This window comes from Streptomyces sp. NPDC096132 (genome assembly GCF_044763345.1).
GTDB lineage: Bacteria > Actinomycetota > Actinomycetes > Streptomycetales > Streptomycetaceae > Streptomyces.
The window spans coordinates 1-55,579 of the sequence record NZ_JBIWGA010000004.1 but is presented as its reverse complement, the minus strand read 5'-3'; the positions used below and the strand labels follow the sequence as shown (position 1 = coordinate 55,579).

Sequence of the window (55,579 nt, the reverse complement as noted above, 5' to 3'; positions counted from 1 at the left end):
GCCCGTCGCCGTCGAGCCCCGCCGACAGCGGCTCCCGTACGGCCGCCAGCAGCACATCGGCGAGGACCCCCGCCTCGGAGCCGTCGTGCTCGCCGGAGACCGCCGGCAGCGGGACGAGGGCGACGGCCTCGTCACCGGTGTGGGCGACGGCGATCCGGTCGGACGGTTCGGGGCCGGTCGCGAGAGGGTCGACCAGGATCTCCTCCAGCAGGGACTGGGTGAGCGGACCGGCCTCCAGGGCCCCGCCGCCGGGACGGTCCCACTCGACGCGCGCCACCACCACCTGCCAGTGCGGGGCGGCCCCCAGGCCCGGCAGCAGCACCGGTGCGGCCACCCGCAGCCGGGCCGCGATCTCCGCCGGGGCCGCACCCGCCTGCACCAGTTCCAGCACCTCCTGCGCCAGCCGTCGGCGTACCGTGCGCGCCGCGTCCCGCCGGTCGCGCTCCACGGCGATCAGCTGGGTGACGCCGTACAGCAGGTCCAGGCGCTCCTCCGCCCAGTCCCCGGCGTCCGCCTCGACGGCCATCAGCCAGTCCGACAGCACGCTCTCGCGCACGTCCCGCGCGATCTGCGCGCCCTGTCCGGAACGGCTGCTGCCGCGGATCGGGAACAGCGAGTACGTCGTCCCGCCCACCAGCACCCGGTACGGTCCGCGCCGGCCGCCGCGGACGGCCGCCAGATGCTCCCCGGCGAGCCGCGCGCACACCTCGGCCGGCAGCGCCGGTCCCGCCACCTTCGGGCCCGCGATCAGCCGCCCGGTGGGGGACAGGACCCAGGCCCGCAGGTCCAGGTCGGAGCCGAGCAGGTCCAGGACCACGTCCGGGCCGCCGCCCGCCGGACCCGAGGTCATCATCCGCCGGTGCCGGTCGACCACGGCCGCGAGGTCCCCGGCCCGCTCGCCGCTGACCTGACGTACGACATGCTCGGTGATCGTCGCGAACGCCACCGACTCGTGCACCGCGAACAGCGGCAGCCGGTGCCGGGCGCAGGCCACGACCAGATCGTCCGGCACGTCCCCGAGCTCCGCCTCGCCGGCCGCCAGCGCGGACACCCCGGCCTGCACCAGGATCCGTACGAACGGTTCGGAGTCGGCGGCGCTCCGGCGCCAGGCAAGGCCCGTCAGCACCAGCTCACCGCCGGAGAGGTAGCGGCTGGGGTCGCGCAGGTCGGTGGTCATCACACCGCGCACCGTGCGGTCGAGTTCGTCCCCGCCGCCGAGCAGCCGCAGCCCCAGCGCATCGGTGTCCAGCAGTGCGCGCAGCCGCATCTCGTCGCCGCCGTTCTGTGTCTCGAAAACTACGATGATTTCTGACGGGCCGATGAGGCGGGGGCCCGGTGGTGTTTCCAGGGGAAACCGAAGAGGTTACCGATGACCTCCGTTCATACGAATCTACAAGATGCCCGTGCTGGCCAGCCAACTCCTTCATGGTTTCCGTGACTGACACGGTCGGAGCACAGAGCTGTGTACTGGCCCCGTTCAGCGTGAACACCACATGAACGAGCCGGGCCCGCCGCACCGATCTGGCTCATTTACGGACCCGACGAGAGACGAAGAAGAGAGCCGGTCATGGACTTCCTTCGCCCCGCCAGCTGGGAGGAGGCGCTCGCCGCGAAGGCCGAGCACCCCACCGCTGTGCCGATTGCGGGTGGCACCGATGTGATGGTCGAGATCAACTTCGACCACCGGCGGCCCGAGTACCTCCTCGACCTCAACCGCATCGGTGACCTCTACGACTGGGAGGTCGGCGAGGACAGCGTGCGGCTGGGCGCCTCCGTGCCCTACACGAAGATCATGGAGAACCTGCGGGCCGAGCTCCCGGGCCTGGCCCTCGCCTCGCACACCGTGGCCTCCCCGCAGATCCGCAACCGCGGCGGCGTCGGCGGCAACCTCGGCACCGCCTCTCCGGCCGGCGACGCCCACCCCGCCCTCCTCGCGGCCGGCGCCGAGGTCGAGGCCGAGTCGGTGCGCGGCAGCCGCCGTATCCCCATCGACGCCTTCTACACCGGCGTCAAGCGCAACGCGCTCGCCCCCGACGAGCTGATCCGCGCGGTCCACATCAAGAAGGCCGACGGCCCCCAGCAGTACTCCAAGGTGGGCACCCGCAACGCCATGGTCATCGCCGTGTGCGCCTTCGGTCTCGCCCTGCACCCCGAGACCCGCACGGTCCGCACCGGCATCGGCTCCGCCGCCCCCACCCCCGTCCGGGCGAAGACCGCCGAGGAATTCCTCGACGCGGCCCTCGAGGAAGGCGGGTTCTGGGACAACGGGAAGATCATCACCCCGTCGGTCGCCAAGCGGTTCGCGGACCTGTGCTCCGCCGCCTGCAACCCGATCGACGACGTCCGGGGCACCGAGAGCTACCGCCGCCACGCGGTCGGCGTCATGGCCCGCCGCACGCTGACCTGGACCTGGGAGTCGTACCGCGGCGCCCGCCGCCACACCGAGGGAGCTGCGTGATGCGCGTCAACTTCACCGTCAACGGACGTCCGCAGGAGGCCGACGACGTGTGGGAGGGCGAGTCCCTGCTGTACGTCCTGCGCGAGCGCCTCGGGCTGCCCGGCTCCAAGAACGCCTGCGAGCAGGGCGAGTGCGGTTCCTGCACGGTCCGTCTCGACGGCGTGCCGGTGTGCGCGTGCCTGGTCGCGGCCGGTCAGGCGGAAGGCCGGGAGGTCGTCACCGTCGAGGGACTGGCAGAGTACGCCAGGCAGCGGTCCTGCGGTGACTCCCGCGGCACCTCGCTCGACGAGGCCACGGGATGGCAGGCCAGGGGCACCGACTCGCACACCGGCGAGGGCACGGAACTCTCGCCCGTCCAGCAGGCGTTCATCGACGCCGGCGCCGTCCAGTGCGGCTTCTGCACCCCCGGGCTGCTGGTCGCCGCCGACGAGATGCTGGAGCGCAACCCCACCCCGACCGACGCGGACATCCGCGAGGCCCTCTCGGGCAACCTGTGCCGCTGCACCGGCTACGAGAAGATCATGGACGCGGTCCGCCTCGCGGCCGCCCGGCAGGGAGAGGCGGTCTGACCCCGATGGCCCCCACCAACGGCGCTCCCACGAAGATCACCCAGGGCTCGCAGACCAGGGGCGGCATCGGTGAGTCGACCCTCCGCCCGGACGGCACCCTCAAGGTCACCGGCGAGTTCGCGTACTCGTCCGACATGTGGCACGAGGACATGCTCTGGGGCCAGATCCTGCGCTCCACGGTCGCCCACGCCGAGATCGTCTCCCTCGACACGAGCGAGGCCCTCGCCACGCCCGGCGTGTACGCCGTGATGACGTACGACGACCTGCCCACCGAGGTGAAGAACTACGGCCTGGAGATCCAGGACACCCCCGTCCTGGCCCACGGCAAGGTACGGCACCACGGCGAGCCGGTCGCGATCGTCGCCGCCGACCACCCGGAGACCGCGCGCCGGGCCGCCGCCAAGATCAAGGTCGAGTACCGCGAGCTGCCGGTCATCACCGACGAGGCATCCGCGACCGCTCCGGACGCCGTCCTCGTCCACGAGAACCGCACCGACTACCACATCGGCCACGTCCCGCACCCGAACATCGTCCACCGCCAGCCCATCGTCCGCGGCGACGCGGCCGCGGCCGCCGGGCGGGCCGATGTGATCGTCAAGGGCGAGTACACCTTCGGCATGCAGGACCAGGCCTTCCTCGGCCCCGAGTCCGGCCTCGCCGTGCCCGAGGAGGACGGCGGCGTCCACCTCTACATCGCCACCCAGTGGCTGCACAGCGACCTGCGCCAGATGGCCCCGGTCCTCGGCCTCCCGCCGGAGAAGGTGCGGATGACGCTGGCCGGCGTCGGCGGTGCGTTCGGCGGCCGCGAGGACCTGTCGATGCAGATCCACGCCTGCCTGCTGGCCCTGCGCACCGGCAAGCCCGTCAAGATCGTCTACAACCGGTTCGAGTCCTTCTTCGGACACGTCCACCGCCACCCCGCCAAGCTGTACTACGAGCACGGCGCCACCCGCGAGGGCAAGCTGACCCACGTCAAGTGCCGGATCGTCCTGGACGGCGGCGCGTACGCCTCGGCCAGCCCGGCCGTGGTCGGCAACGCCTCCTCGCTCGGCATCGGCCCGTACGTCGTCGACGACGTCGACATCGAGGCCATCGCCCTCTACACCAACAACCCGCCCTGCGGCGCGATGCGCGGCTTCGGCGCGGTCCAGGCGTGCTTCGCCTACGAGGCGCAGATGGACAAGGTGGCGAAGGAACTCGGGATGGACCCGGTGGAGTTCCGGCAGCTCAACGCCATGGAACAGGGCAGCCTCCTGCCGACCGGCCAGCCCGTCGACTCCCCGGCGCCGGTCGCCGAACTCCTGCGCCGCGTCAAGGCGATGCCGCTCCCGCCGGAGCGCCAGTGGGAGAGCAGCGAGGGCGCCGACGTACGGCAGCTGCCCGGCGGTCTGTCCAACACCACCCACGGCGAGGGCGTCGTCCGCGGCATCGGCTACGCGGTCGGCATCAAGAACGTGGGCTTCTCCGAGGGCTTCGACGACTACTCCACCGCGCGGGTGCGCATGGAGGTGATCGCCGACGAGCCCGTGGCCACCGTGCACACGGCGATGGCGGAGGTCGGCCAGGGCGGGGTCACCGTCCACGCGCAGATCGCCCGCACCGAGCTGGGCGTCGCCCAGGTGACCATCCACCCGGCCAACACCGAGGTCGGCAGCGCCGGTTCGACCTCGGCCTCGCGGCAGACGTACGTCACCGGCGGCGCCGTCAAGAACGCCTGCGAACTGGTCCGGGAGAAGGTCCTGGAGCTGGGCCGCCGCAAGTTCGGCACCTACCACCCCGCCTGGGCCACCGCCGAGCTCCTCCTGGAGGGCGGCAAGGTCGTCACCGACGGCGGCGAGGTCCTCGCCGACCTGGTGGACGTCCTCGGCGAGGAGGCCGTGGAGGTCGAGCAGGAGTGGCGGCACCGGCCCACCGAGCCCTTCGACCTGCGCACCGGGCAGGGCAACGGCCATGTGCAGTACAGCTTCGCCGCGCACCGCGCCGTCGTCGAGGTCGACACCGAGCTCGGCCTGGTCAAGGTGATCGAGCTGGCCTGCGCGCAGGACGTCGGCAAGGCGCTCAACCCGCTGTCCGTGCTCGGCCAGATCCAGGGCGGGACGACCCAGGGCCTGGGCGTGGCCGTCATGGAGGAGATCATCGTCGACCCGAAGACGGCGAAGGTGAAGAACCCCTCCTTCACGGACTACCTCATCCCCACGATCCTCGACACGCCGACCATCCCCGTCGACGTGCTCGAACTCGCCGACGACCACGCGCCGTACGGGCTGCGCGGCATCGGCGAGGCCCCCACCCTGTCCTCGACTCCGGCCGTCCTCGCGGCCATCCGCGCCGCGACGGGCCTGGAGATCGACCGGACACCGGTCCGTCCCGAACACCTGACGGGCACGGCATAACCCCGGCTGCCGTTGCGGGCAGTCGTGCCGCATGCGCGGCACGGGTGGGCGCAACGGCACCCCGGCGCCGGGCAACTGCCACACCGAGGGTCACCCCCGGCGCCGTACCCCTATGTTCGTCTCGGGCCGTCCCCCGGGTCGTGCACATCCCAATCCCCTCTGAAACTTGGGAGACGGCACCATGACCCAGCAGTCAGTGCAGCCCAGAACCACACCCGAGGACGCCGGCGACGGCACCCGCGTCCCGGCCGGCAGGTCCTGGCTCGACCGGTACTTCCACATCTCCCGGCGTGGATCCACGGTCGCGCGCGAAGTGCGCGGCGGCGTCACCACCTTCATGGCGATGGCGTACATCCTCCTGCTCAACCCCCTGATCCTGTCCGGGAAGGACGTGGCCGGGGACACGCTCGGCCGGCAGGCACTGATCACCGCGACCGCGTTCGCGGCGGCCCTCAGCACGCTGCTGATGGGCTTCCTCGGCAAGGCGCCGCTCGCCCTCGCCGCCGGCCTTTCCGTTTCCGGCGTCCTGTCCTCCCAGGTCGCCCCGCAGATGACCTGGCCACAGGCGATGGGCATGTGCGTGATGTACGGCGTGGTCATCATGCTGCTCGTCGTCACCGGCCTGCGCGAGATGATCATGAACGCGATCCCGCTCGCGCTCAAGCACGGCATCACGATGGGCATCGGCCTGTTCATCGCCCTCATCGGCTTCCACAAGTCCGGCTTCGTGCACCAGGGCGAGGCCACCCCGCTCACCCTCGGCCCGGCGGGCGAACTGGTCGGCTGGCCCGTGCTGCTGTTCGCCGGCACCCTGCTGCTGATCTTCGTGCTCCAGGCCCGCGACATCCCCGGCGCCATCCTCATCGGCATCGTCGGCGGCACGATCGTCGCCGCCGTCCTCAACGCCACCGGGGTCGTCGACCCGAAGCAGTGGGCGGCCGGCGCCCCCGAACTGCACGGCGGCGCCGTCTCGATGCCCGACTTCTCGCTCTTCGGGCACGTCGAGTTCGGCGGCTGGGGCGAGGTCGGCGCGATGACCGTCGGCCTGATCGTCTTCACGCTCGTCCTCGCCGGTTTCTTCGACGCGATGGCCACCATCATCGGCGTCGGCACCGAGGCGAAGCTCGCCGACGACCGGGGCCGGATGCCAGGCCTGTCGAAGGCGCTGTTCATCGACGGCGCCGGCGGCGCGATCGGCGGCGTGGCGGGCGGCTCCGGCCAGACCGTCTTCATCGAGTCGGCGACCGGCGTCGGCGAAGGCGCCCGTACGGGCCTCGCCTCGGTCGTCACCGGCACCTTCTTCGCGGCCTGCCTGTTCTTCACCCCGCTCACCGCGATCGTCCCGCAGGAGGTCGCGTCCGCCGCGCTGGTCGTCATCGGCGCGATGATGCTGATGAACGCCCGGCACGTCGACTGGGCCGACCGGGCCACCGCGATCCCGGTGTTCCTGACCGTCGTCCTGATGCCGTTCACGTACACCATCACCACGGGCGTGGCCGCCGGCGTCCTCTCGTACGTCGCCATCAAGGCAGGTCAGGGCAGGGCGCGGGAAATCGGTGCCTTCATGTGGGGCCTGGCAGGCATCTTCCTGGTCCATTTCGCCCTCCATCCCATAGAGAGCTGGCTGGGCGTGCGCTAGCCGCACGCGCGACCGACCGCCACACGACCGCTGCCCTGAGGAGACCGAGACATGCTGGACATCGCCGAGGAGCTGAACCGCTGGGTCGAGCAGGGCCGTGACTTCGCCGTCGCCACCGTGGTGGCCGTCGGCGGCAGCGCGCCCCGCCAGCCGGGCGCCGCCCTCGCGGTGGACGCCGACGGCACGGCGATCGGCTCGGTCTCCGGCGGCTGTGTGGAGGGCGCGGTGTACGACCTGTGCCGACAGGCCCTGGAGGACGGCGAGTCGGTCCTGGAACGCTTCGGCTACAGCGACGACGACGCCTTCGCCGTGGGCCTCACCTGCGGCGGTGTCATCGACATCCTCGTCACACCGGTACGGGCCGGCGACCCGGTCCGCCCAGTGGCCGAGGCCGCGCTCGCCGCCGCCGCGCGTGGCGGGGCGGCGGCACTGGCCCGGGTGGTCACGGGCCCGGCGGACCTCGTCGGCCGCGCGCTCCTCGTCCGCCCCGACGGGACCTGCGACGGCGGCTTCGGCGCCCACCCCGAACTGGACCGCACGGTGGCCGCCGAGGCCGGCGCCTTCCTCGACGCCGGCCGCACCGGCACCCTGGAGATCGGCGAACAGGGCTCCCGCTGCGGGGCACCGCTGACCGTCCTGGTCGAGTCCTCGGTCCCCCCGCCCCGGATGATCGTGTTCGGCGCGATCGACTTCGCCTCGGCGCTGGTGCGGGTCGGCAAGTTCCTCGGCCACCATGTGACGGTGTGCGACGCCCGCCCCGTCTTCGCGACCAGGGCCCGCTTCCCCGAGGCCGACGAGATCGTCGTCGACTGGCCGCACCGGTACCTGGAGCGCACGGAGGTGGACGCCCGCACCGTGCTGTGCGTGCTGACCCACGACGCCAAGTTCGACGTCCCCCTGCTCCGGCTGGCGCTGCGCCTCCCGGTCGCCTACGTCGGCGCGATGGGCTCCCGCCGCACCCACCTGGACCGCAATGCCCGCCTCCGCGAGGTCGGCGTCACCGAACTCGAACTGGCCCGGCTGCGCTCACCCATCGGCCTCGACTTGGGCGCCCGGACCCCCGAGGAGACGGCCCTGTCGATCGCCGCCGAGATCGTCGCGAGCCGCCGCGGCGGCAGAGGTGTCTCCCTGACCGGCGCCCACACCCCGATCCACCACGACACCACCTCGGCCCCGACGGCCCGCATCGGCTCGGTGGCCTGAACCCTCCGCCCGCCCGGCGCCGCTCACGGCCGCCGCAGCAGCCGGTTCACCGCGCGCCCGAACACCGAGCGGGCCGTGGCGCGCAGGAGAGGGTCGAAGGGGGACGGGAGGAAGCGGACGCGCAGCTCCTCGTGCCAGACGACCCGCGTCCGGCCGCCGGGCCCCGGCCACACCTCGATCTCGGCCCAGCCCCGGATCACCCGACCGCGTTTCTCGAGCCGGCACCGGCCCGGCTCGTCGTCGGCCGGCGGGTGCCACACGGTGACCTCCATCCGGTCGTCGAAGGCGAACGGGCCGAGGCCCGAGCGCGCCACGAACACCGTGCCCTCGCGGGTCGGCGGCGGAGTGACCACGGTGACCCGGGTCAGGGGAACCACCTCGCCGTGCCGGTGCCACTCGGTGAGCCGGCGCCATGCCTCCTCGAGGGAGAGCGGGGCGGTGCGTTCGAGCTGGAAGATGACCACGCGATGATCGTAGGGAGTCCGCGGAGTCCGACGGCGCGTTCGGCCACGACTCACAGCTTTGTACGGCCCCTCACGCCCCCCTGTCGGGTCGTACGGCCGTACGGCACCATGAGGCCGACCCTCTACCACGACCGGCCGGGAGGACGTCCCATGGACCGCACAGGGCTCGGCGGATTAGACGACATTCAGCGCGACCCGTATCCCCTCTACGGGCGGGCGCAGGACACCGAGGGGCTGCTCCACGTCCCCGAGCTGGACGCCTGGATCGTCGCCCGCGACAGCGACGTACGCGAAGTGCTGCGCAGACCCGGGGACTTCTCGTCGGCGGGGGCGCTCAGGCCCGATGTGCTGCCGGCACCGGCCGCGCTCGGGGTGCTCGCCACCGGTTTCGGCGGACGGCCGGTGGTCGTCGGCACCGACGGGGAGACGCACCAGCGGCTGCGCGCACCCCTGGTGCGCGGTCTGTCGCCGGCCCGCGTCGCCGCCGTCCTCCCGTACGCCGCCGAGCGCGCCGCCGCCCTGGTGGAGGAGTTCGCCGGGGCCGGGCGGGTGGAGCTGATGGCGGCGTACGCGCGGCGGCTGCCCGGCGAGGTCGTCGGGCGGATCGTCGGGCTCGACCCCGCCGACGTGCCGGCCGTCGTGCACGGCGGACACCGCGCGGAGGAGCTGCTGTTCCGGCCCCTGCCGGAGGAGGAACAGGTGGCCGCCGCCCAGGACATGGTCGCCGCGCAGCACCTCCTCGACCGGTACGCCAGGGAACGGCACGCCGACCCCCGCGAGGACCTGTGCTCGGAGATCGTCGCCTCCGTCGCCGCCTCCAAGGACCGACTCACCCTGGACGAACGGCACGAGGTGGTCTCGCACCTCCAGAACCTCGTGATCGCCGGGCACCTGACCACCACCGCGCTGATCGGGACGACCGTGCTGCACCTGCTGCGGCATCCGCGCCAGTGGGAACTGCTGTGTGCCGAGCCGGAGGAGCGGATACCGGCGGCGGTCGAGGAGGCCGCCCGTTACGACTCCGCGCTGCAGGGCTTCCGCCGGGTCACCACCCGGCCGCTCACCCTCGCCGGCACCGAACTCCCCGCCGGGGCCTCGCTGTTCGTCGCCTTCGGCGGCGCCAACCGGGACGCGGCACGGCATCCGCGGGCGGACGAGTTCGACATCACCCGTCCGCCCGGCCGTCACCTCGCCTTCGGCCACGGCCCGCACGCCTGCCCGGGCGCCCAGCTGGCCCGCGAGCAACTCCGGCTGACTCTCACCGAGTTGACCCGCCGACTGCCCGGCCTACGGCTCGACGCCGACCGTCCGGTCGTCATGCGCCCCACGATGATCCACCGCTCCCCGGTCCGGCTGCACCTGGTCTGGTGAGTCAGCGGTACACCTTCCCCGGCTCCGCCTCGCCCGGTGCCAGCAGTTGGGGCACGGTGACGAACACGTAACCCCGCTCCTTCAGCGCGTCGATGATCCCGGGCACGGCCGGCACGGTCCCGTCGTAGATGTCGTGCAGCAGGATGATGCCGTCCCGGCCGGCCTGGGCGAGGACGCGCTTCTCGATCAGCGCCGAGTCGGTCGTCGTGTAGTCCTTGGCGGTCACCGTCCACAGCACCTCCGCGAGGCCCAGCTCGCGGGAGATCTCGTGCACGGTGTCGTTCGTGCGGCCCTGCGGCGGGCGCATCAGCGTGGGCCGGCGGCCGGTGAGGCGCTCTATCTCGTCGTTGGGGCGCTGGAGTTCCTCACGTATCTCGTCCGGCTCCAGCCGCGTCAGGATCTTGTGGTCCCAGGTGTGACTGGCCACCTCGTGGCCCTCGTCGGCCATCCGGCGGACGAGCTCCGGGTACTTCTCGATGTGCCGCTTCCCCAGCAGGAAGAAGGTCGCCGGGACCTGTCTCTCCTTCAGGATGTCCAGCAGGCGGGCGGAGTTCTCGCTGGGCCCGGCGTCGAAGGTGAGCGCGATGCACTTCACCTCACGGCAGTCGACCGCGCCGAAACGGGCGGCCTGGGTGGTGGCCGCGGGGTGGGCGCGGGCGGCGCTCGGAGCGGTGGTGTCGAGTCCGCCACAGGCACTGAGGGTGACCGCCAGGCAGGCGGCCGCCGCCGAGACGGCGACGGCACGCAACCCGGCCCCCGTTTTCTTCATCTTCCTGGTCAGAGAAAACATGCCGAGACTATACATAGAGCGTATACGCCCTATGTATAGTCTCGGCGTCGTGCTCTCAGCCCCTCACGGGGCGCCTCACTGGGCGTAGAAAGTGGCGTCCCCCCGGTCCGTCGCCGTGCTCGGGGTCTGCACGTACAGCAGGTAGTTGTAGTGCCGGACGTAACGGCCCGGGTAGTTGTACGACTCGTACGAGATCCCCGCCGAGTCCGCGAGCCCGGCGCGCTGGTAGAAGCTGGCGTCGGAGGCGAACGTCGACGTGCCGTCGTTCTTCTCCAGCCACACCTCGAAGTTCTTGTGCCGCAGGTAGTAGCCGGGGAAGTTCGCCGACTCCAGGGAGACCGTGCCGGTGCCCGTCAGACCGGTGACGACCCGGAACTGCGAGTCGGCCAGCGGGCTGACGTTCGCCTCGATCTTCGCCCGGTACTCCCAGTGGCGGATGAACCGGTCCGCGTAGTTGTAGGAGGAGAACCGCTGCGGGGTGACCCCGTCCGCGACCGGGATGCCGAAGTCCGGCGTGCCGTCCGCCTTCCAGTACACCTTCTGCACCCGGGTGCGCCGGTTGGGGTCGTTCAGCGGGTCGCCGGAGATGTCCTTGTAGCTGCGGTCGTGGTACACGAGGATGTCGGACTTGCCGTCCTCGGAGACGGTGAACGAGTTGTGGCCCGGCCCGTACTGCGAGGTCGCGTCACTCGACTTGAAGACCGGCTGCGTCCCCTTGGTCCAGGACGCCGGGGCGGTCAGATCGGCCGTCGCGGACGCGGTCAGCATCCCCAGGCAGTAGTTGGCGTCGGTCGCGCTCGCCGAGTACGTCATGAAGACCTTGCCGCCGTGCTGGATCACCGCCGGGCCCTCGTTGACCTTGTAGCCGACGGTCTCCCAGGACAGCGTCGGCTGCGAGATCTCCGCCGGAGTCCCGGAGATCGTCCACGGGTTGGCCATCTTCGCGATGAACAGGCTGGTGTTGTTGTCCTCGGACGGGTTGCGCTGCGCCCAGGCGAGATAGCGGACACCGTTCACGACGAACGTCGTGGAGTCCAGGGAGAAGCTCTCCCACGTGGTCTTGATCTGGCCCTTCTCGGTCCAGGTCGCGGTCAGCGGGTTGGCACCGGTGCCTTCGAGGACGTACATGCGGATCGCCCACACGTCGGACGTCGATCCGGCCGCGAAGTACACGTACCACTTGCCGTCGATGTAGTGGATCTCCGGCGCCCAGATGTGCGCGCCCATGACCCCGCTCGTGTGCTTGGTCCAGATGGTCACCTCCTGGGCCGTCGACAGGCCCTGGATGGTGGTCGCCCGGCGCAGCACGATCCGGTCGTACTCGGGCACGGTGGCGGTGAAGTAGTAGTAACCGTCGGTGTGTTTGAAGATGTGCGGGTCGGCCCGCTTCTCGGCGATCGGGTTGGTGTACGTCACGGCGGGGGAGTCGGGCACGGCGGCCTGGGCGGGGGCGGCCGTGCCGGTGACGACGGCCGCGAGGGCGACGAGGACGGCCAGGAGCAGCCGTACGGCGTTGCGTCTCAAGATGGTTCTCCAAATGGGGGGAGTCACACGGGAGTCGGGGATCAGGTGGTGGGCACCAGGCGCCACTGCTGGCAGTTGTTGTTCAGCCAGGTCCACTGCCGTACGTCGGTGCCGTTCGCGGTCCCGCAGTCCGCGACGTCGGCGACCTTGCCGCTGTTCTCGTTCACGATCCGGACGTAGTCGCCGGTGGCGGTGAAGACGAGCCGGAAGCGCTGGCACTTGTTGTTCAGCCAGGACCACTGGCGCAGGTCGGCGCCGTCGGCGGTGGAGCAGTCGGCGGTGTCCATGACCCCGCCGCCGGCCACGTTGACCAGCCGGCTCGTGTCGTCGCCGAGGTCCTCGATCCTCCACTTCTGGTTGGACCCGCCGTTGCAGGTCCACTGGAGGATGTTCGTGCCGTTGGCGGTCGAACCGCCGTTCAGGTCGAGGCACTTGCCGCTGTTGCGGTTGACGAGGGTGTACGAGGTGGGGGTCGTCGCGGTCTCGCCGGAGGGGCCGGGGAGCGTCGTCCCGAGGGCGACCGGGGTGCCGAAGTTCGGGGTGCCGTCGGCGTTCCAGGTGAACTTCTGGGCCCGGGTCGTCCGCCCGTTGCCGCAGCCGCCACTGGAGGAGGAGTTGGCGTGGTAGACGATCCAGTTCTCCGTGCCGTCCGGCGAGCCGAAGAAGCCGTTGTGACCGGGGCCGTAGACCCCGTTGGCGTCACTGCGCTGGAAGACGGGCGTCTGCTTCTTCGTCCAGGACGACGGGCTCAGCGGATCGGTGCCGGTCAGTTCGAGCTGGCCCAGTTTGTAGTCGGCCGTGTTGCAGTAACTCGCGGAGAACGTCAGGAACGTACGGCCGTCGTGGTACAGCGGCTCAGGGCCCTCGTTGACCGGCAGCCCCGAGGTCTCCCAGCTCAGCGTGGGGCTGGAGATGACCGTGAAGGTACTGCTGGACAGGGTGTACGGGTTGCTCATCGGCGCGATGACGAGGCTCTGCGTGCTGCCGTTCACGAAACCGCTGCCGACCAGGTACAGCTTGCCGCTCACCTGGAGCACGGTGGCGTCGATCAGCCAGCCGCCCGGCGTCAGATTGGAGCCGGTGAGCGATCCCTTGTAGGTGTACGGGCCGAGCGGATCGGTGCCGGCGCTCTCCAGGACATGGGTGCGTTGGGAGTCGCAGCAGGCGACACCGCTCTGGCCGGCCGAGTAGTACAGGTACCAGTGCCCGTTGAACTGGTGGATCTCCGGCGCCCAGATGTTGGTGTTGCGGGTGGACGTGGTGTCCGACCACACCTGCACACTGGGCGCGGTGGCGAGGCCCGCCAGGGTCGGCGCCTTGCGCATGGCGAGGACACCGGTGAACGTCGTGGTGATCAGGTAGTAGTTGCCGTCGTAGTACTCCAGCCAGGGGTCCGCGCCCTTGGCCGACTTCAGCGGGTTGGTGTACGGGCGGCCGTCCGCCGCGGACACCGGCTGGGTCGCCGCCACCAGGGCCACGAGGAGCGCGAGCACACAGACCAGCAGGGGTCTGCGGCGCGTCGCGGGCACGCCGGGGCGACGACGAAACATCCGAGGCATACAGGACCGTCCCTTGTCCGTAATTTCGAACGCAGTTCGTAACTTCGGCCAGAAGATAGGGGGCGTGCATGTCCCCGTCAATGCTTTGGGCGGGTCCGGATGGTCTGGGAGGGGGTGGGCGCCTCGGGGGAGTCGTCCGGCGCCGCCTCCGCGGCGAGTGCGCGCTGGTGGGCGACGATGCCCGGCAACTGCTCGTAGATCGTGTCGATCAGGTCGCCGACGCGCTCGGCGATGGGCCGGCCGAGGGCGGTGAGGCCGTAGTCCACGCGGCGCGCCACCGTCGGGTGCGGGGTGCGGGTCACCAGCCCGTGGTCCTCCAGTCGCTGGAGGGTCTGCCACAGCATCCGGTCGGACACCCCGGCCACCTGGCGGCGGACCTCGGCGCACTGGTCCCCGGCGTACTCAACCCCAGGTCGGCGACACTGATCCTGTCCGTGGTCCGATCCCGGGAGGCCTCCGCGGCCGGAGGCCGTTATGGATACTGCCCTCACGACCTGGCCATGTAGGTACGGCCAGAGGCGTCGGGGAGGCCCCGAACCATCACTCCGGTGGAGCGGGGCCCCGCACGCCGGCGCCGTACCTGGCGTCCCAGATCGCACGATCACCGTAGCCCGCCCACACCACCGCAAGCCCGCAAGCCGACCATCACACGATCGAGTTGATATCGGCTCACCTCCAGCGAGCTCGTGCAGCGGCACCTGGCCGGCTCGCGGGTCGTGAAGACCTTCGCCAACCTCGACTTCCGGCGACTGTTCACCCTGGCCCGGCCGGCCGGGGTCGCCGACCGCAGCGCCCAGGCCGTCGCCGGCGACGACCCCGCGGCGAAGGCGCAGGTGATCGCCTTCCTGGACGCGATCGGCTACGACGCGGTCGACATCGGCACGCTCGCGGACAGCCGGCGCATCGGACCGAACACCCCCCTCCACGTCCAGCCCTATCTGGGTGCCTGGCCGGACGGGCTGAGCAGCGCCGAGGAACGCGGGCGCTGGTTCTTCCAGGCACCGGGCGTCCCGGTGCCCGCCTCCCGGGTGCGGCAACTGGTCGACGCGGCCGTCCCCGTACCGGCGGGCGGACCCACGCCGGCCTCCGCCGCGTAGGTCGTTTCAGCGCTTCGCCCTCCGCAGGCAACCCCGTGGGCCGTGGGCCCCTCCTAGGAGTCGAACCCCACGGAACCTGAACAGGAGTGCCCGTTGGACCGTCAGCTGTCCCGCCGCAGGTTCATGGTCTACACGCTCGCCGCGTCCACCCTGACCGTCGCGGCCCCCCTCGCCTGCGACTCCTCGCCCGCGGAGGGCGCCGAGCCCGCCCGCCGCTCCTCCGACGTCCTGGTGAAGGGGACCGACGAGGAGATGCTGGTCCTCGAGGTCACCGAGGCCAACAGGATCGTCGTACGGCTGCCGCGGGTCGAGGTCGGGCAGGGGGTGACCACCGCGGTCGCGATGATGATCGCCGAGGAGCTGGACGCCCGGCTCGCCGACATCGACATCCCCCTCGCCGACGCCCGTACCGAGGGCAACCAGTACACCGGCGGTTCCAGCTCGGTCCGCTCGCTGTACGGTCCGGCCCGTCAACTGGCCGCCACCGCGCGGGCCAAGCTGGTCACCGCGGCGGCCCGCCGCTGGCACATTCCGGCGCGCGCCCTGCGGACCCGGGATACCAAGGTGTACGCGCCGGACGGGCGCTCGGCCACCTTCGGCCAGCTGACCCGGTCCGCCGCCGCGATCCGGGTGGGGTCGGCCACGCCCAAGCCGGCCTCCCGGCACCGGGTGATCGGGCGGCCGACCACCCGGATCGACGCCCGGGACATCGTCACCGGCAAGGCGACGTACGCGGGTGACCTGGCGGTGGCCGGGGCCAAGCCGACGGTGGTGGCGCGCCCGCCCACGCTCGGGGGAAAGGTTCTCTCACTCGACGACCGGGCGGCGCGGGCCATGCCCGGCGTGCACGCCGTGGTGAAGGTCGAGGGCGGGGTCGCCGTGGTGGCGGAGACATTCCACCACGCCTTCCGGGCCCGGGACGCCCTGAAGATCACCTGGGCGCCGGGGCCGCTCGTGGAGCTGTCCGACGCCGCGATCCGCCGGCGGCTGCGGGCCGCCGTGCCCCGCCTCGCCGCCCCGCCGAGCGGATCGGCGCAGGTGGAGGGCGAGTTCGAGTTCGCCTTCGTCGGTCACGCGCCCATGGAGGTGCTGACCGCGGTGGCGGACGTCCGCGCGGCCCGGGCCGAGATCTGGTTCTCCTCGCAGACCCCGATGGGTGCGCGCGACAGCATCGCCTCGGCGGTCGGACTGCCCGCGTCCAAGGTGAAGGTCCATGTCCTGCGCGGCGGCGGCTCGTTCGGCCGGCGCCTCGACTCCGACGCCGCGCTGGAGGCGGCCCTGATCTCGAAGGCGGCCCGCCGGCCGGTCAAGCTGATGTGGAGCCGCGCCGACGACATCCGGCACGGCCGGATGCGCCCCGCCAGCCATCACCGCATCCGCGCCAGCCACGCCCGCGGCCGGGTGGTCGCCTTCGCCCACGCGATGGCCTCGGTGAGCGAGGCCTACGAGGGGGAGGGGGCCGTGCGCCGGGCGTCCTTCGCGTCGGCGGCCGGACCGGCGCCCAGCGACAGCGGCCTGTACAACTTCGGCCGCCTGTCCGGGGACTTCGGCTCCGTCTCGCTGGCGATACCGCTCGGCGCCTGGCGGTCGGTGGACTCCGGGACCATGCGGACGGCGGAGGAGATCGTCGTCGACGAGATCGCCGCGCGGTTGGGGAAGGACCCGGTCGCCTTCCGGCGTACGACGCTGCGGAGCAAGGCCGTCAGGGCCGTGCTCGACAAGGCGGCCGCCGCCGGGAAGTGGGGGCGGGCGCTGCCGCCCGGTCACGGGCAGGGCGTCGCCGTCCACGAGGAGTACGGCTCCTGCGTGGCCTGTCTCGCCGAGATCGACGCGACCGACCCGAAGAACCCCCGGGTGACCCGGGTGGTGATGGCCGCCGACGTCGGCACGGCCGTCAACCCGCGCGGCCTGGAGGCCCAGCTCATGGGCACCGCCGTCGACGGCATCTCCACCGTCCTCACCGCCGGGCTGCACATCGACCGGGGCGCCGTCCGCGAGAGCAGCTACGCCGACTTCCACTACGCCCGTCAGCGCGACGCCCCCCTCCGCTTCGAGGCGCACATCATGCCCTCGCGCGGGGAACCGGGCGGCGCGGGCGAACTCGGCGTCCCGGCCGCGGCCGGTGCCGTCGCCAACGCCTACGCCCGGGCCACCGGCACGAAGCCCCGCCGCTTCCCCCTGAACTTCTGAACCCCACGACGCCTGGAAGGTGCCGATGCCGTCCTACTCCTTCGTCCTCAACGGGAAGCCGGTCACCGTCGAGGCCCCCGCCGACATGCCCCTGCTGTGGGTGCTGCGGGACCTGCTGAACGTCACCGGGCCCAAGTACGGCTGCGGGGTGGGCGTCTGCCGCGCCTGCACCAGTCACCTCGACGGCGACGAGATACAGCCCTGTGTCGTACCGGTCGAGGACTGCTCCGGCCGTGAGGTCACCACCATCGAGGGCCTCGCCGACGGCGACCGGCTGCACCCCGTGCAACAGGCCTGGCTGGAGTGCGACGTGGCGCAGTGCGGCTTCTGCCAGCCCGGCCAGATCATGGCCGCGGCGGCCCTGCTGAAGCGGACGGCCCGGCCGACGGACGCCGACATCGACCGCATCGAGAACGTGTGCCGCTGCGGCACGTACTCCCGGATCCGCGAAGCGATCAAGAAGGCGTCGGCGAACGGCTGACGGGAGCGGTCCGGACGTGGGGCCGGTCGCGCCGCCCGCGACCCCGGCCGGCGGACGGGTGTGCTTGAGTGGAACACCGCACCGCTCCCGAACGGACCCGGCCCCCATGCACGTACTGATCCTCGGCGGGACCACGGAGGCCCGGCGCCTCGCCGAACTGCTGGACGGCACGCCCGGCCTGGTGGTGACCACCTCCCTCGCCGGACGGGTCGCGAGCCCCCGGCTGCCCCCGGGCGAGGTCCGTGCCGGAGGCTTCGGCGGCATCGAGGGGCTGACGGCGTGGCTGCGCCAGCACCGGGTCGGCGCACTCGTGGACGCCACCCACCCCTTCGCAGGGACGATGAGTCTGCACGCGGCCCGGGCCGCCGCCACGGCCCGGGTTCCCCTGCTGGCCCTGCGCCGCCCCGGCTGGGTCCCCGTCGAGGGAGACGACTGGCACGAGGCCGACTCGCTCGCGCAGGCCGCGGCCCTGCTTCCCGCACTGGGCCGCCGCGTGTTCCTCACCACCGGCCGCATGGGCCTGGCCGCGTTCGCGGACCTGGACGCCCTGTGGTTCCTCGTACGGTCCGTCGACGCACCCGAGGGCCCGCGCCCGGCCCGCATGGAGACGCTGCTCGATCGCGGCCCGTTCACCCTCGACGGCGAGCGCGAGCTGTTGGGCCGTCATCGCATCGACGTCCTGGTGACCAAGGACAGCGGGGGAGCCGCCACCGCCCCGAAGCTGACGGCCGCCCGCGAGGCCGGCCTGCCAGTCCTCGTGATCCGCCGACCACCGATCCCCGAGGGCGTCCCGATCGCGACCGCCCCGGAGCGAGCGGCCCACTGGATCGAAGACCAGCGCGCAGGCGGCCCCGCCCACGGCACCGACGACCGAGCCCCGACACGGACCGGCCGCCCCGAGGCCCGTCGCGTCGGCGATTGAGGCCTGACGGATCCGGCTGTCCTGGCCTCCGTCGCGTCGGCGATTGATGCCTGGCGCGGGTCGGCCGCCCGGCGTCCGCCGCGTCGGCGGCTGAGGCCCGGCGCGTACCCGGTCGTCCTACCGCCCCCCGTTCACTCCTCCTCGCTGGCGATCGCGTTGAGTGCGGCGGCGGCAATGGCGCTGCCGCCTCGGCGGCCTCGGATCACCAGGTAGTCCAGCCCGGACGTGTTGGCGGTCAGGGCGTCCTTGGACTCGGCGGCGCCGACGAAGCCGACCGGTACGCCGATCACGGCGGCGGGCCGGGGGGCGCCCGCCTCGATCATCTCCAGCAGACGGAAGAGCGCGGTGGGCGCGTTGCCGACGGCGACGACCGCACCCTCCAGCCGGTCCCGCCACAGCTCCAGCGCGGCGGCGCTGCGCGTGGTGCCGAGCCGGGCGGCCAGTTCGGGGACGGCCGGGTCGGAGAGCGTGCACAGCACGTCGTTGCCGGCCGGCAGCCGCCTGCGGGTCACACCGCTGGCCACCATCTGCACGTCGGTGAGGACGGGCGCCCCGCCGCGCAGGGCCTCGCGGGCGCGGGCCACGACGGCGGGCGTGTAGGCCAGGTCCCGTACGAGGTCGACCATCCCGCAGGCGTGGATCATCCGCACCGCGACCTGGCTGACATCGGCGGGCAGGCCCGTGAGGTCGGCCTCCGCGCGGATGGTGGCGAAGGACTGGCGGTAGATGGCCGCGCCGTCCTTTTCGTAGTCGTAGCTGGTCACGGTGTTCGGCATGGCCGCGAGCATACCCACGGCAAACGATCGTCGGCACGGCACTCTTGCCAGCAAATTGCACTTGCGTGATACTTGCAATAAATGCCTGCTCGTGGTCGTCTTCTCACCGGCGCGCGCAGGCGGACGCAGGAGGGCTCCCGCGACGCGACGACGTCCGTGCGGGAGCCCGACTCCGGCCCGGATTCTCTACGAATCGGTCTCGATCCGGGCCGCCGCTTGGGCGGCGGGGGCGCTGCCGCAATCATGTTGGCCATGCACCGGCCCGCCCGCTTCCACACCCCCGAGTGGTTCACGGCCGACGACTCGACCCTGAACATCGCCCTGGTGTACCCGATGCAGGGGCCCGCCGGCGTCTTCGGACCGACGTGCGAGGCATGCGCCCGGCTGGCCGCCGAGGAGGTCAACAAGGCAGGCGGCGTCCTCGGCCGGGAGCTGCGGCTCCTGGAGGTCGACGGCGGTGCCGAGCCGCGCCGGGTCGCCGAGGACGTGGAGGCCCTGGTGGCGACGGGCGTGGTGCACGGCGTCACCGGCTGGCACATCTCCTCGGTACGGCAGGCCGTCGCCCCACGGATCGCGCACCGGGTGCCGTACGTCTACACGGCCCTGTACGAGGGCGGCGAGCACACCGACGGCGTCTATCTGACCAGCGAGACCCCCGCCTGGCAGCTGCTGCCCGCCATGCGGCTGCTCGCCGAGACCCGGGGGGTGCGCCGCTGGTTCGTCGTCGGCAACAACTACGTGTGGCCCCGGCACACCGCCCGGGCCGCCCGCCGCTACGCACGCGCCTCGCGCGGCCGGGTCTGCGGAGAGGCGTACCTGCCCCTCGGCACCGACGCGTTCGAGGACGTACTGCGCCGGATCGAGCGTGCCGACGCCGACGCCGTCCTGATGCTGCTGGTCGGCAGCGACGCGATCCGCTTCAACCGGGCCTTCGCCGCCTGCGGGCTCGACCAGCGGTGCCTGAGGCTGAGCACGCTGATGGACGAGAACATGCTGCTCGGCAGTGGCCCCGAGGCCACCGCGGACCTCTACAGCACGGCCGGCTTCTTCGCCTCACTGGCCGACCAGAACACCCTGGACTTCCACGGCCGGTACGCGGGCCGGTTCGGGATCGCGGCCCCGACCCCGGGCAGTCTCGGCGAGTCCTGCTACGAGGGCGTCCTGCTGCTCGCCGCGCTCATCGAGCGGGCCCGCACCCTGGACGTGGCCGCCATCGGGGCGACCGCCGACACCGTCTCCTACGAAGGCCCGCGCGGACTGCTCGGCCTGGACGGCCGGCATGTGCGCCAGCGCATCTACCTGGCCCGGGCGGACGGTCTCGACTTCAACGTCCTCGCTCAACTGCGCGCTCCGCACGAGCTGTTGTGACGCCGGAGCCCCCGCCCTCGTCGAGCACCCCGGCCAGACGGTCCAGCAGGCTCTCCAGCCGGGCCCCCTCCTCGGCGGGCAGTGACTCCAACTCGGCCCAGTCCGCCCGCACCTCACGGATCAGCTGCTGCCAGCGCTGCAGTCCCCGCGGGGTCAGGTAGGCCAGTACGCGCCTGCGGTCGGCCGGGTCCACCCGGCGGAACACCAGGTTCTGGTCGACGAGGTGGTCGATCAGCTTGGTCAGGCTCGGCGCCGGCAGGAAGGCGTGGTCGGCGAGCGCCGACATGTGGTGTCCCTGCCCGTCGGAGAGCAGGTCGAGGACCCGCCACGCCTCCACCGAGCAGTCGAACTCCTCCAGCACGGACTGCACTCGGCGCACGGCGAGACGCTCGGCCCGGGTCAGCAGACGGAGCAGTTCCTGGGGCTGTCTCGCCATCGCACTCCTCCGCTCGAAGCCCTGGTGTCCCCGCGGGGGGCGGGCCGCCGAGCCTACCGTCGATTCCTTTTCGCAGGAAGCGTCAATTGCCGTCGCCGGAAAGCCGTCAACCCGGGATCGGTGGTCGTGATTTGTTTCCGCCGACTCACATTTATTACTTCCTCCGGAAACTGTTCTTCAATTGCCGCGCAACGCCGAGGAAACAGTTTCCTCGCAGGCTGTGCGCCAACGCCCCCTTCCCCGAAGCGTGTTCCGCTCCCCTTCTCTCCAGAGTCGAGGTTTCACATGTCCGGACTCAGCATCAGCAGACGAGGCCTGTTGGCCGGGATCTCGGCGGTCGGCGCGTCCGCGGCCCTGAGCGCCTGTGGCGCCAAGACGGGCAGCGACACGTCGTCGGACTCCGCCGCCAAGGCCGACACCTCCGGCAGCACGGTCAAGGTGGGTCTGCTGAACTCGCTGTCCGGCACCATGGCCATCAGCGAAGTCACGGTCCACAACGCGCTGTTGCTCGCCATCAAGGAGATCAACGCCGCCGGTGGCGTGCTCGGCAAGAAGCTCAAGGCCGTCAGCCAGGACGGCGCCTCCGACTGGCCGACCTTCGCGGAGAAGGCGGAAGCCCTGATCAAGGACGACAAGGTCGCGGCCACCTTCGGCTGCTGGACCTCCGCCAGCCGCAAGGCCGTCAAGCCGGTCTTCGAGCGGTACAAGTCGCTGCTGTTCTACCCCGTGCAGTACGAGGGCCTGGAGGAGTCGCCGTACATCTTCTACATCGGCGCCACCACCAACCAGCAGATCGTGCCCGCCCTCGACTACCTCAAGAAGCAGGGCCTGACCAAGCTCTATCTGGTCGGCAGCGACTACGTGTTCCCGCGCACCGCCAACAAGATCATCAAGGCGTACGCGAAGGCCAAGGGCATGACGGTGGTCGGCGAGGACTACGCGCCGCTCGGCTCCACGGAGTTCGGCACCATCGTCAACAAGGTCAAGGACTCGGGCGCCGACGCCGTGTTCAACACCCTCAACGGCGACAGCAACGTGGCCTTCTTCAAGGAGTACAAGTCCTCGGGGCTGACCGCGAAGAGCATGCCGGTGCTGTCGGTGTCCATCGCCGAGGAGGAGGTGAAGAGCATCGGCACCCAGTACCTGGACGGCCAGCTGACCGCGTGGAACTACTACGAGACCACGCCCGGCGCGGCGAACGAGAAGTTCGTCGCGGCCTACCAGGCGGAGTACGGCAAGGACAAGCCGACCTCCGACCCGATGGAGGCCGCCTACATCTCCGTGTACCTGTGGAAGGAGATGGTCGAGAAGGCCGGCTCCTTCGACGTGGCGAAGGTGAAGGCAGCCTCGGACGGCATCGAGCTCGACGCCCCCGAGGGCAAGGTCACCGTGGACGGCGCGAGCCAGCACGTCTACAAGACCGCCCGGATCGGCAAGGTCGGCTCCGACGGCCTGATCACCGAGGTCTGGAACTCGGGCAGCCCGATCAAGCCGGACCCGTACCTCAAGGGCTACGACTGGGCTTCCGGCCTCTCCTGATCGAGGCCGCACGCGCACGGACCCGGCCCTTGCGGCGCCGGGTCCCGTCCCACGCCCGCATCCCGTCCCCGACCCGGAGCCGCTCCATGACGGTCGTCCTCAACCAGTCCTTCACCGGCATCAGCATCGGTGCCGTCCTCCTGCTCATCGCGCTCGGCCTGACCCTCACCTTCGGGCAGATGGGCGTGATCAACATGGCGCACGGCGAGTTCATCATGGCCGGCGCCTACACGACGTACGTCCTGCAGAAGTCCATCAGCAGCGCCGGCGTCTCGCTGCTCGTCGCCCTGCCGCTGGCCTTCCTCGTCGCGGGGGCGATGGGCGCCCTGCTGGAATGGCTGCTCATCCGGCGTCTGTACACCCGGCCGCTGGACACCCTGCTGGTCACCTGGGGCGTCTCCCTGATGCTCCAGCAACTGGCCCGCGACGTCTTCGGCGCCCCCAACGTGCAGACCCACGCCCCGGACCTGCTCACCGGCAGCGTCTCCTTCGGCGGTGGCGTCGGCTTCGCCGGCAGCCGGCTGTTCATCCTCGGCCTCGCCCTGCTCTGCGTGCTCGCCCTCACCCTGATCCTGCGGCTCACCCCGCTCGGCCGGCGCATCCGGGCCGTCGTGCAGAACCGCGACCTCGCCGAGGTGTCCGGCATCGCCACCGGCCGGGTCGACCGCATGACCTTCTTCATCGGCTCGGGCCTCGCGGGCGTGGCCGGTGTCGCCCTCACCCTGGTCGGCCCGATCGGCCCGACGATGGGCACCAACTACATCGTCGACGCCTTCCTGGTCGTCGTCGTGGGCGGCATCGGACAGCTCAAGGGCAGTGTGATCACCGCGTTCGCGCTCGGCGTCCTGCAGTCGGTGCTGGAGTACTCGACGACCGTCAGCGTCGCCAAGGTCATCGTGCTCGTGGCGATCGTCGCCTTCCTCCAGTGGCGACCCCAGGGCCTGTACACACTGCGCACCAGGAGCCTGGCATGACGACCGCGACCCCCGTTTCCCCGGCGGCACGCTTCCGCGTCCCCGGCGCCTTCGCCCTCGGCGCGGTCCTCCTCCTCGGCGTCGCCCCGCTCGTCCTCTCCGACTTCCGGCTCTCCCTCCTCGCGAAGTACCTGTGCTACGCGATCGTCGCCGTCGGCGTCAGCCTCGCCTGGGGCCGCGGCGGGCTCATGGTGCTCGGCCAGGGCGTCTTCTTCGGCCTCGGCGGTTACGCCATGGCCATGCACCTCAAGCTCGCCGACGCCGCCGCGACCGGCGAGACGCTCCCCGACTTCATGCAGCTGTACGGCACCGGCGACGCCCTGCCCTGGTGGTGGAAGCCGTTCGCCAACCCGGCCTTCGCGCTCGCCATGACGGTCCTGCTGCCCATGGCGGTCGCCGCGCTGCTCGGCTTCTTCGTCTTCCAACGCCGGGTCAAGGGCGCCTACTTCGCGATCCTGAGCCAGGCGCTGGCCGCCGCACTGTCGATCTGGCTGATCGGCCAGCAGGCGACCACCGGCGGCACGAACGGCCTCACCGACATCCAGGGCTTCTTCGGCTACTCGCTCGACGACCCCGTCAACCAGCGCACGGTGTACTTCCTCATCGCCGCCGTCCTCCTGCTGCTGATGGCCGCCGCCCGCCAGCTGTTCGTCAGCCGCTACGGCGAACTCCTCGTCGCCGTACGGGACTCCGAGGAGCGCGTCCGCTTCCTCGGCTACAACCCGGCCAACGTCAAACTCGTCGCGTACGTCCTCGCGGCCGGCATGGCGGGTCTGGCCGGCGCCCTGTTCGTCCCGGCGGTCGGCATCATCTCCCCGGCGCTGATCGGGATCGTGCCGTCCATCGGCTTCGTCATCGGCGCGGCGGTGGGAGGCCGGGCCTCGCTGGTGGGCGCGGTGCTCGGCGCGATCGGCGTGGCCTGGGCGCAGAGCACCCTCTCGGACGCCTTCCCCGCCGCGTGGACCTACCTCCAGGGCCTGCTGTTCGTCGTGGCGGTGGGCTTCCTGCCCGGCGGCCTCGCCTCCCTCGGGGTCGTCCTGCGCCGGCGCCGTACTCGGACCCGTACGACTGGAGAGACAGCATGAGCGGCGAGGGACTGACCGTCCGCGACCTGCGGGTGACCTTCGACGGGTTCACCGCCGTCGACGGCGTCGACCTGGACATCGGCCCCGGTGACCTGCGCTTCCTCATCGGCCCGAACGGCGCCGGCAAGACCACCCTGGTCGACGCCGTCACCGGCCTGGTCGCGGCGACCGGATCGGTCCGCTTCGGCGGTGAGGAACTCCTCGGCAGCCCCGTCCACCGGATCGCCCGCACGGGCATCGGCCGTACGTTCCAGACGGCCACCGTCTTCGAGGAACTGACCGTCCTGCAGAACCTCGACATCGCCGCGGGCGCGGGCCGGGGACCGCTCACCCTCCTGCGCCGCCGCAAGGCCGTACCGGAGGCGGTGACCAGGGCGCTGGAGACCACCGGCCTGACCGACCTGCGCGAGCGCCCCGCCGGGGCGCTCGCCCACGGGCAGAAGCAGTGGCTGGAGATCGGCATGCTGCTCGTCCAGGACGTGAGGCTGCTGCTGCTCGACGAGCCCGTGGCCGGCATGAGCCACGACGAACGCCAGGCCACCGGCGAACTCCTGCGCCGGGTCGGCGAGGACCACACGGTCGTCGTCATCGAGCACGACATGGACTTCATGCGCTCCTTCGCCCGCAGCGTCACCGTCCTGCACGCCGGCAAGGTCCTCAGCGAGGGCACGGTCGCCGAGGTCCAGGCCGACGCCAGGGTCCAGGAGGTCTACCTCGGGCGCGCCTCCGATCCCGAGCCCACCCCCGCGTCCGTCACCGAGGAGGCGTGAAGCCCATGCTGGAGATCGACACCCTGCGGGCCGGCTACGACCGCACCACCGTGCTGCACGGCGTGTCCGTCACGGTCCCGAAGGACGGCGTCGCGGCCGTCCTCGGCCACAACGGCGCCGGCAAGAGCACGCTCCTGCGCGCGGCCGTGGGACTGCTGAAGCCGGCCGGCGGGACCGTCCGGCTCGACGGCGAGGACATCACCCGCCTCGCCCCGCACGAGCGGGTCGCCCGCGGCATGGCGTACGTCCCGCAGGGCCAGCAGTCCTTCCCGCACCTCACCACCGCGGAGAACCTCCAACTCGTCGCCGACGGCCGCCTGGGGGTCCCCCCACGCCGTTCAGGCAGAGGGGGAGGTAAGGGGGCCGTCGCGGAGGCGCTGGACCTGTTTCCCGTCCTGCGGGAGCTGTCCGGGCGCCGCGCCGGGCTGCTCTCCGGCGGCCAGCGCCAGCAGCTCGCCCTCGCCCGGGCCCTGGTCACCCGGCCCCGGCTGCTGCTGCTCGACGAACCGACCGAGGGCATCCAGCCGTCCGTCGTCGCCGAGATCGAGGAGACGATCCTCGCCCTCGCCCGGCGCGGCGGTCTGTCCGTCCTCCTCGTCGAACAGCACGTCGGCTTCGCCCTGCGGGCCGCCCGCACGTACCACGTCCTGGAGGCGGGCCGCGTCACCTCCTCGGGGGAGGGCGGAAGCGGCGCCGAGCAGACCGTACGGGCGGCGCTCAGCGTGTGAGGGTCCGAGGCTCGGCCGAGTCCGGCCGCCTGTTCTCGTCGAGGCTCACGCCCCGCCGTTCCTGCGCAGGCGGCGCTCGGCGCCCAGACGGACGTAGAAGTCGATGAGTTCCGGGGCGTCGACCGCGGCCGGGTTGACGACCTGTTCGACGGGCGCGCCCTGGAGCAGCCGCTTCACCGGCACCTCCAGCTTCTTGCCGGTGCGGGTGTGCGGGACGGCCGGCACCCCGAGGATCTCGTCGGGGACGTGCCGGGGGGAGGCGCCGGTGCGGATGGCCTCGCGGATGCGGTCGCGCAGGGCCTCGTCCAGCGTCACCCCGGCCGCCGGGACCACGAACAGCGGCATCCAGTAGCCGCCGTCGGGCTCCTCCGCGCCGATGACGAGCGCCTCGGAGATCTCCGGCATGCGTTCGACGACGTCGTGGATGTCGGCGCTGCCCAGACGTACGCCGTTGCGGTTCAGCGTGCTGTCGGAGCGGCCGTGCACGATCACCGAGCCGTGGCTCGTCACGGTGATCCAGTCGCCGTGCCGCCAGACACCGGGGTAGCCGGCGAAGTAGGCGTCGCGGTAGCGGGTGCCGTCGGGGTCGTTCCAGAAGGACAGCGGCATGGACGGCATCGGGCGGGTCACGACCAGCTCGCCGACCCGGTCCACGACCGGCCGGCCCTCGGCGTCGTACGCGGCCAGCGCCACACCCAGGTTCGGGGCGGACAGCTCGCCCGCCCAGACGGGGGTGGTGGGGGCGCTGCCGGCGAAGCCGGAGACGATGTCGGTGCCGCCGCTGGTGGAGGCGAGCAGGACGCCGGCGCCGACGTGGTCGCGGACCCAGGGGTGGGCGGAGGCCGGCAGGGCCGAGCCGGTGCAGCCGACCACGCGCACGGCCGACAGGTCGTGCACGGACGGGTCGATGCCGAACTTGGCCATGCCCAGCAGGTACTGCGGGCTGGTGCCGAACACGGTGACACGGTGGCGGGCGGCCAGCTCCCACAGGACGTCCGGACGGGCGAAGGGCGCCGGGCTGCCGTCGTAGGTGCAGGTGGTCGCGCCGGTCAGCAGGGTGGAGGCGACCAGGTTCCACATCATCCAGTGGGTGGTGGTGTACCAGAGCAGGCGGTCCCCGGCGCCCAGGTCGGAGTGCAGGCCGAGGGTCTTGAGGTGCTCCAGCAGGACACCGCCGTGGCCGTGCACGATGCCCTTGGGCAGGCCGGTGGTGCCGGAGGAGAAGACGACCCACAGGGGATGGTCGAACGGCACGGCGGCACAGGCGAGTTCCTCCGTGCGGGTGGACGCGTCCTCCCACGGCACGACCAGCGACGGGTAGGTCTGCGACGGCCACGGCAGGCCCACGTGGTCCACCAGCAGCGTCGCCTTCAGCGTCGGCAGCGCGCGGGCCAGCGCGAGCGCGGCCTCGCGGCGGTCGTGGGTGGTGCCGTTGAAGAGATAGCCGTCGGCGGCGATCAGGACGGTCGGTTCGAGCTGGGCGAACCGGTCGGCGGCCGCCCTGGGGGCGTAGTCCTGCCCGCACACCGACCACACGGCGCCCAGGCTCGCGGCGGCCAGGAACGCGACGATCGCGTGCGGGGTGTTGGGCAGATAGCCGACGACCCGGTCGCCCTTGCCGATGCCCAGCTCGCGCAGGGTCGCGGCCACCGAGGCGACCTGGGAGCGCAGCCGCTTCCCGGTCACCTCGTACCCGGAGCCGGTCTCGTCGAGGGCGACGATCGCCGGCCCGTCGTCCGCGAGGTCGCGCAGGGCGTGGTGGGCGTAGTTGAGGGTGGCGCCGGTGAACCAGCGGGCGCCGGGCATCCGCTCCTCCTCCAGCACGCGCTCGTAGGGGGTGTCCGCGTCGATGTCGAAGTACTCCCAGACCGCCCCCCAGAAGCCCTCCAGGTCGGTGACCGACCAGCGGTGCAGGGTGGCGTAGTCGGTGAGGTCGGCGTCGACGCCCCGGTGCCGGGCGGCCCAGCGGCCGAAGTCCACGACGCGGCTGCCGGCCGAGGCCGCCGGATCGGGCGTGAAGAAGGGTTCCGGGTACGGCGTGTTCATCGCGTCGTGCTCCTCGACAGGCTTTTCTCGACGGACCGTGGGGACGGGCTTCGGGTGGTGTGCAGCAGGGACGCCCAGCCGGCCGTCCCGGTGAAGTCGCGGCCGCCGGACGGGACGGCGTCCATCACGACGCGGTCCGGCCGCAGCAGCACGGCGTCGGCCCGGCCCGCGCGCAGCCACGCGGCGAGGCGGCCGTCGTCGCCGAGACCGGTCACGGGCAGGGTCCGGGCGCCCAGGCCGTCGGCGACCGCCTGGAGCGCGAGGGGCAGCGGTACGGCGGTCAGGACGGCGAAGGAGTCGCCGAGCAGGTCGTCCAGGCGGACCTGCCGGCCGGCCGCGGTCACCCACGGCTGCGGGCAGAACCGGCCCACGAGAGAGTGCCCGCCCCCGCGGATCCGGCGGCGAACGAGCGGCCCCGCGGTCAGGGCCGGGCTGAGGTCGCGGGCGGCCGCGGTACCCAGCCCGGGGATGCGGACGGCGGCGCCCAGCAGTCCGCGGCGGACGGCGGCGGCGCCGTCCTGGCCGCCGGTCATGGCCCAGCCCATGGCGACCGCGAGCCGGATCACGTACCGGGCGTGCGGTCTGCGTTCGCTCTCGTACGTGTCCAGCAGCCCCTCGTCGGCGCCCTGCCGGAGCACCCGGGCCAGCTTCCAGCTCAGGTTGTAGGCGTCCCGCAGGCCCGCGCACAGTCCCTGTCCGATGAACGGCGGGGTGAGATGGGCCGCGTCCCCGAGGAGGAAGACCCGGCCCCGGCGCCAGCGGTCGGCGATCCGCGCCCGGAAGGTGTACCGCGCCTGCCGCACGACGGTGAAGTCGGCGCCGGGCGCCAGGTCCACCCAGGGCGCGACCAGCTCCCGCAGTCGCTCGTGGTCCGGTTCGGTGTCGTCCCGCAGCCGGAACTCCCAGCGGTAGCGGTCCTCGCCGATCCGCATGAAGGTGGCCGGCCGCCGCGGATCACAGATCTGATCGACGCCCTCCCAGCAGCGGACGGGGAGAGGGGTGCGCACGTCCACGACCGTCCAGCGCTCCTCGAAGCGCAGGTCCTCCCACGCGGCGCCGACGGCCTCGCGGGTGAGGCTGCCCGCGCCGTCGCAGCCGAGGACGGCGTCCGCCCGCAGCAGCCGCTCGCCCTCCTCGTCGCGGTAGGTCACCCGGACCGGACCGTCGCCGTCCTGCTCCACGCCGACGACCTCCACCCCGCCGCGCAGTTCGCATCCGGGGGTGCGGGCCAGCGCGTCGCGCAGCAGCCGCTCCAGCTCGGGCTGGTCGAACATGCTGGTCTGCGGGAAGCCGTGGGCGCCCTGCGCGGCGCGCGGGAACTCGGCCATCACCCGGTGCCGGGCGTCCAGCAGCCGCAGCCCCCGCGCGGGGCGGGCGATCGCGGCGAACTCCTCGTGGACGCCCGCGGCCTGGAGGATGCGGAGCACCTCGTCGTCGGTGGCGACGGCGCGCGGCAGGGGGTAGACGTCCCGGTGGCGTTCGAGGACGACGGTCCTCACCCCGCGCCGGGCCAGCAGCAGGGCGGCGGTCACGCCCACGGGACCGGCTCCGACGATCACCACGGGTACGTCTGCCGGGTTGTGCTCGACGGTCATGTGCGGCTCAATTCGGTTCTCGGTTCGCGTCGGTCAGTTCGCGTCGGTCACGGGGGTGCGCTGCTCGCCGAGATCGATCCGCCCGTCCGGAGTGGCGATCGTCGCGGTCACCACGTCGCCGTGCCGCAGATAGCGCGGGTTCTTCTCCTGGCTCTTGAAGAACGCCTTCCACTTCACGGCGGGCGGCAGCAGCGCGCCGATCTTCTCGACGGCCTTCGGCGGGGCCTTCAGCGCCGTGCCGCCGGGGGTGCCGGTCAGCAGCAGGTCACCGGCGTCGAGGGACTGGAAGCGGGCCAGCAGGGTGAGCGCCCGCGCGGGGCGGACGATCATGTCGGCGAGGGTGCGGTCCTGACGCGGTTCGCCGTTGACGCCGAGCCTCAGCCGCAGGTCGGGGAGACGGGCGAAGTCGTCCGGCTCCAGCAGGGTCAGGTGGGGGCCGGTGGGCGTGAAGGTCGGGTACGACTTGCTCTCGTAGAACTGCGTCTTGGTCAGCTGGACGTCCCGCGCGCTGATGTCGTTGGTGATGACGAGCCCGGCGACGTACGAGGGCAGGTCGCGCTCCTCCACCACCGTGCCCACCGGCAGCGGGGCCCCGAGGACCAGGCCGAGTTCGATCTCGTAGTCCAGGAACCTCACGTGCGGGGGCCGGACGACGGCGTCGTGCGGGCCGCTCACCGAGCCGGACGCCTTGCGGAAGAAGGCGGGCGGGATGTCGCCGGTGAAGCCCGACTCTCGGGCGTGACTGCGGTAGTTGACCATCTGGGCGACCACCCGGCAGGGGGTGGTGACGGGGGAGAGGGCCACCAGGTCGGCGACGGGCGTGCCCGCTTCCCCGGACGCGGCGGCCTCCCCCACGGCGTCGCGGTCGGTCAGCAGTTCGGCGGTGGTGACGGCCTCGGTGGCGATACGGACGGCGCGCGCGTCGCGCACCACCCACCAGCTGTCGGCGGTGCGCAGGACGTTGATGCTCATGTGAGTGCCTTCATCAGGGGAGGTCAGGAGTTCGCGGCCTTGAGCAGGCCGAACAGCCGGGCGGCGTCCATCTCGTTGTCGCCGCGCAGGGCCTGGACGACGTCGCGGACCCGCTGTGGGGAGGGGCTCGCGCCGAGGAAGTCACGGGTCGCGGGCGGCCCCCACTGGGCGAGGCCGGTGGTGGACATGGGCGCCCAGCCGGGTTCGAGGTCGCAGGAGAACAGGTCGCCGTCGGCGAAGTGCTCCAGCATGAAGTGGTCGGGGTCGCGCCAGTAGTCGAAGAGCTGGCTGCCCTGGATGTGCCGGCCGATGCCCCAGCTGCGCCGGTAGCCGCGCTCGGCCAGGTACTCCCCGCCGGCCGCGATCGAGTCCAGGTCGGTCACCTGGTAGGCGGAGTGGACATAGCCGTTGCCCGGACCGAGGTGCATGGCCAGCGTGTGGTGGTCGACGGGCACGCCGCCCTGGTCGCAGCGGACGAACGCCATCGTCGGACCGCGGTCGCGCTGCCCGTCCAGGAACAGGAAGTCGGACACGATCATGCCGAGCGTGTCGAGGTACCAGTCGAGCGCCCGGCCGAACACCCGGGTCTCCAGCACCACGTGCCCCAGCCGCTGGATCCGGGACGGCTCGCGCGGCGGACGCTGTGTGGCGTTCGTACGGCGGTGGTCGGTGCCGAAGTTGAGCAGCAGCGGCCGCTGTCCCGGAAGTGCGGGGAGCGGCTCGGCGCAGTGCACGACCCGTACCGGGAAGCCCGACGGGTCGAGCAGACCGACCGCCCTGCCGCCGCCGGGCACGTCCGCCTCGCGTACGGCGGTGCCGGTGGCGCGGGCCAGCCGGTCCAGGTCGGCGCGCTCGGCCGCGCGGAAGGCCGGGCCGATGAAACGCGACGTACGGCCGCGTCGGATCACCATGCACGGGGAGCCGGCGAAGGTGCCGCGCAGCCACAGGGCGTCCGGGGTCCGGCCCGCCACGGAGAAGCCGAAGTCGAGCGCGAACACCTCCGCCCGCGCCAGGTCCGGCTTCTCGAACTCGAGCCAGGCGAGGTCCGCCACCTTGATCACGGGGTTCCGGGAGCGACCGGGGTGCTCGCCCCGGAGGGCACCCCGTCCACTGTGGAGGTCCTGATGGGCTGTTTTGGACATGGCGTCCTCCAAGCAACATTGCCGTAATGATGAAATCATCAAGTTTGACAGAACCTTCGTCAAGGGGTGAGGCCGAAGAAATGATGGATTCATCAGAACTGTCGATCCATGTGTCGCCGCAGCTAGACTCCGTGCATGTCGTCGTCAGCCCCGCCCCGCAACCGCTTCGAGCGGCGTCGCGCCGAGACCCGCCAGGCTCTGATCCGTGCGGCGCGGCAGATCCTCGCCGAGACCGGGGACGCCGGCGCCAGCATCCAGGCGATCGCCGAACGCGCGGACGTCGGCTTCGGATCGTTCTACAACCACTTCGAGTCCAAGACGGAGCTGTTCGACGCGGCGGTGGTGGACGCGCTGGAGGAGTTCGGGCAGGCCTTCGACGAGCATCTGGCCGGGATCGACGACCCGGCGGAACTGGTCGCGGGCGGCTTCCGGCTCAGCGCCCGGATGGCCGGCTCCCACCCCGAGCTCATGCAGGTGCTGCGCCACCGCGGACTCGGCTACATCCACTCCGACATCGGCCTGGCCCCTCGCGCGCTGCGCGACCTGGAGGTCGGCATGGCCTCCGGCCGCTTCGCGGCCCTCGACCCCGTCGTCGCCCTCTCCGCTCTGGGCGGCACGCTGCTGTCCCTGGTGGAGCTGCGGTTCAGCCGCCCCGAGCTGGACGGCGACGAGGCGGCCTCGCATCTGGCGGAGATGGTGCTGCGCATGCTGGGCGTCCCGCCGGAGGACGCCCGCGACGTCGCCCGGCGCCCGCTGCCCGACCTCGGCTGACGAGGACCACGGGTCCCGCTGTCACGCGGACGACGTGTCCGGCCGGAAGGTGACCGCCTTGCCGGTGAAGCGGGCGCTGATCCCGTCGTCCGTGGGGTCGACCGACCGCAGACGCAGGCCCTCGGGGATGTTGCGCAGGGGGACGGGCTCGGCCAGGGCCCGGTCGAGCAGGGCCTTCGCGGGAGGGATCGGCTCGCCCCGGGTCACACGGACGTCCGTGAAGGCGATGCGGTTGCCGCCGGCCGCCGAGACGGCCGTGCTCACCGTCACGTTCCCGGCGAGCGGCAGGCCGACCGTCGCGTCGACCCGGCCCGGCTCGTCGCCCCGCGAGACGGTCAGGCCGAGTGCGTCCGACACGTCCTCGTACGACAGGAACGCGGTCGCCTCGACGCTCCGGGCGTGGGCCTCGTCGGCGCTGCCTCCGGTGCTGAGGCCGTCGAGGCCGACGGTCAGCTCCGTGACCGGCAGGGGCCGGTCGGTGCCGCGGGCGGGGATGTCGTGGGCCGTGATGTCGACGTGCCGCAGGCTGCCCCCGGCCAGCTGTGTCAGCACGGGGAAGCCGCTGACGTGCACCGATGGCCGCTCCGGCGTCGCCGTGCCCTCCTGGAAGGCTGCCGCCGTACGGCTCTCCGCGCGGGCGGCGGCGACCCGGTCGGCGACGACGGCGCCGACCAGCAGCGCCGCGGCCGACGCGACCGCGGCGATCGTGCGCCGCCTTCTCCGGGAGCGGTACCGGGGTGCTTCGTCGTGCTGGGACCGGTGCATCGGTTTCCTCTCGGGAGGGACAGGGCTGCTAGGGGGTGTTGTGAAAGTCCAGTGCGGTGCCCGCGGTGTCCGGTGCGGCGGTGGGGGTACCTCCCGCTCGAGCGAAGCCGAGAGTGGGGGAGCGTGCCGGGCGCCGCGGGTGCTGTGCGGGACTTTCACAACACCCCCTAGGCGCTGACGCGCTCGGGGTGGTGGAGGGCGTGGACCCGGGCGACGGCGAGGTCGACGTCCACGCCCACCGCGATCAGGGCGGCGGTCGCGGCGCGGGTGCCGTCGTCGTCGCTCCACGCCCCGGTGTTCACGCAGTCCAGGAGCGCCAGCATCAGCCCTTCGACGGCTCTGCCGAGCGGTCCCGGCGGGAGACCGCTGTGGAAGACACCCTGCCGCCGGCCCCGCTCGATGATCGTTCTCGCCGTGTCGCGGGCGGGGGCGAGGACCTCGTCCAGACGTGCCGGCCCCAGGTCCTGGGGGGCGAGTCCCAGTAGTGTCCGGTAGCGGTCGCCGACCGGCCACAGTGCCAGTACGAACTGCGCCAGCGCGGTGACGGCGTCGTGCTCGGGGATCCGTGCGGCCGCCAGGGCGCGCCGCAGGGCCTCCGCGGCCTCCGCGACCAGCCCCTCCATCAGCGCGGACCGGCAGGCGAAGTGGTCGTAGACGGTACGCCGCACCACGCCGGCGGCCTCGGCGATGTCACCGAGGCTGCTGTCGGGGTCGCGGCCGAGTTGCCGCCGCGCCGCTTCGAGGATGCGGGCCCGGGTGAGCCGGGTCTGGCGGCGCCCGGCGCCCGTGATGCGTGGGCTGGTCATGTCGGACCTCCGGTCGACGGGGGAGGACATCCCAATACTTGCACACTGATGGGCAATAAACTAGTCTGCTCATTGTTGGGTACACAACGGTCGGCGGTGCGGACCCGCCCGTACGGCGTACCGTCGACACTGTGGACGTCACCGCGGACACCGTCGTCGCCCGCGCCGCGCAGGAGCTCGGCCGCAGTGCGGACGGGCTGGTCGCCGACGTGGAGCGGTGCCTGCGCAGCAAGGTGCCCGAGCTGTGGGAGGACCCGGACATCGGCCGGATGACCTCGCAGGCCATCAGCGAGCACATCGGCGCCGCGCTGGCCAACCTCGAACACGGCCTCGAACCGGGGCTGACGGATCCGCCCGTCGCCGACCTCGATCGCGTCCGCCGGCTGGCCCGGCACGGAACCCCCGTCACCGCGATGCTGCGCGCCCACCGCCTCGCCCAGGGCATCGCCCTCGACCAGCTGCTCGGACTGCTGCCCGGGCTGACGAGCGACCCCCGCCTGATCAGCGCGGCGGCACGCCGACTGATCACGGTGACCACCGGATACGTGGACCGCACGTCCGAGCAGAGCGTGACGGCCTACCAGGAGGAGCGGGAGCGCAGACTGCGCTGGCGGCTGTCCGTGGTGAACGAGGCCGGCACGCGCATCGGCACCACCCTGGACATCGCCCGCACCACCCAGGAACTGGCCGACCTCGCCATCGATCGCTTCGCGGACCTGGTCACCGTCGACCTGCTCGACTCCGCGCTCCACGGATCCGACACCCCGGCCGGGAGACCCCTCGTCCTGCGCCGGCTCGCCCGGCGACCGGCGACCGGCGACGGCCGGGAGGCCGAGCTGACGCCGGAGCGGCTCCACACCTACCCGGAGGGATCACCGCCGGACCGCGCCCTGACCACCGGCCGGCCCTCACGGCACCATCGCGACGGCCCACCGCACCCCGGCGGCGCGGGCGAGCCCCCGCCGGTCCACTCGACGCTGGTGGTGCCCCTGCGCGCCCGCGGCATCACCCTCGGCGTCGCCCGGTTCTGCCGTCACCGCACCCCCGACCGCTACGACGACGAGGACCTGCTCCTCGCGCAGGAGATCACCGCCAGGGCCGCCGTCGCCGTCGACAACGCCCGCCGCTACACACACGCCCGCGCCACCGCCCTCAGCCTCCAGCGCAGCCTGCTCCCGTCGCACATGCCGGAGCACTCCGCCGTGGAGGTGGCCTGCCGCTATCTGCCCGCCGGTGACCGGCTCGGGGTGGGCGGCGACTGGTACGACGTCATCCCGCTGTCCGGCGCCCGCGTCGCCCTCGTGGTGGGCGACGTCGTCGGCCACGGCATCCACGCCGCCGCCACCATGGGCCGGCTGCGGACCGCCGTCCGCACCCTCGCCGACATCGACCTGCCGCCCGACGAACTCCTCACGCACCTGGACGACGTCGTGCTGCGCCTGTCCGCCGAAGCGGCCGCCGACCCGGACCGGGAGGCCGACGGGGAGATCGGCGCCACCTGTCTGTACGCCGTCTACGATCCCGTCGGCGGCTGCTGCACCCTCGCCCGGGCCGGGCATGTGCCGCCCGCGGTGACGACCCGCGACGGCACCGTCGAGACCCTCGACCTGCCCCCGGGACCGCCGCTCGGCCTGGGCGGCCTGCCGTTCGAGGCGGTGGAGGTCCCGCTCCCCGAGGGCAGCCTCCTCGCCCTCTACACCAACGGCCTGCTCGAAGCCCACGACCACGACGTCGAGCGGGGCCTCGCCCTGCTCCGTACGGCCCTCGGCCGGCCCGCCCCCTCCCTGGAGGCGGCCTGCGACACCGTGCTCGCCACCCTGCTGCCGGCCCGCCCCGACGACGACGTGGCCCTCCTCCTGGCCCGCACCCACGCCCTCGGGGACCGTCAGGTCGCCGGCTGGGACCTGGAGCCCGACCCGGCCGCGGTCGCCCTCGCCCGGTCCCGTGTGTCCCGGCAGCTGAGAACCTGGGGGCTGGACGAGCTCGACTTCACCGCCGAACTGGTGGTCAGCGAGCTGGTCACCAACGCCATCCGCTACGGCCGGCCCCCCATCCGGCTGCGCCTCATCCACGACCGCACCCTGCTGTGCGAGGTCTCCGACGCCAGCAGCACCACCCCCCACCAGCGCCGCGCCCGCGTCTACGACGAGGGGGGCCGGGGCCTGCACCTCGTCGCGCAGCTCTCCGAACAATGGGGTACGCGGCACGCCCGGCTCGGCAAGACGGTCTGGGCCGAGCTGTCGGACACGGCCGGTCTCCCGGCGTTCGCCGCCGTCTGACCAGCGGGCCGACGCGCGATCACCCGGGCCCGGTGTCAGGCTGAAGTCATACGGACCCGAGGAAGGGAATCGCCGTGATCACCACCGACCTCACCCCCGGCTCCCCCTGCTGGCTCGACCTCGGTGCCCCTGACATCGGGGCCGCCGCGGACTTCTACGGCGCGGTGCTCGGCTGGGAGTACCAGCCCATGAGCGAGATGGAGGGAATGGACGAGGGGGAGGACGTGGAAGGCGGGATGTTCAAGAAGGACGGCAAGACCGTCGCCGGGCTCGGCAAACTGACCGAGGAGGGCGCGCGTTCGGCCTGGATGATCTACTACGACGTCGCCGACGCGGACGCCACGACCGCGGCCGTCGAGCGGGCCGGCGGCACCGTGCGGGTGGCGCCGAGGGACCTCGGCGAATGGGGCCGGATGGCACAGTACAGCGACCCGCAGGGCGGCCAGTTCGCCGTCTGGCAGCCGGGGAGCGACGCCGGCTTCGAGCTGGTGGAGGAACCGGGCTCGCTGTCCTGGACCGAGCTGTACACCAGCGACGCCTCGGCCGCCAAGGAGTTCTACGGCGGTGTCTTCGGCTGGCAGTTCGGCGACATGGAACTCCCGGGCGGCGGGGGCACGTACACCCTCATCACCCCCGCCGGGCTGCCCGAGGAGCGGATGCAGGGCGGCCTCATGGAGGTCGGCAAGGACGACCTCTCCCTGGCGGAGGGGCGGCCGTACTGGCACCCGGTCTTCGCCGTCGCCGACTGCGACGCCGCGGTCGCCGAGGTCACCGGGCACGGCGGCAGTGTGCAGATGGGCCCGATGGACGCGGAGGGCGTCGGCCGCCTGGCCGTCTGCCTCGACCCCTCCAACGCGGACTTCGTGGTCCTCACCCCGACCCGGAGCTGAACTCCGGGCCGGACGCCGGGCGCCGGGGCCTGTCCGCCGGACAGGCCCCGGGGTCTTTCTCGGATCAGGCGAGGGTGACCTCGACCGGCAGTTTCTTGATGCCGTTGACGAAGTTGGAGCGGACGCGCGGGACGGCGCCGGTCAGCCTGATGTCGGCGATCCGCGGGATCAGCTCCTCGAACATGATGCGGATCTCGGTGCGGGCGAGCAGGTTGCCCAGGCACAGGTGCGGGCTGCCCTTGCCGAAGGTGACGTGGTCGTTGTTCCGCCGGGTGACGTCGAAGTCGTAGGGGTTGCCGAAGACCTCCTCGTCGCGGTTGCCGGAGGCGTACCACATGACGACCTTGTCGCCCTCCCTGATCCGCTTGCCGCCGAGTTCGACGTCGCGGGTGGCGGTGCGGCGGAAGTGGTAGACGGGGGAGGCCCAGCGCAGGAACTCCTCGACCGCCGTCGGGATCAGGGACGGGTCGTCCTTGAGCCGGGCCAGCTGCTCGGGGTGCTGGAGGAGGGCCAGCATCGAGTGCGAGATGGTGTGCCGGGTGGTCTCGTTGCCGGCGACGACCAGGAGCAGGAAGTAGTTGTCGAAGTCCTGCGCGGAGAGCGGGACGCCGTCCCGCGGGGTGGTGTTGACCAGCTTCGACACCAGGTCCGTGCCGTCGCCGCCGCGCCGCTGCCGGGCCAGTTCACGGCCGTACTCGAAGACCTCGATCGAGGCGGGTGAGCGGAACGGCAGGTCGCGGTACTTCTCGCTCTCCTCGCTGTGCAGCAGCACGTCCGCGTAGTCGGGGTCGGTGTTGCCGATGATGCGGTTGCCCCAGTCGATGAGCTGCTGGTTGTCCTCCGGCGGGACGTCGAGCAGCCGGGCCAGCACGTTGATGGGGAAGTCGGCGGAGACGTCGGCGACGAAGTCGAAGGTGCCCTTGGCGAGGGCAGCGTCGAGGGTCTGGGCGGTCAGGCCGCGCAGGAAGTCGGTGTAGCTGTTGATGACGCCCGCGCCGAACTGGCGCTGGATCACACTGCGCAGCGCGCGGTGGCGGACGCCGTCCATCTCCAGGATGGAGGCCCGCTTCTTGATCTGGTCGTCGTCGACCTCTTCGAGGTTGACGAACCGTGTCGAGGTGAAGGTCTCCGCGTCCCGGTCGACGCGGGCGATGTCCGCGTGCCGGGTCACCGCCCAGAAACCGGAGTTCGGGGCGGCTTCGGGCTGCCAGTGCACCGGGTCCTCGTGGCGCAGGGTGTGGAACATCCGCCAGGGCGTCACCCCGTCGGTGAAGTGGTCGAGGTCGGCGAGGTCGACGTCCGCCAGCGGCATCGGCTCGTTCACGGCGGGGGTCAGGATCTCGGTCATCAAAGGCTCCTCGGCGTCACAGGTGGTAGGCGTACTCGGTGAACTCCCAGTCGGTGACGTGCCGTTGGAAGCGGTCGACCTCGTTGCGCTTGTAGGTCAGGAAGGAGGCGGTGAACGCCTTGCCGAGGACGTCGGCCAGGGCGGTGTCCGCCTCCAGCGCGTCCAGGGCGTCCGTCAGGGTCGCCGGCAGCAGGGCCGACCGGGCGGTGTCGTAGCCGTAGCCCTCCAGCGGCGCCGGGGGCTCCTCGCCCGCCCGGATGCCGAGCAGGGCGGCGGCGAGGGTGCCCGCGATCAACAGATAGGGGTTGGCGCTGGCGTCGCCGAGGCGGAGTTCGAGACGGGCGCCGGAGCCGCGCTCCGGCGGGACGCGGACCATGGCGCTGCGGTTGTCCAGCCCCCAGTCGATCAGCCAGGGGGCGAGCGTGTCCGGGCCGAAGCGCTTGTACGAGTTCACGGTCGGGTTGGCCAGCGCCGCGAGCGCGGGCGCGTGGGCGAGGATGCCGGCGATGGCGTGCCGGGCGGTGGCGGAGAGACCGTGGGCGCCGGACGGGTCGTCGAAGGTGTTGCGCCCGTCGGTGTCCTCGCACGACAGGTGCAGATGGAAGCCGGAGCCGCCCGCGTCGCCGAACGGCTTGGCCATGAAGGTGGCCAGGTTGCCCTCCCGGCGCGCCAGTTCCTTGACGGCCGCCTTGAAGCGGAAGGAGCGGTCGGCGGCGTCCAGGGCCGCGGAGTGGGTCAGGTTGATCTCGTACTGGCCGCCGTCGAACTCGTGGTTGCCGGTGACGACGCCGAGGCCGAGGTCGCGCAGCAGCCGCAGGGTGCGCAGCAGATGGTTGCCGGGGTCGGCGCGCAGCCCGGCGGTGTAGACGGCGCCCGTGGTGTCCGGTGAGCGGCGCCAGCCGGTGGGGGTGCCGGGGGCGGGCTCCAGCAGGAAGTACTCCAGCTCGGGGCCGACGACCGGCCGCAGTCCCTGCTCGGCGCACCGGGCCAGGACCGTGCGCAGCAGGTCGCGCGGAGACTCGGGGGCCGGGGCGCCGGTCGCCGGGTCGGTGACCTCGCCGAGACAGGTGGCGACACCGGGCTCCCAGGGCAGGCGGGCCGCCGTGGACAGGTCGGGGCGTACGCACACGTCCGGCAGGCCGGCGTCCAGACCGCCCGCGACCGGGACCACGTCACCCTGGGGGCTGGTGTGGTACACCGCGCGGCAGAAGGCCAGACCGTGCTCGGCGGCCGAGGGCAGGTGGTCCAGGAGGACGTCCCGGGCGCGGTCGGTGCCGATGAGGTCGGGGTAGATCACCCGGACCACGTCGACGCCCTCGGCGGCGAGCCGCTCCATGTGCCGGCGGATGTCTGGGGTGTCGGATGCGCTCACCGATGTCTCCTTGAGCGGAAGGGCGGGGGCTCCCCGGAGCTGTTAATCGTTTGGCCCCGAACGGTATGGACAGGAGTCGCCGCCCCGCAAGAGGGTGGTGCAAAAAATTTATCCGCCTGGATAGGTATTGACCAGGCCCGGTCGGCTTCCTATGTTGTTTGACGCCAAACGAGTTAGGGGTACGGATCTCCGCACCCCTTTGGCCGAGGGGCCCGGCCCGGCAACACCCCGGTCCGGGCCCCTCTCACCCCCTCTCCTCGGCTCCGACGCCCTCACCCCTCAGGAGGACCGGCCATGAAGGTCGTCGTCGACATGAACAAGTGCCAGGACCACGGCCAATGCGTCTTCGCGGCCCCGGACGTCTTCTCGATGGACGACAACGGGCGCCTGGCCTTCGTCCCCGACCCCGACGACGCGCTGCGCGACGAGGTCGAGGAAGCCGCCGACGTGTGTCCGCTGCAGGCCATCCGGATCGAGGACTGAGCCCCATGACCGCACGCGTAGTCGTCGCGGGCGCCTCGATGGGCGGCCTGCGCGCCGCCGAACAGCTGCGCGCGGCGGGCTGGACCGGCGCGATCACCGTCGTCGGCGACGAACCGCACATGCCCTACAACCGGCCGCCGCTCTCCAAGGAGGTCCTGGCCGGCAAGGCCCCCTTCGAGTCGCTGGCCTTCACCCCGAAGGCGGCCGCCGCCGACGTGGAGTGGAGACTCGGCACGAAGATCGTCGCGGCCCGCCTCGACGAGCGGACCGTCACGCTCGACGACGGTTCGTCGCTGTCGTACGACGGTCTCGTCGTCGCCACCGGAATGCGCCCCCGGCGGCTGCGCTGCCCCGGCCCGCTCGCCGGCCGCCACACGGTCCGCACCCTCGCCGACGCCCACGGCCTGCGGGACGAACTGACCCGGCCGGGCGTCCGGGTGGTCGTGGTGGGCGCCGGGTTCATCGGCTGCGAGGTCGCCGCCACCGCCGTCGGACTCGGCGTCCGCGAGGTGACCGTCGCCGACCCGCTGCCACTGCCCATGGTCGGGCCGCTCGGCGAGCTGCTGGGCCGCGCGCTGCTGAAGCGGCACGAGGACCGCGGGGTGCGCTTCGCGCTCGGCACGTCAGTCGCCGGGTTCGCGGGTGACGAACGGGTGACCGGGGTCGTACTGAGCGACGGCACGGTGCTGCCCGCCGACGTGGTGGTCGAGTCGGTCGGCTCGGTGGCCAACGTGGAGTGGCTGGAGGGCAACGGCCTGGACCTGTCCGACGGTGTGCTCACGTGCGAGCAGCTGCGCGTCGGGGGGCGGCCCGAGGTGGTCGCCGTCGGCGACGTCGCCCGCTTCCCCAACGCCCGCTACGACGGCGTGCCGCGCCGCGTCGAGCACTGGTCCATCCCGACCGACACGGCCAAGCACGCCGCGAAGGCCCTCGTCGCCCATCTCGCCCGTACGGATGCGGAGTTGACTCCCTTCGCGCCCCTGCCCACCTTCTGGAGCAACCAGCACGGGTTCCGGCTCCAGTCCTTCGGGGCGCCCGTCCTCGGCAAGGACGACGTACGGGTCCTGGACGGCGACCCCGAGGGCGACGTCCTGGTCGGCTACCACACCGGCGGCCGGCTCGTCGGTGTCGTCGCGCTCGGCGGCCAGGCCGCCGCGACGGGCGCCGCCCGCTATCGCGCCCAGTTGCTCAAGTCGCCCGCTCTCACCGCGTAAGGAAGCCCGTCATGTCCCCTGTCCGTGGTTACTTCCACCCCAAGACGGCGAGCGGTGCCTCGTCGCTGATTCCGTCGCCGCCGTGGCGGTACTCGGGTGACCTGCTCACCGTCGAGTACCGGACCGATCCGGCGCGGGTGCGTGAACTCCTGCCCGAGCCGCTGGAGCCGGCCGAGGAGGACCCGGGCGCGGTCGCGCTGATCTGGGCCGACTGGCAGTCCTGCTCCGGCTCCGGTGCGGAGCTGCTGGACCCGGTGCTCTCCCAGTACAAGGAGGCGTTCGCGGTCGTCCGGTGCACGTTCCGGGGCCGGACGTACTCGCGGTGCGTGTACATCTGGGTCGACAAGGACTTCGCGATCGCCCGGGGCCTGCACCAGGGGTACCCGAAGAAGCTCGGGTCGATCCACCAGACGCGCCCGCATCCGTACGGGCCCGCTCCGCGGATCGAGGCGGGGGCGCGGTTCGGCGCGACGCTCGCCGCCGCGGACCGGCGGCTCGCCCAGGCCGTGGTGACCCTGCGGGAGCCTTCGGAGACGAACGGGTTCGTCAACGGGCATCCCATGGCCCATCACCGGTGGCTGCCGTCGATCGAGAAGGGCAAGGGGCCGGCGCTGGACGAGCTGATCGAGTCGGGCGCGGCGTCCTTCGAGGGCGGGCAGCCGTGGGTCGGTGATGCCGAGCTGGAGCTGTTCGAGGCGCCGACGGAGGAGTTGGCGCGGCTGGAGATACGGGAGCCGATTGCTGCGTACTACCGGCAGGTCGGGGTGGTTTGGGACGGGGGGCGGCTTCTGGAGTCCGGGACGTCCGAAGCGGGTGCCGAGTGAGGCCGGTGGGCGCCCGCGGGTCCGTTGTGGCTGGTCGCGCCCACGCGGCGGAGCCGCATATCGATACAGCCCCGCGCCCCTAGGTAGGTCAGCTGTCCCCTCGTCCGAAAAGGAAGCCTTCTCATGCCTGACAAGATCACTGTCGGCGGTGTGTCCGTCGACACCCGGCACTGGATCGGTGGTGAACGCGTCGCCTCCGCCGACACCTTCACCGACGTCTCGCCCATCGACGGCACCACGATCGGCGAAATCGCCCGCGGCACGGCCACGGAGGCCGTCGCCGCCGTCGCCGCCGCCAAGGCCGCCTTCCCCGGCTGGGCGGCCACGCCCCGCGCCGAACGCGCCCGCGTCCTGCATGCCGTCGCCGACGGGGTCGAGAAGCGGATCGAAGAGCTGGCGATCGTCGAGACCACCGACAACGGGGCGCTGCTGCGCTCGCACCGGCGGGGTGTGATGCCCCGCGTGGCGCACAACTTCCGGTTCTTCGCGGACTGGCTGCTGAAGCTGGACCACGAGGACTTCGAGACGCGCGGTCACACGAACCATGTCTCGTGGGACCCGGCGGGCCCGAGCGTGCTGATCACGCCGTGGAACGCGCCGCTGATGCTGGCCACCTGGAAGGTCGCCCCGGCGCTGGCGGCGGGCAACACCGTCGTCCTCAAGCCCGCCGAGTGGTCCCCGCTGACCGCCTCCCTCCTCGCCGACATCGCCGCCGAGGCGGGGCTGCCCGCCGGTGTCCTCAATGTCGTCCAGGGATACGGCTCCGAGATCGGCGACGCCCTCACCTCGCACCCGGACGTGCGCCGGATCAGCTTCACCGGGTCCGTGCCGACGGCCAAGCGCATCGCGGAGTCGGCGGCCGGCAACCTCACCCCGCTCAGCCTCGAACTGGGCGGCAAGTCCCCGCTGCTGGTCTTCGCCGACGCCGACCTGGACCTGGCGGTCGACCTCGCGGTGGAGCAGTACGACAACGCCGGGCAGGTCTGCCTCGCGGCCACCCGCTTCCTGGTCGAGGAGTCGGTCGCCGAGGAGTTCACCCGCCGGTTCGTCGAGAAGGCCGGGCGGCTCGTCCAGGGCGACCCGAGGGACGAGGCCACCGACATCGGGCCCAACATCCACCCGCGCCAGCTGGAGAAGATCGACGGGTTCGTGCGGCGGGCGCTCGCGGCAGGGGCGCGCGCGGTCGTCGGCGGGCACCGGGGGGACGGCCAGTACTACGCGCCGACCCTGCTCACCGATGTCGCGCAGGACTCGGAGATCGTGCAGGAGGAGGTCTTCGGACCGGTCCTGACCCTCCAGACCTTCGACACCGAGGAAGAAGCCGTCCGCCTGGCCAACGACACCCGCTTCGGCCTGGCCGCCACCCTCGCCACCGGCGACCCCGAGCGCGCCGAACGCGTCACCGCACAGCTGGTGGCCGGCACGGTCTGGGTCAACTGCTTCTTCGTACGGGACCTGCAGGCGCCCTTCGGCGGCTCCCGCCACTCCGGCGTCGGCCGCGAGGGCGGCACCTGGAGCTTCGACTTCTACTGCGACCTGAAGAACACCGTGACCGCGCCGAACGGATGGAAGAACCATGGGTGAGATCGTCGGGGCGGGACTCCTCGCCCACGTCCCCACCATCGTGCTGCCCGAGGCCGACCGGCTGGAGCTGAACGAGGGCAAGGAGATCACCCTCGTCACCGGACTGCGGCAGCTCCGTGAGGACGTGTTCGAGCGCGACGACTACGACACCGTCGTCGTCCTCGACTCCCACTGGGCCACGACCGTCGAGTTCGTCGTCACCGCCCAGCAGCGCCGGGCCGGGCTGTTCACCTCCGAGGAACTGCCCCGGGGGATGTGCCGGATGCCGTACGACTTCCCGGGCGACCCCGAACTCGCCCGCGCCGTCGAGAGGTTCGCCGACAAGCACGGCACCTGGATCACCGCGATCGACGACGACTACCTGCCGATCTACTACGCCACCACCAACCTCTGGAAGTTCCTGGGGGAGGGGCTGCCGGACAAGCGGTGGGTGACCATCGGCGTCTGCCAGACCGGGGACATGGAGGATCATCTGCGGCTGGGCCGGGCCCTCGCGGACGGTATCGCCGCGACCCCGGGGCGCCGGGTGCTGCTGATCGCCTCGGGCGCCCTCTCGCACACCTTCTGGCCGCTGCGCGAACTGCGCGACCACGAGGCCAGCGATCCGGTGCACATCCGTACGCCCGAGGCCCGGGAGGCCGACCACGAGCGCATCGCCTGGTTCAAGGAGGGGCGCCACGACAAGGTCCTCGACACGATGGACGAGTTCTGGACGTACAAGCCCGAGGCGAAGTTCTTCCACTACCTGATGATGGCCGGTGCCCTCGGCGAGCAGGCCTGTGTGGCGAAGGCCCGGCAGTACGGGGAGTACGAGAACTCCGTCGGCACCGGCCAGGTCCACCTCTGGTTCGACCGGCCCGCCGACGGCTGGACCGGTACCGGCCTGCCCACCCCGCGCACCCCGCACAGCCGCATCTAGGAGCCCTGCCATGGCCGCATCTTCCGAGTACCGCCGTATCCTCCTCGACGGCGCCGCCGTCCAGGTCGCCGTCGACGGGGACGAACTCGTCGCCGGGGACGGCCGCCGCGTCAAGATCGAGGAGGCGCGGCATCTGCCCCCGGTCGTCCCGTCCAAGGTGATCGCCGTCCACCTCAACCACCGAAGCCGCGTGGACGAGTTCCGGATCGACCTCCCCGACACTCCGACCTACTTCCACAAGCCGACCTCCTCCCTCAACTCCCACAAGGGCGCGATCGTCCGCCCCGAGGGCTGCAAGTGGCTCAACTACGAGGGCGAGGTCGCCATCGTCATCGGCAGGACCGCACGGAACGTCTCCCCCGAGGAGGCGGGGGAGTACATCGCCGGTTACACCGTCGCCAACGACTACGGGCTGCACGACTTCCGTGACACCGACGCCGGTTCGATGCTCCGTGTGAAGGGCTCCGACACCCTGTGTCCGCTCGGCCCCGGCCTGGTCACGGACTGGGACTTCCGCGGCAAGAGCCTGCGCACCTACGTCAACGGCGAGGTCGTCCAGGACGGTTCGACCGACGAGATGAAGTGGGACATGCACTACCTCGTCGCCGACATCGCCCGCACCATCACCCTGTACCCGGGGGACGTGCTGCTGTCCGGCACCCCGGCCAACTCCCGGCCCGTCCAGCCCGGTGACGTGGTCGAGGTCGAGGTCGAGGGCCTCGGCCGGCTCACCAACCACATCGTCACCGGCCCCACTCCGGTCCGCACCGACGTCGGCGCCCAGCCCACCGAGTCCGAGGAGGTCCTCTCCACCGCGCTCGGCGGCGACTGGGAGTTCCGCGGCATCCGCCCGCCCCGGCGCTGACCTCCCTCTTCCCCAAGACGGCGCCGCACCGGGCGCGACCCAGGAGGTCGCCCGGTGCGGCGCTTTCGTTTCCTGGGGCGAGCCTCAGCCCTTCGGCCGCCGGCCGCTGCGGCGCGGCGCCGGCTCGGCACCGTCGAGCAGGGTCAGACGGCGTTCCTCACCGTGCTCCTCGACCTGTCGTACGACCTGCCGCAGCCCCTCCGCGACACTGCGGCACTCCTCGTCGGTGAGCCGTGAGGCGACGAACGCCTCCTCCTGGTTGAACTGCGGGAACAGCCTCTGCATCAGCGCCTCGCCCTCGTCGGTGAGGCTCAGCAGCACGAGCCTGCCGTCCGAGGGGTGACCGGCCCGCCGGAGCAGCCCCCGGCCCTCCAGCGTCCGCGAGACCCCGGTGAGCGTGCCCTTGGAGATCCCCGCCTCCTCCGCGACGTGCCGGGTCTCCGACTCGCCCCAGACCCACACCACCCACAGCACGACGAACGCCGTCCAGGTCAGGTCGGCGCCGCGCAGCACGGAGTTCTCCAGATGCTGCCGGACGGACGACGCGGCGCGGTAGATGTTGGCGACCACCGCCATCTGCTCGCGGTGGATCGGTATGCCACCGAGCTTCGCCGCTGCCAGCTTCTCCGCTTCGGTGATGGACCGGTGGCCGGGCACAGGCACGCTCCTTCGATCGTTCGGAGTCAAATTATACGAAGGTGTCAGGCCATGGTCAGGGCCAGGCGCTCACTGATCTCGCCCGCCGTGGCGCGCACCTTCTGGGCGAGTTCCGCCTCCGCCTCCGGGTACACCCGGGAGGCCAGGGCGGCCACGCTGACCGCCGCCGTGATCCGGCCGTCCGGCTCCTCGACGGGGGCGGCGATGCCCACGACGTCCGGGTCGAGTTCCCCCCGGGTGACCGAGTAGCCGAGGCGCCGGATCCGGCCGAGGCGCTCCATCAGGGCGTCGACGTCCGTGAGGGTGGCCGGGGTGAAGCGGCGCAGTTCCGTCGTCTCCAGCAGTCGGCGCGCCTCGTCCTCGGGGCTCCAGGCGAGCAGGACCAGGGCGGAGGCGCCGGCGTTGAGGGGCAGGGTGCTGCCCCGCTCGTAGGAGATGCGTACGGCGCGGGTGCCGCTCTCCGCGCGGTCGACGCACACCACCAGATCACCGGTGCGGCGGGTGAGCAGGACGGTCTCCTGCACCTCCTCCGCGAGGTCCCGCATCGACGGCAGCGCGACCTCGGACAGGCCGTAGCTGCGGCGGGCCAGCCGGGCGATCTCCAGGACCCGCAGGCCGAGCCGGAACCCGCCGCCGGGAGCCTCCTCGAGGAAGCGGCCGGCGACGAGGCTCTGCAGGTAGCGGTACGCGGTGGAGCGCGCGACGCCGAGCCGCTCCGCCACGGCCGTACCGGAGACGACGAGGCGGGTGTCGTCGAACATGGTCAGGATGTCCAGGGCCCGGTCGGCCGTGGAGTTGCGCTCGCGGTAGCTGGGGGACGATGTTCCTGACATGCCGGACACTGTAACCGGTCAGGGGCGGTCCTGGACGAGGGTGTCGCGCAGTTCCCCGACCGCCGGTGTTCCCCGTGCTGTCTCCTTTTCGAGGATGGTCGAGCTGATATTCAGGAGCCTCGTTCGCGAGACCGGCAACAGGGGGCGCGCTCGCCGTCGCCAACGCCGGGGCCGCTCGTCGCCCCGGCGGGCAGCCACCGCGAGTCGGGACGGGGCCAGGCCCCGGCCGGGTACGGCGATCACCCGTGCGAGCGGAACTCGCCACGTGGGAGCGGGTCTCCCGGGGGATGGACTTCGACACGCGGTGAGTGACGCGAAAACCAGTGGAGCGGCGCCGTTGCGCGCCATTAGCGTGCTGCCGACCTGAGTCGTCCAGGCAAGGACATGCCGTTGTACACCCTGTGAGACCTCCCGAGCGCTGATCTGTCGCGCGTCGCGCATGTGCGCCGCGCTGCTTCTTGCTGCGGACTTCTCACTGAAACCGGTGTACTTCTGTGCTCAACAACTGGGTGGTCATGCCCACCTGCCTGCCGCTCGTTTCCCGCCGTTGCCACTCCTGCGCGTCCGAACGGTCCCGGGCAAGCGGCAAATTCCGTGTCAACGCCAACCACAAGCTCATCGACGCCTGGCTCCTCGTGCTCTGTACCGCGTGCGGGGAGACCGCCAAGCTCGCGCTCCTGGAGCGGGTGCATGTGCGCTCCGTACGACCCGAGCTGCTGGACCGGCTGCATGACAACGACCCCGGCCTGACGGCCGAGTTGCTCCAGGATCCGGTCGTGCGGCGCCGTAATCGCATCGCCCTCGACTGGGACGGCGCCTGGCGCATCGACACCGGCGGATCGGATCACCTGGACCGCGAGGTGATCGACGTCTCGGTCCGCTTCGCGGCGCGGATCCCCGTCCGGCCGGTGCGGCTGATCGCTGAAGGGTGCGGTCTGTCGCGGGCCGAGGTCGAAAGACTGCTCACGGAGGGCAAGCTCGTCTCGGCAGTCCGGCTGAGCGGCAGGCTCTCCGGCGACTTCACCTTCACGCTCAAGCGCTGAGCCGTTCCGGGACCAGGGGCCTGTCCGGCGGGATCCGTCGGACAGGCCCTACGGCCGTGCCCCGTCGGGCGGTGCGGAAGCCGCCCGGAGGAGGGCGGCCCGGCAGGCCAGGACGGCGGGGTGGCGGCTGCGGCCGCGGCGGACGACGGTGAGGACGCGGCGGGTGCGCCGGCCTCGGGGGAGCTGCCGCAGCGCGACGGTGGGGGGCTGCCCGCTCCAGACGAGATCGGACAGGAAGGCGGCGGCGTGGCCCTGCTGCACCAGACGGAGGTGGAGCAGGAGGTCAGGTCGGTGGTCCCGACCTTACGTCGGGTTCGAAGCCGGCACCGCGGCACAGGGCAATGGCCCAGTGCCGGGCGGTCGTTCCTTCGGGTTCCATCGCCCAGGGGTGGTCGGCGAGCGAGCGCAGCGCCGCCATCGGGCCGTCCGCCGAGGGCACGGCCGCGAACCCGCACCGGGCGAAGGCGCCCTGACCCACGTCGGGACCGCACACGGTGTCCTCCGGCACGGCCGCCACGCCACCCACCCGTTCACGACAGCCTCCGGGAGAGGCCATGACGAACCCCGACAAGATCACCGTCAACGGCGACCGACTGTGGAGGTCCACCACGGAGGCCGGCTCCTCATGCCTCCCGCGTCGCGAGGACCGGCTGCTCGGCCGAGCCCCGGACGATCAGCCGGGTCGGCACGGTGAGGGTGCGGGCGCGGGAGCGGTCGCCGTCCAGGCGGGTCAGGGCGGTGGCCGCCGCCGCTCTGCCGATCTCCTCGGGGTCCTGGGCGACGACGGTCAGGGCCGGTTCGAGCGCCTCGGCCAGCGAGACGTCGTCGAAGGCGACGACGGCCACGTGCTTGCGCCTGCTGCGGGCCAGCTCGGCCACTATGCCCAGCGCCATGATGTTGTTGCCGGCGAACAGGGCCGTCGGGGGATCGGCCAGGTCGAGGAGCTGGGCGGTCGCGGCCTCGGCCCCGTGCTGGTCGTGGGCGTTGGCGACCAGTGAGCGGTCGTAGGGGAGGTCGGCCTCCTGGAGCGCCGAGCGATAGCCCGCCAGACGCTCGCGGCGCGTGTACAGCTTCACGGGCAGGTCACCGACGAAGCCGATGCGCCGATGCCCGTGGGCGATCAGATGGGCGACGCCGTCGTGGGCGCCCGCGCGGTTGGAGCTCACGATGCTGTCCGTGGCGAGGCCGACTCCCGGCCGGTCGAGGAAGATGACGGGAAGTCCCGCCGTACGGTGGGACTTGAGATGGGAGTGGTCGGCGCCGACCGACGGCACGACGATCAGGATGCTGACGCGGCGGGCCAGGAACTTGTCCGTCAGGGCGCGTTCGCGGTCGGGATCGTCCGCGGAGGAGCCCATGAGCAGGGTCAGGCCACGGTCGCGGACGGTGTCCTCGATGCTCCGGGCCACGGCTCCGAAGAAGGGGTTGGCGAGGTCGGGGATGACCAGTCCGACGGTGGTGTCGGGTCCGCCGACGCGGATGTTGCGGGCCATGAGGTTCGGCTGGAAGCCGAGCTTGGCCACCGCGGCGAGCACTTGTTCCCTGGTCCGGGCCGAGGCGGGCCCGTCCTCGTTGAGGACGCGGGAGACCGTCTTGGCGCTGACTCCGACTTCTCGGGCGACGTCGGCCAGGGTGGGGCGGCGGTTCGCTGCCATGGAGGAAGCGTCTCCTGTGGGCCCTCGGTCCCGGCCGCGGCCTCGGCCGGACACACGAGAGCTGGTTGTGCTGTCAGGTGGCCTGGACTCCGGCGGCCTTCGCCGCCTCGGAATCCGCAACGACAGTATCTCCGGCCGCGTCGACGGTGAGCGCGCCGGTCATGATGGCGACGACCTCCGCCATGGAGTAGTCGGAAGGCTTGATCACCGCGGCGCGCCGGCCGAGGCGATGGACGTGGATCCGGTCGGCGATCTCGAAGACATGCGGCATGTTGTGGCTGATCAGGACGACCGGCATGCCCTTGTCCCGGACGCGGCGGATGAGGTCCAGCACCTGGCCGGACTCCTTGACGCCGAGAGCGGCGGTGGGTTCGTCCATGACGACGACGCTGCGGGCCCAGGCGACGGCGCGGGCGACCGCGACGGCCTGCCGCTGTCCGCCGGAGAGCGTCTCCACCGACTGGGTCAGCGAACGCAGCCCGATCTTCAGGTCGGCCATGTGCTCGGCGGCCTCCTGACGCATCCGCTTCTTGTCGAGCATCCGGAACGCGCTGCCCAGGATGCCGGGCCGGCGCAGTTCGCGCCCGAGGAACACGTTCGACGCGATGTCCATCGAGGCGGCCACGGCGAGGTCCTGATACACCGTCTCGATGCCGTGGGCGCGGGCGCTCTGCGGGCCGGAGAAGGTGATGGGCTCGCCGCCCAGGCGGATCTCGCCCGCGTCGGGCACCAGCGCGCCGGTGAGGGCCTTGATCAGGCTGGTCTTGCCGGCGCCGTTGTCGCCGATGACGGCGAGGACCTCACCGGGCAGCAGGTCGAAGTCGGCGCCGTCGATGGCGGTGACATGGCCGTAGCGCTTGACCAGACCGCGGGCCTGCAGCACGGGCGTGGGGGAGGACGTGGCGGTCATCGGGCCTTCTTCCGGGAGATCTGGTCGACGGTCACCGCGAGGATCACCAGCACGCCGGTGATCAGGGTCTGGTAGATGGAGGCGACGCCCATCAGCTGCAGGCCGTTGCGGAACACACCGACGATGAGCACACCGATGAAGGTGCCCAGGACCGAGCCGCGTCCGCCGAAGAGGCTGGTGCCGCCGAGGACCACGGCGGTGATGCTGTCGAGGTTGTCGGTCTGGCCGGCCTGCGGGTCGCCCACTCCGGTGCGGGAGATGAGCAGCAGGGCGGCGATGCCGTACAGCAGACCCGCCACGGTGTAGATGCCGATGGTCAGCCGGGAGGTGCGGATGCCGTTGAGCCGTGCCGCCTCCTGGCTGTTGCCCAGCGCGTAGACGTGCCGGCCCCAGCCGGTGTTGCTCAGCGCGTAGGCGAGGAGGAGGAACAGGGCGATGGTGACCAGGGAGCCGTAGGTGATGTCGGTGTGGCCGAGCGGGAAGGTCTCGCCGAGGGCCGTAAGAGAACCCGGCAGGTTGGTGACCGTCTGTTCCTCGGAGTAGATGTGCGTCAGGGCGAACGCCACGTTGAGCATGCCGAGGGTGACGATGAACGGCGGCAGCGGGATCTTCTGCACCAGCAGCCCGTTGAGCAGTCCGAACCCGCCGCAGACGGCCATGCCCAGGGCGATGGCGGCGAGCGGCGGCAGGGAGCCCTCGGCGGCCATCTTGGCGATCATGATGCTGCCGAAGGCCATCACGGCACCGCACGACAGGTCGATGCCCGCGGTGAGGATGATCAGGGTCTGGCCGATGGCGAGGGTGCCGACGACCATCACCTGCTGCACGATCAGCGAGAAGTTGCCGCCGGTGAGGAACTGGTCGGTGGAGAGGGAGAAGAAGGCGCAGGCCAGGAGGAGGGCGACCAGCGGGCCGGTGGTCGGCGCCGTGAGCAGTCTGCGGGCCGTGGTCGGTGCTTTGAGCTCGGCGTACGGCGTGGTCGTGGCTGTCATGCGAAGTCCTTGTCGGAAGACAGATGTCCTTGTCGGTGCCTGCCGGAGGCCAGGGGGACGAGGAGACGAGGGGGCGGCCGTCCCGAGGTCGGGGAGGAGGGGGCCGGCCGCCCCGCTGAGGGGGAGTTACGGATCGGGCGGGCGGCTCAGCCCCAGCAGTTCTCCAGGCCGAAGGCGGTGTCCTTGGACGTGACCCCGTCCTGCGGCTTGTCGGTGATCAGGGTGACGCCGGTGTCGGTGTAACCGGAGGCCTTCTTGCCGTCCTTGGCGTACGTCACGACGGCCTTGACGCCCTCGGCGGCCATCTTCAGCGGGTACTGCTGCGAGGTCGCGGCGATCTTGCCGTCCTTGACGGCCTGGGTGCCGGTGCAGCCGCCGTCGACGGAGACGATCAGTACGTCGTTCTCGCGCCCCTTGGCCTTCAGGGCGGTGTACGCGCCCAGGGCGGCCGGCTCGTTGATGGTGTAGACGAGGTTGATGTCGGGGTTCTTCTGGAGGCAGTTCTCCATGGCGGTCTGGCCCTTGGCCTGGTCGCCGCCGGTGTCCTGGGCACACAGGACGTCCTTGTCGGTGGCGCCGAAGCCCTTGAGGAAACCGCTGTGCCGCTGGACGCCGACCGAGACGCCGGGGGCCAGGTCGAGGGTGGCTATCTTCGCGGTCTTGCCCGCCATCGCGGCCTTGGCGTACTCGCCGATCAGCTCGCCGGCCGTGACGTTGTTCGTGGCGAAGAGGGCGTCGACCGCGCTCTCCGGCTCGGTCGGGGTGTCCAGGGCGATGACCAGGACGCCCTTCGCCTTCGCCTTCTCGATCGCGGGCACGATGGCCTTGGAGTCGCTGGGGGTGATCAGGATGCCCTTCACGCCGGAGGCGACCATGTTCTCGATGGCCGTGACCTGACCGGCGTTGTCGCCGTCGAACTTGCCCGCGGCGCTGACCAGTTGGGCGCCGTTCTCCTTGGCGGCCTTCTCCGCGCCCTCCTTCATCTTCACGAAGAACGGGTTGGTGTCGGTCTTGGTGATCAGGCCGACCTTGACGGTGCCCGAGCCGGAGCTCGAGGAGCTCGATCCGGAGCCGGACCCGCAGGCCGTCAGCGTGAGCGCCGCGACGCCCGTGACCGCGGCTGCTCTGAGGAGGGAGGAGGAGAGGCGAGTGGTGCGAGACATGATCGACTCCTGTGGGATAGCGGGCCGCAGGGTGGGGATCAGAGCATGCGACCCAGTGTCATCGTTGACTTATGTCATCGTTGACACGGCCTGGCGAGGATGATGGACTCCGCTTCCCGGAAACGTCAATGCCTTGTACTCGTCACAAATCGGCAAACGTCCGCGGCCGCCGCTCCGCCGGGGCCGACCCGCGGCCGCTGCGCACATCACCCGGTCCGTGGCCGTACGTCCGCCAGAGAAGAGCAGCCCATGAGCCCGCGTCAGATCACCGTCCTGGGGGAGTGCGTCGCGGACGCGTTCACCGAAGCCGCGAGCACCTCGACCGAACTCGCCCTGCGTGTCCTGCCGGGCGGCGGACCCGCGAACACGGCGGTGTCCCTGGCCCGCCTCGGCACCCCCGCGCGTTTCCTCGCGCGCCTGTCCGGCGACGTGTTCGGCCGGCTGTTCCGCGCCCATCTGGAGGAGTCGGGGGTGGACCTGTCGGACGCCGTCCGGGCCGCCGAGCCCAGCACGCTCGCCGTGGCCGAGCTGGACGCCCGGGGACAGGCCGCGTTCTCCTTCCACGCCCAGAACACGGCCGACTGGCAGTGGACGGCACAGGAGCTCGACCGGGTCGACCTGTCCGCGACCGCCTGCCTGCACACCGGATCCCTGGCCCTGGTCCAGGCACCCGGAGCGGCGGCGGTGGAGGACTTCCTCGCCTCGGCCGCCCCCCGCACGACCATCAGCATCGACCCCAACGTCCGGCCGCTCCTGGTGCGTCCCGACGTCTACCGCGCCCGGCTGGCCCACTGGTGCGGCCTCGCCGACGTGCTGCGGCTCAGCGAGGACGACCTGGAACTCCTCCTGCCGGGCACCCCGCCCGAGCGGGCCTGCGACATCTGGCACGCGGCCGGCGCGCGGCTCGTGGTGATCACACGCGGTGCCGACGGCGCCCTGGCCTCGCTCGACGGTGAGCGGGTCCGGGTCCCCGCCGTTCCGACCGCCGTCGTCGACACCGTCGGGGCGGGCGACTCCTTCACCGCCGGACTGCTGCACCATCTCGACGCCCGCGGTCTCCTCGGCGGCCGGCTGACGGAACTCCGCCTCGACGACGTCGCCGAAGCCTGCCGGTTCGCCGCCCGTGTCGCGGCCCTGACCTGCTCCGTCGCCGGTCCCAACCCGCCGTGGCGGAGCCGGTTGGAGCAGCTCGCGACGGCCGGCGGAGCCTGACGGACGGGCGGCGGTGGAGGCCGACGGGCGGCGGCCGGTGTCGGGGCGATCGCGCCCGGACCGTTGACGCGTCGGCCGCACTGCGCTCATCATCGGGCCACCCGCTCGATGTCAACGATGACACAAGTCGAGGACGACACCCTGGTCGCCCGGCCACGGAGGACACGACACATGCACAAGACCCTGCTCGCCGAGTTCACCGCTCGCGAGGGCGCTCAGGACGAGGTCGCCCGGCTGATCCTGGAGTACGCGAAGAAGGTGCGCGAGGAGGAGGGCAATCTCGCCTTCGAGGTCTACACGAAGCAGGCCGCCCCCCGCGCCTACTGGATCTTCGAGGTGTACCGGGACGAGGACGCCTTCCGGGCACACCTGCGGGCCCCGTACGGCGGCCCGTTCAACGCCTCGCTCGCCCCGCTGATCGAGGAGGACGCCTCGGTGCTGACGTTCCTCGATCCGGTGACGTGACCGGCACGGTGAGGGCATGAGCCTTCAGCGCCGCGCACCCCTCCCCGGCGGCTGAAACCGGACTGAAGCCGTTCTGAACCGTCGCGGGCGCACGCTCTGCGGCATGACGACGACGCATGACGAACTCGCCATCGCAGCCACCGGGTTGCGCAAGGCGTACGGGGACAGGACCGTCCTCGACGGCATCGACATCCAGGTGGCCGCCGGCACGATCTTCTCGCTGCTCGGGCCGAACGGCGCCGGCAAGACCACGGTGGTCGACATCCTGTCCACCCTGATCTGCGCCGACGGCGGACAGGCGCTGATCGCGGGGCACGACCTCACCGCCGAGGCCCAGGCGGTACGCGCCGCGATCGGTGTCACCGGCCAGTTCTCGGCCGTGGACGGTCTGATCACCGGGGAGGAGAACATGCTCCTCATGGCGGACCTGCACCACCT

The 55,579-nt window shown here is 71.9% G+C and carries 53 protein-coding genes (1 of these 53 cut by a window edge); 29 read left to right on the top strand and 24 right to left on the bottom strand.

Going from position 1 to position 55,579, the window contains the following annotated elements:
- On the bottom strand, positions 1-1,267 hold the 5' portion of the coding sequence (locus ACIRF9_RS10955) for a PucR family transcriptional regulator (RefSeq protein WP_403819155.1). 425 nt of this gene lie to the left of the window's left edge; the window shows 1,267 of its 1,692 coding nt (coding positions 1-1,267); the start codon lies at positions 1,265-1,267; its stop codon lies beyond the left edge, outside the window.
- 300 nt (positions 1,268-1,567) lie between these two features.
- Between ACIRF9_RS10955 and ACIRF9_RS10950 the strand changes: the two genes are divergently transcribed.
- The 5 genes from ACIRF9_RS10950 (at position 1,568) to ACIRF9_RS10930 (ending at position 8,262) form a co-directional block, all read left to right on the top strand.
- A complete protein-coding gene (locus ACIRF9_RS10950; RefSeq protein WP_403819154.1) occupies positions 1,568-2,458 on the top strand; it encodes an FAD binding domain-containing protein in 891 nt (296 codons plus the stop codon).
- A complete protein-coding gene (locus tag ACIRF9_RS10945; RefSeq protein ID WP_403819152.1) occupies positions 2,458-3,027 on the top strand; it encodes a (2Fe-2S)-binding protein in 570 nt (189 codons plus the stop codon). The genes ACIRF9_RS10950 and ACIRF9_RS10945 overlap by 1 nt, the downstream gene beginning before the upstream one ends.
- A 5-nt stretch (positions 3,028-3,032) precedes the next feature.
- Positions 3,033-5,420, top strand: coding sequence for a xanthine dehydrogenase family protein molybdopterin-binding subunit (locus ACIRF9_RS10940; protein ID WP_403819150.1), 2,388 nt, complete (start codon positions 3,033-3,035; stop codon positions 5,418-5,420).
- Between the two features lie 181 nt (positions 5,421-5,601).
- Positions 5,602-7,059, top strand: coding sequence for an NCS2 family permease (locus ACIRF9_RS10935; RefSeq protein WP_403819148.1), 1,458 nt, complete (start codon positions 5,602-5,604; stop codon positions 7,057-7,059).
- Positions 7,060-7,110: 51 nt separating this feature from the next.
- On the top strand, positions 7,111-8,262 hold the full coding sequence (locus tag ACIRF9_RS10930) for an XdhC family protein (RefSeq protein ID WP_403819146.1): 1,152 nt from the start codon (positions 7,111-7,113) through the stop codon (positions 8,260-8,262).
- Positions 8,263-8,285: 23 nt separating this feature from the next.
- On the opposite strand, the gene ACIRF9_RS10925 is transcribed toward ACIRF9_RS10930, so the two are convergent.
- Positions 8,286-8,726: an SRPBCC family protein gene (locus ACIRF9_RS10925; RefSeq protein WP_403819144.1), complete on the bottom strand. Its 441-nt coding sequence runs from the start codon at positions 8,724-8,726 to the stop codon at positions 8,286-8,288.
- A gap of 150 nt (positions 8,727-8,876) precedes the next feature.
- Here ACIRF9_RS10925 and ACIRF9_RS10920 point away from each other — a divergent pair, with 150 nt between their 5' ends.
- On the top strand, positions 8,877-10,097 hold the full coding sequence (locus ACIRF9_RS10920) for a cytochrome P450 (RefSeq protein WP_403819142.1): 1,221 nt from the start codon (positions 8,877-8,879) through the stop codon (positions 10,095-10,097).
- Between the two features lies 1 nt (position 10,098).
- Here the strand turns inward: ACIRF9_RS10920 and ACIRF9_RS10915 are convergent, their stop codons facing one another.
- The 4 genes from ACIRF9_RS10915 to ACIRF9_RS10900 form a co-directional block, all read right to left on the bottom strand.
- Positions 10,099-10,887: a polysaccharide deacetylase family protein gene (locus tag ACIRF9_RS10915; protein WP_403819141.1), complete on the bottom strand. Its 789-nt coding sequence runs from the start codon at positions 10,885-10,887 to the stop codon at positions 10,099-10,101.
- Between the two features lie 75 nt (positions 10,888-10,962).
- Entirely contained in the window at positions 10,963-12,411 is a 1,449-nt protein-coding gene (locus ACIRF9_RS10910; RefSeq protein WP_403819139.1) for a family 43 glycosylhydrolase, read from the bottom strand.
- Positions 12,412-12,452: 41 nt separating this feature from the next.
- Positions 12,453-13,961: a family 43 glycosylhydrolase gene (locus ACIRF9_RS10905; protein ID WP_403819898.1), complete on the bottom strand. Its 1,509-nt coding sequence runs from the start codon at positions 13,959-13,961 to the stop codon at positions 12,453-12,455.
- Between the two features lie 86 nt (positions 13,962-14,047).
- Positions 14,048-14,461, bottom strand: a complete 414-nt coding sequence (locus ACIRF9_RS10900) for a winged helix-turn-helix transcriptional regulator (RefSeq protein ID WP_403819137.1) — start codon at positions 14,459-14,461, stop codon at positions 14,048-14,050.
- Between the two features lie 195 nt (positions 14,462-14,656).
- On the opposite strand from ACIRF9_RS10900, the gene ACIRF9_RS10895 reads away from it, so the two are divergent.
- From ACIRF9_RS10895 to ACIRF9_RS10880, 4 genes are all read left to right on the top strand, one after another.
- Entirely contained in the window at positions 14,657-15,067 is a 411-nt protein-coding gene (locus ACIRF9_RS10895; RefSeq protein ID WP_403819135.1) for a hypothetical protein, read from the top strand.
- Positions 15,068-15,190: 123 nt separating this feature from the next.
- Positions 15,191-17,257, top strand: coding sequence for a molybdopterin cofactor-binding domain-containing protein (locus tag ACIRF9_RS10890; RefSeq protein WP_403819895.1), 2,067 nt, complete (start codon positions 15,191-15,193; stop codon positions 17,255-17,257).
- Between the two features lie 25 nt (positions 17,258-17,282).
- On the top strand, positions 17,283-17,738 hold the full coding sequence (locus tag ACIRF9_RS10885) for a (2Fe-2S)-binding protein (RefSeq protein WP_403819133.1): 456 nt from the start codon (positions 17,283-17,285) through the stop codon (positions 17,736-17,738).
- A gap of 106 nt (positions 17,739-17,844) precedes the next feature.
- Positions 17,845-18,660: a cobalt-precorrin-6A reductase gene (locus ACIRF9_RS10880; protein WP_403819131.1), complete on the top strand. Its 816-nt coding sequence runs from the start codon at positions 17,845-17,847 to the stop codon at positions 18,658-18,660.
- 131 nt (positions 18,661-18,791) lie between these two features.
- On the opposite strand, the gene ACIRF9_RS10875 is transcribed toward ACIRF9_RS10880, so the two are convergent.
- Entirely contained in the window at positions 18,792-19,436 is a 645-nt protein-coding gene (locus ACIRF9_RS10875; RefSeq protein WP_403819129.1) for a precorrin-8X methylmutase, read from the bottom strand.
- Positions 19,437-19,688: 252 nt separating this feature from the next.
- On the opposite strand from ACIRF9_RS10875, the gene ACIRF9_RS10870 reads away from it, so the two are divergent.
- Positions 19,689-20,804, top strand: a complete 1,116-nt coding sequence (locus ACIRF9_RS10870) for a substrate-binding domain-containing protein (RefSeq protein WP_403819127.1) — start codon at positions 19,689-19,691, stop codon at positions 20,802-20,804.
- Here the strand turns inward: ACIRF9_RS10870 and ACIRF9_RS10865 are convergent.
- Positions 20,761-21,240, bottom strand: coding sequence for a MarR family winged helix-turn-helix transcriptional regulator (locus tag ACIRF9_RS10865; RefSeq protein WP_403819125.1), 480 nt, complete (start codon positions 21,238-21,240; stop codon positions 20,761-20,763). The two genes, ACIRF9_RS10870 and ACIRF9_RS10865, sit on opposite strands and share 44 nt — an antisense overlap.
- A 285-nt stretch (positions 21,241-21,525) precedes the next feature.
- Between ACIRF9_RS10865 and urtA the strand changes: the two genes are divergently transcribed.
- From urtA to urtE, 5 genes are all read left to right on the top strand, one after another.
- Positions 21,526-22,779: an urea ABC transporter substrate-binding protein gene (gene urtA / locus ACIRF9_RS10860; RefSeq protein ID WP_403819123.1), complete on the top strand. Its 1,254-nt coding sequence runs from the start codon at positions 21,526-21,528 to the stop codon at positions 22,777-22,779.
- Between the two features lie 86 nt (positions 22,780-22,865).
- Positions 22,866-23,753 (top strand): urea ABC transporter permease subunit UrtB, encoded by an 888-nt coding sequence (gene urtB / locus ACIRF9_RS10855; RefSeq protein ID WP_403819121.1) that lies wholly within the window; start codon positions 22,866-22,868, stop codon positions 23,751-23,753.
- Positions 23,750-24,838, top strand: a complete 1,089-nt coding sequence (urtC, locus tag ACIRF9_RS10850) for an urea ABC transporter permease subunit UrtC (RefSeq protein WP_403819119.1) — start codon at positions 23,750-23,752, stop codon at positions 24,836-24,838. Before urtB ends, urtC begins: the two co-directional genes overlap by 4 nt.
- Positions 24,835-25,608 (top strand): urea ABC transporter ATP-binding protein UrtD, encoded by a 774-nt coding sequence (gene urtD / locus ACIRF9_RS10845; RefSeq protein ID WP_403819117.1) that lies wholly within the window; start codon positions 24,835-24,837, stop codon positions 25,606-25,608. The genes urtC and urtD overlap by 4 nt, the downstream gene beginning before the upstream one ends.
- A 5-nt stretch (positions 25,609-25,613) precedes the next feature.
- The gene (urtE, locus tag ACIRF9_RS10840) at positions 25,614-26,336 is read left to right on the top strand and encodes an urea ABC transporter ATP-binding subunit UrtE (RefSeq protein WP_403819115.1); all 723 of its coding nucleotides are present in this window, start codon (positions 25,614-25,616) and stop codon (positions 26,334-26,336) included.
- 45 nt (positions 26,337-26,381) lie between these two features.
- Here the strand turns inward: urtE and ACIRF9_RS10835 are convergent, their stop codons facing one another.
- The 4 genes from ACIRF9_RS10835 to ACIRF9_RS10820 are packed head-to-tail and all read right to left on the bottom strand — an operon-like array spanning position 26,382 to position 32,091.
- On the bottom strand, positions 26,382-28,382 hold the full coding sequence (locus ACIRF9_RS10835; protein ID WP_403819113.1) for an acetoacetate--CoA ligase: 2,001 nt from the start codon (positions 28,380-28,382) through the stop codon (positions 26,382-26,384).
- On the bottom strand, positions 28,379-29,977 hold the full coding sequence (locus tag ACIRF9_RS10830) for a bifunctional 3-(3-hydroxy-phenyl)propionate/3-hydroxycinnamic acid hydroxylase (RefSeq protein ID WP_403819112.1): 1,599 nt from the start codon (positions 29,975-29,977) through the stop codon (positions 28,379-28,381). Before ACIRF9_RS10830 ends, ACIRF9_RS10835 begins: the two co-directional genes overlap by 4 nt.
- Positions 29,978-30,010: 33 nt before the next feature.
- The gene (locus tag ACIRF9_RS10825; protein ID WP_403819110.1) at positions 30,011-30,949 is read right to left on the bottom strand and encodes a fumarylacetoacetate hydrolase family protein; all 939 of its coding nucleotides are present in this window, start codon (positions 30,947-30,949) and stop codon (positions 30,011-30,013) included.
- Between the two features lie 23 nt (positions 30,950-30,972).
- Positions 30,973-32,091, bottom strand: a complete 1,119-nt coding sequence (locus ACIRF9_RS10820; protein WP_403819108.1) for a VOC family protein — start codon at positions 32,089-32,091, stop codon at positions 30,973-30,975.
- A 135-nt stretch (positions 32,092-32,226) separates the two neighbouring features.
- On the opposite strand from ACIRF9_RS10820, the gene ACIRF9_RS10815 reads away from it, so the two are divergent.
- Positions 32,227-32,862 carry a TetR/AcrR family transcriptional regulator gene (locus tag ACIRF9_RS10815; protein ID WP_403819106.1) on the top strand — a complete coding sequence of 212 codons (636 nt, stop codon included), beginning with the start codon at positions 32,227-32,229 and terminating at the stop codon, positions 32,860-32,862.
- 21 nt (positions 32,863-32,883) lie between these two features.
- On the opposite strand, the gene ACIRF9_RS10810 is transcribed toward ACIRF9_RS10815, so the two are convergent.
- Together ACIRF9_RS10810 and ACIRF9_RS10805 are read right to left on the bottom strand one after the other, a co-directional pair.
- Positions 32,884-33,627 carry a DUF2993 domain-containing protein gene (locus tag ACIRF9_RS10810; protein WP_403819104.1) on the bottom strand — a complete coding sequence of 248 codons (744 nt, stop codon included), beginning with the start codon at positions 33,625-33,627 and terminating at the stop codon, positions 32,884-32,886.
- 167 nt (positions 33,628-33,794) lie between these two features.
- Positions 33,795-34,433: a TetR/AcrR family transcriptional regulator gene (locus ACIRF9_RS10805; protein ID WP_403819102.1), complete on the bottom strand. Its 639-nt coding sequence runs from the start codon at positions 34,431-34,433 to the stop codon at positions 33,795-33,797.
- A 131-nt stretch (positions 34,434-34,564) separates the two neighbouring features.
- Here ACIRF9_RS10805 and ACIRF9_RS10800 point away from each other — a divergent pair, with 131 nt between their 5' ends.
- Together ACIRF9_RS10800 and ACIRF9_RS10795 are read left to right on the top strand one after the other, a co-directional pair.
- The gene (locus tag ACIRF9_RS10800) at positions 34,565-36,712 is read left to right on the top strand and encodes a SpoIIE family protein phosphatase (RefSeq protein WP_403819100.1); all 2,148 of its coding nucleotides are present in this window, start codon (positions 34,565-34,567) and stop codon (positions 36,710-36,712) included.
- Positions 36,713-36,786: 74 nt separating this feature from the next.
- On the top strand, positions 36,787-37,602 hold the full coding sequence (locus tag ACIRF9_RS10795) for a VOC family protein (RefSeq protein WP_403819098.1): 816 nt from the start codon (positions 36,787-36,789) through the stop codon (positions 37,600-37,602).
- Positions 37,603-37,666: 64 nt separating this feature from the next.
- Here the strand turns inward: ACIRF9_RS10795 and ACIRF9_RS10790 are convergent, their stop codons facing one another.
- Both ACIRF9_RS10790 and ACIRF9_RS10785 read right to left on the bottom strand, forming a co-directional pair.
- A complete protein-coding gene (locus tag ACIRF9_RS10790; RefSeq protein WP_403819097.1) occupies positions 37,667-38,950 on the bottom strand; it encodes a cytochrome P450 in 1,284 nt (427 codons plus the stop codon).
- A gap of 16 nt (positions 38,951-38,966) precedes the next feature.
- A complete protein-coding gene (locus ACIRF9_RS10785) occupies positions 38,967-40,322 on the bottom strand; it encodes a glutamine synthetase family protein (protein WP_403819095.1) in 1,356 nt (451 codons plus the stop codon).
- 294 nt (positions 40,323-40,616) lie between these two features.
- Here ACIRF9_RS10785 and ACIRF9_RS10780 point away from each other — a divergent pair, with 294 nt between their 5' ends.
- The 6 genes from ACIRF9_RS10780 (at position 40,617) to ACIRF9_RS10755 (ending at position 46,211) form a co-directional block, all read left to right on the top strand.
- Entirely contained in the window at positions 40,617-40,805 is a 189-nt protein-coding gene (locus ACIRF9_RS10780) for a ferredoxin (protein ID WP_403819093.1), read from the top strand.
- Positions 40,806-40,810: 5 nt separating this feature from the next.
- Complete coding sequence (locus ACIRF9_RS10775) at positions 40,811-42,019, top strand: NAD(P)/FAD-dependent oxidoreductase (protein WP_403819091.1); 1,209 nt, start codon at positions 40,811-40,813, stop codon at positions 42,017-42,019.
- Between the two features lie 11 nt (positions 42,020-42,030).
- Positions 42,031-42,843, top strand: coding sequence for an acetoacetate decarboxylase family protein (locus ACIRF9_RS10770; protein ID WP_403819090.1), 813 nt, complete (start codon positions 42,031-42,033; stop codon positions 42,841-42,843).
- Positions 42,844-42,966: 123 nt separating this feature from the next.
- Positions 42,967-44,427: an aldehyde dehydrogenase gene (locus ACIRF9_RS10765; protein WP_403819088.1), complete on the top strand. Its 1,461-nt coding sequence runs from the start codon at positions 42,967-42,969 to the stop codon at positions 44,425-44,427.
- Positions 44,420-45,346: a 3,4-dihydroxyphenylacetate 2,3-dioxygenase gene (locus tag ACIRF9_RS10760; protein ID WP_403819086.1), complete on the top strand. Its 927-nt coding sequence runs from the start codon at positions 44,420-44,422 to the stop codon at positions 45,344-45,346. The genes ACIRF9_RS10765 and ACIRF9_RS10760 overlap by 8 nt, the downstream gene beginning before the upstream one ends.
- A gap of 10 nt (positions 45,347-45,356) precedes the next feature.
- Entirely contained in the window at positions 45,357-46,211 is an 855-nt protein-coding gene (locus ACIRF9_RS10755; protein ID WP_403819084.1) for a fumarylacetoacetate hydrolase family protein, read from the top strand.
- A gap of 84 nt (positions 46,212-46,295) precedes the next feature.
- Here ACIRF9_RS10755 and ACIRF9_RS10750 read toward each other — a convergent pair whose 3' ends face one another.
- Both ACIRF9_RS10750 and ACIRF9_RS10745 read right to left on the bottom strand, forming a co-directional pair.
- Complete coding sequence (locus ACIRF9_RS10750; RefSeq protein ID WP_403819082.1) at positions 46,296-46,868, bottom strand: MarR family winged helix-turn-helix transcriptional regulator; 573 nt, start codon at positions 46,866-46,868, stop codon at positions 46,296-46,298.
- 44 nt (positions 46,869-46,912) lie between these two features.
- Positions 46,913-47,701, bottom strand: a complete 789-nt coding sequence (locus ACIRF9_RS10745) for an IclR family transcriptional regulator (protein ID WP_403819080.1) — start codon at positions 47,699-47,701, stop codon at positions 46,913-46,915.
- Positions 47,702-48,195: 494 nt separating this feature from the next.
- Between ACIRF9_RS10745 and ACIRF9_RS10740 the strand changes: the two genes are divergently transcribed.
- Positions 48,196-48,744 (top strand): DUF1062 domain-containing protein, encoded by a 549-nt coding sequence (locus tag ACIRF9_RS10740; protein ID WP_403819078.1) that lies wholly within the window; start codon positions 48,196-48,198, stop codon positions 48,742-48,744.
- 48 nt (positions 48,745-48,792) lie between these two features.
- Here ACIRF9_RS10740 and ACIRF9_RS10735 read toward each other — a convergent pair whose 3' ends face one another.
- The 6 genes from ACIRF9_RS10735 to ACIRF9_RS10710 form a co-directional block, all read right to left on the bottom strand.
- Entirely contained in the window at positions 48,793-49,005 is a 213-nt protein-coding gene (locus tag ACIRF9_RS10735) for a hypothetical protein (RefSeq protein WP_403819076.1), read from the bottom strand.
- Between the two features lie 22 nt (positions 49,006-49,027).
- Positions 49,028-49,261 carry a hypothetical protein gene (locus ACIRF9_RS10730; RefSeq protein ID WP_403819074.1) on the bottom strand — a complete coding sequence of 78 codons (234 nt, stop codon included), beginning with the start codon at positions 49,259-49,261 and terminating at the stop codon, positions 49,028-49,030.
- Between the two features lie 106 nt (positions 49,262-49,367).
- Positions 49,368-50,399 carry a LacI family DNA-binding transcriptional regulator gene (locus tag ACIRF9_RS10725; RefSeq protein ID WP_403819072.1) on the bottom strand — a complete coding sequence of 344 codons (1,032 nt, stop codon included), beginning with the start codon at positions 50,397-50,399 and terminating at the stop codon, positions 49,368-49,370.
- A 73-nt stretch (positions 50,400-50,472) separates the two neighbouring features.
- Positions 50,473-51,309 carry an ATP-binding cassette domain-containing protein gene (locus ACIRF9_RS10720; protein ID WP_403819070.1) on the bottom strand — a complete coding sequence of 279 codons (837 nt, stop codon included), beginning with the start codon at positions 51,307-51,309 and terminating at the stop codon, positions 50,473-50,475.
- Complete coding sequence (locus tag ACIRF9_RS10715) at positions 51,306-52,301, bottom strand: ABC transporter permease (RefSeq protein WP_403819068.1); 996 nt, start codon at positions 52,299-52,301, stop codon at positions 51,306-51,308. The genes ACIRF9_RS10720 and ACIRF9_RS10715 overlap by 4 nt, the downstream gene beginning before the upstream one ends.
- Before the next feature lie 146 nt (positions 52,302-52,447).
- Positions 52,448-53,464, bottom strand: a complete 1,017-nt coding sequence (locus ACIRF9_RS10710; RefSeq protein WP_403819066.1) for a sugar ABC transporter substrate-binding protein — start codon at positions 53,462-53,464, stop codon at positions 52,448-52,450.
- 249 nt (positions 53,465-53,713) lie between these two features.
- Between ACIRF9_RS10710 and ACIRF9_RS10705 the strand changes: the two genes are divergently transcribed.
- The 3 genes from ACIRF9_RS10705 to ACIRF9_RS10695 all read left to right on the top strand — a co-directional run.
- The gene (locus tag ACIRF9_RS10705; RefSeq protein ID WP_403819064.1) at positions 53,714-54,676 is read left to right on the top strand and encodes a carbohydrate kinase; all 963 of its coding nucleotides are present in this window, start codon (positions 53,714-53,716) and stop codon (positions 54,674-54,676) included.
- 171 nt (positions 54,677-54,847) lie between these two features.
- Complete coding sequence (locus tag ACIRF9_RS10700; protein WP_403819062.1) at positions 54,848-55,141, top strand: putative quinol monooxygenase; 294 nt, start codon at positions 54,848-54,850, stop codon at positions 55,139-55,141.
- A 103-nt stretch (positions 55,142-55,244) separates the two neighbouring features.
- Positions 55,245-55,579, top strand: a 335-nt coding sequence (locus tag ACIRF9_RS10695) for an ATP-binding cassette domain-containing protein (protein WP_403819060.1), incomplete at its 3' end; no start/stop codon positions are given.

Excerpts from the sequence above, each read along its gene's own strand:
- ACIRF9_RS10950 (WP_403819154.1), top strand. The coding sequence starts at position 1,568 with ATGGACTTCCTTCGCCCCGCCAGCTGGGAGGAGGCGCTCGCCGCGAAG.
- ACIRF9_RS10945 (WP_403819152.1), top strand. The coding sequence starts at position 2,458 with ATGCGCGTCAACTTCACCGTCAACGGACGTCCGCAGGAGGCCGACGAC.
- ACIRF9_RS10940 (WP_403819150.1), top strand. The coding sequence starts at position 3,033 with ATGGCCCCCACCAACGGCGCTCCCACGAAGATCACCCAGGGCTCGCAG.
- ACIRF9_RS10935 (WP_403819148.1), top strand. The coding sequence starts at position 5,602 with ATGACCCAGCAGTCAGTGCAGCCCAGAACCACACCCGAGGACGCCGGC.
- ACIRF9_RS10930 (WP_403819146.1), top strand. The coding sequence starts at position 7,111 with ATGCTGGACATCGCCGAGGAGCTGAACCGCTGGGTCGAGCAGGGCCGT.
- ACIRF9_RS10920 (WP_403819142.1), top strand. The coding sequence starts at position 8,877 with ATGGACCGCACAGGGCTCGGCGGATTAGACGACATTCAGCGCGACCCG.
- ACIRF9_RS10915 (WP_403819141.1), bottom strand. The coding sequence starts at position 10,887 with ATGTTTTCTCTGACCAGGAAGATGAAGAAAACGGGGGCCGGGTTGCGT.
- ACIRF9_RS10905 (WP_403819898.1), bottom strand. The coding sequence starts at position 13,961 with ATGTTTCGTCGTCGCCCCGGCGTGCCCGCGACGCGCCGCAGACCCCTG.
- ACIRF9_RS10890 (WP_403819895.1), top strand. The coding sequence starts at position 15,191 with ATGGTCTACACGCTCGCCGCGTCCACCCTGACCGTCGCGGCCCCCCTC.
- ACIRF9_RS10885 (WP_403819133.1), top strand. The coding sequence starts at position 17,283 with ATGCCGTCCTACTCCTTCGTCCTCAACGGGAAGCCGGTCACCGTCGAG.
- ACIRF9_RS10880 (WP_403819131.1), top strand. The coding sequence starts at position 17,845 with ATGCACGTACTGATCCTCGGCGGGACCACGGAGGCCCGGCGCCTCGCC.
- ACIRF9_RS10875 (WP_403819129.1), bottom strand. The coding sequence starts at position 19,436 with ATGCCGAACACCGTGACCAGCTACGACTACGAAAAGGACGGCGCGGCC.
- ACIRF9_RS10870 (WP_403819127.1), top strand. The coding sequence starts at position 19,689 with ATGCACCGGCCCGCCCGCTTCCACACCCCCGAGTGGTTCACGGCCGAC.
- ACIRF9_RS10865 (WP_403819125.1), bottom strand. The coding sequence starts at position 21,240 with ATGGCGAGACAGCCCCAGGAACTGCTCCGTCTGCTGACCCGGGCCGAG.
- urtA (WP_403819123.1), top strand. The coding sequence starts at position 21,526 with ATGTCCGGACTCAGCATCAGCAGACGAGGCCTGTTGGCCGGGATCTCG.
- urtB (WP_403819121.1), top strand. The coding sequence starts at position 22,866 with ATGACGGTCGTCCTCAACCAGTCCTTCACCGGCATCAGCATCGGTGCC.
- urtC (WP_403819119.1), top strand. The coding sequence starts at position 23,750 with ATGACGACCGCGACCCCCGTTTCCCCGGCGGCACGCTTCCGCGTCCCC.
- urtD (WP_403819117.1), top strand. The coding sequence starts at position 24,835 with ATGAGCGGCGAGGGACTGACCGTCCGCGACCTGCGGGTGACCTTCGAC.
- urtE (WP_403819115.1), top strand. The coding sequence starts at position 25,614 with ATGCTGGAGATCGACACCCTGCGGGCCGGCTACGACCGCACCACCGTG.
- ACIRF9_RS10835 (WP_403819113.1), bottom strand. The coding sequence starts at position 28,382 with ATGAACACGCCGTACCCGGAACCCTTCTTCACGCCCGATCCGGCGGCC.
- ACIRF9_RS10830 (WP_403819112.1), bottom strand. The coding sequence starts at position 29,977 with ATGACCGTCGAGCACAACCCGGCAGACGTACCCGTGGTGATCGTCGGA.
- ACIRF9_RS10825 (WP_403819110.1), bottom strand. The coding sequence starts at position 30,949 with ATGAGCATCAACGTCCTGCGCACCGCCGACAGCTGGTGGGTGGTGCGC.
- ACIRF9_RS10820 (WP_403819108.1), bottom strand. The coding sequence starts at position 32,091 with ATGTCCAAAACAGCCCATCAGGACCTCCACAGTGGACGGGGTGCCCTC.
- ACIRF9_RS10815 (WP_403819106.1), top strand. The coding sequence starts at position 32,227 with ATGTCGTCGTCAGCCCCGCCCCGCAACCGCTTCGAGCGGCGTCGCGCC.
- ACIRF9_RS10810 (WP_403819104.1), bottom strand. The coding sequence starts at position 33,627 with ATGCACCGGTCCCAGCACGACGAAGCACCCCGGTACCGCTCCCGGAGA.
- ACIRF9_RS10805 (WP_403819102.1), bottom strand. The coding sequence starts at position 34,433 with ATGACCAGCCCACGCATCACGGGCGCCGGGCGCCGCCAGACCCGGCTC.
- ACIRF9_RS10790 (WP_403819097.1), bottom strand. The coding sequence starts at position 38,950 with ATGACCGAGATCCTGACCCCCGCCGTGAACGAGCCGATGCCGCTGGCG.
- ACIRF9_RS10780 (WP_403819093.1), top strand. The coding sequence starts at position 40,617 with ATGAAGGTCGTCGTCGACATGAACAAGTGCCAGGACCACGGCCAATGC.
- ACIRF9_RS10775 (WP_403819091.1), top strand. The coding sequence starts at position 40,811 with ATGACCGCACGCGTAGTCGTCGCGGGCGCCTCGATGGGCGGCCTGCGC.
- ACIRF9_RS10770 (WP_403819090.1), top strand. The coding sequence starts at position 42,031 with ATGTCCCCTGTCCGTGGTTACTTCCACCCCAAGACGGCGAGCGGTGCC.
- ACIRF9_RS10765 (WP_403819088.1), top strand. The coding sequence starts at position 42,967 with ATGCCTGACAAGATCACTGTCGGCGGTGTGTCCGTCGACACCCGGCAC.
- ACIRF9_RS10760 (WP_403819086.1), top strand. The coding sequence starts at position 44,420 with ATGGGTGAGATCGTCGGGGCGGGACTCCTCGCCCACGTCCCCACCATC.
- ACIRF9_RS10755 (WP_403819084.1), top strand. The coding sequence starts at position 45,357 with ATGGCCGCATCTTCCGAGTACCGCCGTATCCTCCTCGACGGCGCCGCC.
- ACIRF9_RS10745 (WP_403819080.1), bottom strand. The coding sequence starts at position 47,701 with ATGTCAGGAACATCGTCCCCCAGCTACCGCGAGCGCAACTCCACGGCC.
- ACIRF9_RS10725 (WP_403819072.1), bottom strand. The coding sequence starts at position 50,399 with ATGGCAGCGAACCGCCGCCCCACCCTGGCCGACGTCGCCCGAGAAGTC.
- ACIRF9_RS10720 (WP_403819070.1), bottom strand. The coding sequence starts at position 51,309 with ATGACCGCCACGTCCTCCCCCACGCCCGTGCTGCAGGCCCGCGGTCTG.
- ACIRF9_RS10715 (WP_403819068.1), bottom strand. The coding sequence starts at position 52,301 with ATGACAGCCACGACCACGCCGTACGCCGAGCTCAAAGCACCGACCACG.
- ACIRF9_RS10710 (WP_403819066.1), bottom strand. The coding sequence starts at position 53,464 with ATGTCTCGCACCACTCGCCTCTCCTCCTCCCTCCTCAGAGCAGCCGCG.
- ACIRF9_RS10705 (WP_403819064.1), top strand. The coding sequence starts at position 53,714 with ATGAGCCCGCGTCAGATCACCGTCCTGGGGGAGTGCGTCGCGGACGCG.
- ACIRF9_RS10700 (WP_403819062.1), top strand. The coding sequence starts at position 54,848 with ATGCACAAGACCCTGCTCGCCGAGTTCACCGCTCGCGAGGGCGCTCAG.